General features: G+C 71.0%; 53 protein-coding genes and 2 pseudogenes (2 of these 55 running past the window's edge). 33 read left to right on the forward strand and 22 right to left on the reverse strand.

Annotation, left to right across the window (positions count from 1 at the left end):
* From FHX80_RS18410 to sucD, 3 genes are all read left to right on the forward strand, one after another.
* Nucleotides 1–23 carry the end of a VWA domain-containing protein gene (locus FHX80_RS18410; RefSeq protein ID WP_244318599.1) on the forward strand. The gene continues 1,132 nt to the left of window position 1, outside the view, so the window shows 23 of its 1,155 coding nt (coding positions 1,133–1,155); its start codon lies beyond the left edge, outside the window; it ends in the stop codon at nt 21–23.
* A gap of 261 nt (nt 24–284) precedes the next feature.
* Nucleotides 285–1,466: an ADP-forming succinate--CoA ligase subunit beta gene (sucC, locus tag FHX80_RS18415; protein ID WP_145765166.1), complete on the forward strand. Its 1,182-nt coding sequence runs from the start codon at nt 285–287 to the stop codon at nt 1,464–1,466.
* A 21-nt stretch (nt 1,467–1,487) separates the two neighbouring features.
* Nucleotides 1,488–2,372: a succinate--CoA ligase subunit alpha gene (sucD, locus tag FHX80_RS18420; protein WP_145765167.1), complete on the forward strand. Its 885-nt coding sequence runs from the start codon at nt 1,488–1,490 to the stop codon at nt 2,370–2,372.
* 114 nt (nt 2,373–2,486) lie between these two features.
* On the opposite strand, the gene FHX80_RS18425 is transcribed toward sucD, so the two are convergent.
* Complete coding sequence (locus FHX80_RS18425; protein ID WP_145765168.1) at nt 2,487–3,740, reverse strand: helix-turn-helix domain-containing protein; 1,254 nt, start codon at nt 3,738–3,740, stop codon at nt 2,487–2,489.
* A 125-nt stretch (nt 3,741–3,865) separates the two neighbouring features.
* Here FHX80_RS18425 and FHX80_RS18430 point away from each other — a divergent pair, with 125 nt between their 5' ends.
* On the forward strand, nt 3,866–5,551 hold the full coding sequence (locus FHX80_RS18430; protein WP_244318600.1) for a cell division protein PerM: 1,686 nt from the start codon (nt 3,866–3,868) through the stop codon (nt 5,549–5,551).
* On the opposite strand, the gene FHX80_RS18435 is transcribed toward FHX80_RS18430, so the two are convergent.
* Nucleotides 5,541–6,569, reverse strand: coding sequence for a hypothetical protein (locus FHX80_RS18435; protein WP_145765169.1), 1,029 nt, complete (start codon nt 6,567–6,569; stop codon nt 5,541–5,543). The two genes, FHX80_RS18430 and FHX80_RS18435, sit on opposite strands and share 11 nt — an antisense overlap.
* 368 nt (nt 6,570–6,937) lie before the next feature.
* Here FHX80_RS18435 and purN point away from each other — a divergent pair, with 368 nt between their 5' ends.
* Entirely contained in the window at nt 6,938–7,594 is a 657-nt protein-coding gene (gene purN, locus FHX80_RS18440; protein ID WP_208764682.1) for a phosphoribosylglycinamide formyltransferase, read from the forward strand.
* Nucleotides 7,581–9,134 (forward strand): bifunctional phosphoribosylaminoimidazolecarboxamide formyltransferase/IMP cyclohydrolase, encoded by a 1,554-nt coding sequence (gene purH / locus FHX80_RS18445; protein ID WP_145765171.1) that lies wholly within the window; start codon nt 7,581–7,583, stop codon nt 9,132–9,134. Before purN ends, purH begins: the two co-directional genes overlap by 14 nt.
* A 162-nt stretch (nt 9,135–9,296) precedes the next feature.
* Here purH and FHX80_RS18450 read toward each other — a convergent pair whose 3' ends face one another.
* Complete coding sequence (locus FHX80_RS18450) at nt 9,297–9,842, reverse strand: RDD family protein (RefSeq protein WP_145765172.1); 546 nt, start codon at nt 9,840–9,842, stop codon at nt 9,297–9,299.
* Nucleotides 9,843–10,072: 230 nt separating this feature from the next.
* Between FHX80_RS18450 and FHX80_RS18455 the strand changes: the two genes are divergently transcribed.
* The 4 genes from FHX80_RS18455 to FHX80_RS18470 all read left to right on the forward strand — a co-directional run bounded on the left by FHX80_RS18455 (nt 10,073) and on the right by FHX80_RS18470 (nt 14,363).
* Nucleotides 10,073–10,939 carry a bifunctional methylenetetrahydrofolate dehydrogenase/methenyltetrahydrofolate cyclohydrolase gene (locus FHX80_RS18455; RefSeq protein ID WP_145765173.1) on the forward strand — a complete coding sequence of 289 codons (867 nt, stop codon included), beginning with the start codon at nt 10,073–10,075 and terminating at the stop codon, nt 10,937–10,939.
* Nucleotides 10,940–10,960: 21 nt separating this feature from the next.
* Complete coding sequence (locus tag FHX80_RS18460) at nt 10,961–11,602, forward strand: DUF3017 domain-containing protein (protein WP_145765174.1); 642 nt, start codon at nt 10,961–10,963, stop codon at nt 11,600–11,602.
* A gap of 511 nt (nt 11,603–12,113) precedes the next feature.
* Nucleotides 12,114–13,178: a helix-turn-helix domain-containing protein gene (locus FHX80_RS18465; protein ID WP_145765175.1), complete on the forward strand. Its 1,065-nt coding sequence runs from the start codon at nt 12,114–12,116 to the stop codon at nt 13,176–13,178.
* A gap of 195 nt (nt 13,179–13,373) precedes the next feature.
* Nucleotides 13,374–14,363, forward strand: coding sequence for a malate dehydrogenase (locus FHX80_RS18470; RefSeq protein WP_145765176.1), 990 nt, complete (start codon nt 13,374–13,376; stop codon nt 14,361–14,363).
* A 193-nt stretch (nt 14,364–14,556) separates the two neighbouring features.
* Here FHX80_RS18470 and FHX80_RS18475 read toward each other — a convergent pair whose 3' ends face one another.
* A complete protein-coding gene (locus FHX80_RS18475; RefSeq protein ID WP_145765177.1) occupies nt 14,557–15,069 on the reverse strand; it encodes a carboxymuconolactone decarboxylase family protein in 513 nt (170 codons plus the stop codon).
* 47 nt (nt 15,070–15,116) lie between these two features.
* Here FHX80_RS18475 and pdxR point away from each other — a divergent pair, with 47 nt between their 5' ends.
* The 6 genes and pseudogenes from pdxR (at nt 15,117) to FHX80_RS18510 (ending at nt 20,216) form a co-directional block, all read left to right on the forward strand.
* Entirely contained in the window at nt 15,117–16,520 is a 1,404-nt protein-coding gene (gene pdxR / locus FHX80_RS18480; protein WP_145765178.1) for a MocR-like pyridoxine biosynthesis transcription factor PdxR, read from the forward strand.
* A gap of 125 nt (nt 16,521–16,645) precedes the next feature.
* A complete protein-coding gene (locus tag FHX80_RS18485; RefSeq protein ID WP_145765179.1) occupies nt 16,646–18,097 on the forward strand; it encodes an amidase in 1,452 nt (483 codons plus the stop codon).
* A 198-nt stretch (nt 18,098–18,295) separates the two neighbouring features.
* Nucleotides 18,296–18,814: an SMI1/KNR4 family protein gene (locus FHX80_RS18495; RefSeq protein ID WP_167523568.1), complete on the forward strand. Its 519-nt coding sequence runs from the start codon at nt 18,296–18,298 to the stop codon at nt 18,812–18,814.
* Nucleotides 18,815–18,870: 56 nt separating this feature from the next.
* A pseudogene (locus FHX80_RS18500) lies at nt 18,871–19,137 on the forward strand (indole-3-glycerol-phosphate synthase TrpC); the annotation flags it as partial.
* A 429-nt stretch (nt 19,138–19,566) separates the two neighbouring features.
* Nucleotides 19,567–20,010, forward strand: a complete 444-nt coding sequence (locus FHX80_RS18505; RefSeq protein WP_167523569.1) for a transposase — start codon at nt 19,567–19,569, stop codon at nt 20,008–20,010.
* A complete protein-coding gene (locus FHX80_RS18510) occupies nt 20,007–20,216 on the forward strand; it encodes a DUF397 domain-containing protein (RefSeq protein ID WP_145765183.1) in 210 nt (69 codons plus the stop codon). Before FHX80_RS18505 ends, FHX80_RS18510 begins: the two co-directional genes overlap by 4 nt.
* Before the next feature lie 364 nt (nt 20,217–20,580).
* Here FHX80_RS18510 and FHX80_RS18515 read toward each other — a convergent pair whose 3' ends face one another.
* Nucleotides 20,581–21,372 carry a class I SAM-dependent methyltransferase gene (locus tag FHX80_RS18515; RefSeq protein ID WP_145765184.1) on the reverse strand — a complete coding sequence of 264 codons (792 nt, stop codon included), beginning with the start codon at nt 21,370–21,372 and terminating at the stop codon, nt 20,581–20,583.
* 227 nt (nt 21,373–21,599) lie between these two features.
* Between FHX80_RS18515 and FHX80_RS18520 the strand changes: the two are divergent.
* Nucleotides 21,600–21,719: pseudogene (locus tag FHX80_RS18520) on the forward strand (AraC family transcriptional regulator); the annotation flags it as partial.
* A gap of 563 nt (nt 21,720–22,282) precedes the next feature.
* Here the strand turns inward: FHX80_RS18520 and FHX80_RS18530 are convergent.
* A complete protein-coding gene (locus tag FHX80_RS18530; RefSeq protein ID WP_145767372.1) occupies nt 22,283–23,143 on the reverse strand; it encodes a DMT family protein in 861 nt (286 codons plus the stop codon).
* A gap of 211 nt (nt 23,144–23,354) precedes the next feature.
* Nucleotides 23,355–24,560, reverse strand: coding sequence for an ornithine--oxo-acid transaminase (rocD, locus tag FHX80_RS18535; protein ID WP_145765186.1), 1,206 nt, complete (start codon nt 24,558–24,560; stop codon nt 23,355–23,357).
* Nucleotides 24,561–24,968: 408 nt separating this feature from the next.
* Between rocD and trpS the strand changes: the two genes are divergently transcribed.
* On the forward strand, nt 24,969–25,982 hold the full coding sequence (gene trpS, locus FHX80_RS18540) for a tryptophan--tRNA ligase (protein WP_145765187.1): 1,014 nt from the start codon (nt 24,969–24,971) through the stop codon (nt 25,980–25,982).
* Between the two features lie 106 nt (nt 25,983–26,088).
* Nucleotides 26,089–26,679, forward strand: coding sequence for a 2'-5' RNA ligase family protein (locus tag FHX80_RS18545; RefSeq protein WP_145765188.1), 591 nt, complete (start codon nt 26,089–26,091; stop codon nt 26,677–26,679).
* Between the two features lie 64 nt (nt 26,680–26,743).
* Here FHX80_RS18545 and dprE2 read toward each other — a convergent pair whose 3' ends face one another.
* Both dprE2 and dprE1 read right to left on the reverse strand, forming a co-directional pair.
* A complete protein-coding gene (gene dprE2 / locus FHX80_RS18550) occupies nt 26,744–27,586 on the reverse strand; it encodes a decaprenylphospho-beta-D-erythro-pentofuranosid-2-ulose 2-reductase (protein ID WP_145765189.1) in 843 nt (280 codons plus the stop codon).
* Between the two features lie 100 nt (nt 27,587–27,686).
* A complete protein-coding gene (gene dprE1 / locus FHX80_RS18555) occupies nt 27,687–29,051 on the reverse strand; it encodes an FAD-binding oxidoreductase (protein WP_145765190.1) in 1,365 nt (454 codons plus the stop codon).
* 139 nt (nt 29,052–29,190) lie between these two features.
* On the opposite strand from dprE1, the gene FHX80_RS18560 reads away from it, so the two are divergent.
* The gene (locus FHX80_RS18560) at nt 29,191–30,264 is read left to right on the forward strand and encodes a YihY/virulence factor BrkB family protein (RefSeq protein ID WP_145765191.1); all 1,074 of its coding nucleotides are present in this window, start codon (nt 29,191–29,193) and stop codon (nt 30,262–30,264) included.
* Here the strand turns inward: FHX80_RS18560 and FHX80_RS18565 are convergent.
* Nucleotides 30,212–31,657 (reverse strand): D-alanyl-D-alanine carboxypeptidase, encoded by a 1,446-nt coding sequence (locus FHX80_RS18565; RefSeq protein WP_411977506.1) that lies wholly within the window; start codon nt 31,655–31,657, stop codon nt 30,212–30,214. The genes FHX80_RS18560 and FHX80_RS18565 overlap by 53 nt on opposite strands.
* Here FHX80_RS18565 and FHX80_RS35785 point away from each other — a divergent pair.
* The 3 genes from FHX80_RS35785 (at nt 31,596) to FHX80_RS18575 (ending at nt 35,023) form a co-directional block, all read left to right on the forward strand.
* Entirely contained in the window at nt 31,596–31,841 is a 246-nt protein-coding gene (locus FHX80_RS35785; RefSeq protein ID WP_244318325.1) for an SCO4848 family membrane protein, read from the forward strand. The genes FHX80_RS18565 and FHX80_RS35785 overlap by 62 nt on opposite strands.
* A gap of 54 nt (nt 31,842–31,895) precedes the next feature.
* Nucleotides 31,896–33,236: a metallophosphoesterase gene (locus tag FHX80_RS18570; RefSeq protein WP_145765193.1), complete on the forward strand. Its 1,341-nt coding sequence runs from the start codon at nt 31,896–31,898 to the stop codon at nt 33,234–33,236.
* Between the two features lie 233 nt (nt 33,237–33,469).
* Complete coding sequence (locus FHX80_RS18575) at nt 33,470–35,023, forward strand: ABC transporter substrate-binding protein (protein WP_145765194.1); 1,554 nt, start codon at nt 33,470–33,472, stop codon at nt 35,021–35,023.
* 133 nt (nt 35,024–35,156) lie between these two features.
* On the opposite strand, the gene FHX80_RS18580 is transcribed toward FHX80_RS18575, so the two are convergent.
* From FHX80_RS18580 to FHX80_RS18590, 3 genes are read right to left on the reverse strand one after another with little or no spacing between them, the layout of a single operon-like run.
* Nucleotides 35,157–35,927 (reverse strand): TetR/AcrR family transcriptional regulator, encoded by a 771-nt coding sequence (locus tag FHX80_RS18580; RefSeq protein ID WP_145765195.1) that lies wholly within the window; start codon nt 35,925–35,927, stop codon nt 35,157–35,159.
* A gap of 23 nt (nt 35,928–35,950) precedes the next feature.
* A complete protein-coding gene (locus FHX80_RS18585) occupies nt 35,951–36,388 on the reverse strand; it encodes a thiol-disulfide oxidoreductase DCC family protein (RefSeq protein WP_145765196.1) in 438 nt (145 codons plus the stop codon).
* Between the two features lie 9 nt (nt 36,389–36,397).
* Nucleotides 36,398–36,829: a hypothetical protein gene (locus FHX80_RS18590; protein ID WP_145765197.1), complete on the reverse strand. Its 432-nt coding sequence runs from the start codon at nt 36,827–36,829 to the stop codon at nt 36,398–36,400.
* Nucleotides 36,830–37,025: 196 nt separating this feature from the next.
* Here FHX80_RS18590 and FHX80_RS18595 point away from each other — a divergent pair, with 196 nt between their 5' ends.
* Nucleotides 37,026–37,535, forward strand: a complete 510-nt coding sequence (locus FHX80_RS18595; RefSeq protein WP_145765198.1) for a MarR family winged helix-turn-helix transcriptional regulator — start codon at nt 37,026–37,028, stop codon at nt 37,533–37,535.
* Between the two features lie 101 nt (nt 37,536–37,636).
* Here FHX80_RS18595 and FHX80_RS18600 read toward each other — a convergent pair whose 3' ends face one another.
* The 6 genes from FHX80_RS18600 to FHX80_RS18625 form a co-directional block, all read right to left on the reverse strand.
* Nucleotides 37,637–38,239, reverse strand: coding sequence for a hypothetical protein (locus tag FHX80_RS18600; RefSeq protein ID WP_145765199.1), 603 nt, complete (start codon nt 38,237–38,239; stop codon nt 37,637–37,639).
* A 181-nt stretch (nt 38,240–38,420) separates the two neighbouring features.
* A complete protein-coding gene (locus FHX80_RS18605; protein WP_145765200.1) occupies nt 38,421–39,197 on the reverse strand; it encodes a succinate dehydrogenase iron-sulfur subunit in 777 nt (258 codons plus the stop codon).
* On the reverse strand, nt 39,197–40,951 hold the full coding sequence (gene sdhA, locus FHX80_RS18610; protein WP_145765201.1) for a succinate dehydrogenase flavoprotein subunit: 1,755 nt from the start codon (nt 40,949–40,951) through the stop codon (nt 39,197–39,199). The genes FHX80_RS18605 and sdhA overlap by 1 nt, the downstream gene beginning before the upstream one ends.
* A 29-nt stretch (nt 40,952–40,980) precedes the next feature.
* Nucleotides 40,981–41,454: a succinate dehydrogenase hydrophobic membrane anchor subunit gene (locus FHX80_RS18615; protein ID WP_145765202.1), complete on the reverse strand. Its 474-nt coding sequence runs from the start codon at nt 41,452–41,454 to the stop codon at nt 40,981–40,983.
* 5 nt (nt 41,455–41,459) lie between these two features.
* Nucleotides 41,460–41,840 carry a succinate dehydrogenase, cytochrome b556 subunit gene (gene sdhC / locus FHX80_RS18620; RefSeq protein ID WP_145765203.1) on the reverse strand — a complete coding sequence of 127 codons (381 nt, stop codon included), beginning with the start codon at nt 41,838–41,840 and terminating at the stop codon, nt 41,460–41,462.
* 220 nt (nt 41,841–42,060) lie between these two features.
* Nucleotides 42,061–42,570, reverse strand: coding sequence for a 2-oxo-4-hydroxy-4-carboxy-5-ureidoimidazoline decarboxylase (locus FHX80_RS18625; RefSeq protein ID WP_145765204.1), 510 nt, complete (start codon nt 42,568–42,570; stop codon nt 42,061–42,063).
* A 327-nt stretch (nt 42,571–42,897) separates the two neighbouring features.
* Between FHX80_RS18625 and FHX80_RS18630 the strand changes: the two genes are divergently transcribed.
* From FHX80_RS18630 to FHX80_RS18655, 6 genes are all read left to right on the forward strand, one after another.
* The gene (locus tag FHX80_RS18630) at nt 42,898–44,505 is read left to right on the forward strand and encodes a beta-N-acetylhexosaminidase (protein WP_145765205.1); all 1,608 of its coding nucleotides are present in this window, start codon (nt 42,898–42,900) and stop codon (nt 44,503–44,505) included.
* Nucleotides 44,506–44,698: 193 nt separating this feature from the next.
* Complete coding sequence (locus tag FHX80_RS18635) at nt 44,699–45,499, forward strand: DUF4328 domain-containing protein (RefSeq protein WP_145765206.1); 801 nt, start codon at nt 44,699–44,701, stop codon at nt 45,497–45,499.
* Between the two features lie 147 nt (nt 45,500–45,646).
* On the forward strand, nt 45,647–46,216 hold the full coding sequence (locus tag FHX80_RS18640) for a hypothetical protein (RefSeq protein WP_145765207.1): 570 nt from the start codon (nt 45,647–45,649) through the stop codon (nt 46,214–46,216).
* Between the two features lie 38 nt (nt 46,217–46,254).
* The gene (locus tag FHX80_RS18645) at nt 46,255–46,701 is read left to right on the forward strand and encodes a hypothetical protein (RefSeq protein WP_145765208.1); all 447 of its coding nucleotides are present in this window, start codon (nt 46,255–46,257) and stop codon (nt 46,699–46,701) included.
* 65 nt (nt 46,702–46,766) lie between these two features.
* Nucleotides 46,767–47,591, forward strand: coding sequence for an RNA polymerase sigma factor (locus tag FHX80_RS18650; protein ID WP_145767373.1), 825 nt, complete (start codon nt 46,767–46,769; stop codon nt 47,589–47,591).
* Entirely contained in the window at nt 47,591–48,772 is a 1,182-nt protein-coding gene (locus tag FHX80_RS18655) for a hypothetical protein (RefSeq protein ID WP_145765209.1), read from the forward strand. Before FHX80_RS18650 ends, FHX80_RS18655 begins: the two co-directional genes overlap by 1 nt.
* Nucleotides 48,773–49,071: 299 nt before the next feature.
* On the opposite strand, the gene FHX80_RS18660 is transcribed toward FHX80_RS18655, so the two are convergent.
* Nucleotides 49,072–49,986, reverse strand: a complete 915-nt coding sequence (locus FHX80_RS18660; protein ID WP_145765210.1) for a L,D-transpeptidase family protein — start codon at nt 49,984–49,986, stop codon at nt 49,072–49,074.
* 143 nt (nt 49,987–50,129) lie between these two features.
* On the opposite strand from FHX80_RS18660, the gene FHX80_RS18665 reads away from it, so the two are divergent.
* On the forward strand, nt 50,130–51,710 hold the full coding sequence (locus FHX80_RS18665) for an acyl-CoA mutase large subunit family protein (RefSeq protein ID WP_145765211.1): 1,581 nt from the start codon (nt 50,130–50,132) through the stop codon (nt 51,708–51,710).
* 51 nt (nt 51,711–51,761) lie between these two features.
* On the forward strand, nt 51,762–52,430 hold the full coding sequence (gene leuE / locus FHX80_RS18670) for a leucine efflux protein LeuE (RefSeq protein WP_145765212.1): 669 nt from the start codon (nt 51,762–51,764) through the stop codon (nt 52,428–52,430).
* A 49-nt stretch (nt 52,431–52,479) separates the two neighbouring features.
* Here leuE and FHX80_RS18675 read toward each other — a convergent pair whose 3' ends face one another.
* The gene (locus tag FHX80_RS18675) at nt 52,480–53,901 is read right to left on the reverse strand and encodes an FAD-dependent monooxygenase (RefSeq protein WP_145765213.1); all 1,422 of its coding nucleotides are present in this window, start codon (nt 53,899–53,901) and stop codon (nt 52,480–52,482) included.
* A 38-nt stretch (nt 53,902–53,939) separates the two neighbouring features.
* On the opposite strand from FHX80_RS18675, the gene FHX80_RS18680 reads away from it, so the two are divergent.
* A complete protein-coding gene (locus FHX80_RS18680) occupies nt 53,940–54,584 on the forward strand; it encodes a TetR/AcrR family transcriptional regulator C-terminal domain-containing protein (protein WP_145765214.1) in 645 nt (214 codons plus the stop codon).
* Nucleotides 54,585–54,587: 3 nt separating this feature from the next.
* On the opposite strand, the gene FHX80_RS18685 is transcribed toward FHX80_RS18680, so the two are convergent.
* Nucleotides 54,588–56,236: the 3' portion of a YfhO family protein gene (locus FHX80_RS18685; protein WP_145765215.1), read on the reverse strand. The gene runs 868 nt beyond the window's last position; the window shows 1,649 of its 2,517 coding nt (coding positions 869–2,517); its start codon lies beyond the right edge, outside the window; the stop codon is at nt 54,588–54,590.

Genomic DNA, 56,236 nt, shown 5'->3' on the forward strand with positions numbered 1-56,236 from the left:
CGGACGGGGAGGCCTCTGCGTGACGAGCCGTTCCCCGACCGTCGCCCCGGTGCCGATTTGTCCACTGCGACCCGGCCACCAGGGCGATCTGTGACCGTAATCACCGCCCAGGCGGGATCTGCGATTTAGGGTCCTGCGGGGCTCGGGGATAACCTGCGAGATGGACATGCCGCGTATTCGGTCACCGTGTGCGCCTTCCTAGTGACAGAGCAGTCACGTTGCCCCTCGCGGCACGCCCACGCAGAAAACCAACCGCGAGACCATTTGATAAGGGACGGACGCGCGTGGACCTGTTCGAGTACCAGGCGAGGGACCTCTTCGCCAAGCACGGTGTACCGGTGCTGGCCGGTGAAGTCATCGACACGCCTGAGGCAGCCCGCGAGGCGACCGAGCGGCTGGGCGGCAAGTCTGTCGTCAAGGCGCAGGTGAAGGTCGGCGGCCGCGGCAAGGCCGGTGGCGTCAAGCTGGCCGCCACCCCCGACGAGGCGGTCGCCCGGGCGACCGACATTCTTGGCATGGACATCAAGGGCCACACGGTCCACAAGGTGATGATCGCCGAGCTCTCCCCGGAGATCGAGGCGGAGTACTACGTCTCGTACCTCCTCGACCGCACGAACCGCACCTTCCTGGCCATGGCCTCGGTGCAGGGCGGCATGGACATCGAGGAGGTCGCGGAGAAGACCCCCGAGGCCCTCGCGAAGGTCCCGGTCAACGCCGTTGACGGCGTGGACATCGTGAAGGCCCGCGAGATCGTGGCCCAGGCGAAGTTCCCGGCCGACGTGGCCGAGGGTGTCGCCGAGGCCATGGTGACCCTGTGGGACACCTTCGTCGCCGAGGACGCACTCCTCGTCGAGGTCAACCCGCTGGTGAAGACCAAGGACGGGCGAATCCTGGCCCTGGACGGAAAGGTGTCTCTCGACGAGAACGCCGACTTCCGTCAGCCCGGCCACGAGGCGCTCGAGGACAAGGCCGCAGCCAACCCGCTCGAGGCTGCCGCCAAGGCCAAGAACCTCAACTACGTCAAGCTCGACGGCGAGGTCGGCATCATCGGTAACGGTGCCGGTCTGGTCATGTCGACCCTGGACGTCGTCGCGTACGCCGGTGAGAACCACGGCAACGTGAAGCCCGCCAACTTCCTCGACATCGGTGGCGGCGCCTCCGCAGAGGTCATGGCGAACGGCCTCGAGATCATCCTCGGCGACCCGGACGTCAAGTCCGTCTTCGTCAACGTCTTCGGCGGCATCACCGCCTGCGACGAGGTCGCCAACGGCATCGTCCAGGCGCTCGAGCTGCTCAAGTCCAAGGGCGAAGCGGTCACCAAGCCGCTCGTCGTGCGCCTTGACGGCAACAACGCGGAGCTGGGTCGCAAGATCCTTTCCGACGCCAACCACCCGCTCGTTCAGCGTGTGGACACCATGGACGGCGCGGCCGACAAGGCCGCCGAGCTCGCCGCGGCTGCGAAGTAAGGAAGAGGGACTCAGACCACCATGGCTATCTTCCTCACCAAGGACAGCAAGGTCATCGTCCAGGGGATGACCGGCGCGACGGGCATGAAGCACACCAAGCTCATGCTCGCCGACGGCACCAACATCGTCGGCGGCGTGAACCCGCGCAAGGCCGGCACCTCCGTCGACTTCGACGGCAGCGAGATCCCGGTCTTCGGTTCCGTCAAGGAAGCGATGGAGAAGACCGGCGCGAACGTGTCCGTCCTCTTCGTGCCGCCGGCCTTCTCGAAGGCCGCCGTCATCGAGGCGATCGACGCCGAGATCCCCCTCGCCGTCGTGATCACCGAGGGCATCGCCGTCCACGACTCGGCCGCCTTCTGGGCGTACGCCGGCGCGAAGGGCAACAAGACCCGGATCATCGGTCCGAACTGCCCCGGCCTGATCACCCCCGGTCAGTCCAACGCCGGCATCATCCCGGGCGACATCACCAAGCCCGGCCGCATCGGTCTCGTGTCGAAGTCCGGCACGCTGACCTACCAGATGATGTACGAGCTCCGTGACATCGGCTTCTCCTCCGCCGTCGGCATCGGTGGCGACCCGGTCATCGGTACGACGCACATCGACGCCCTCGCGGCGTTCGAGGCCGACCCCGAGACCGACCTGATCGTCATGATCGGCGAGATCGGCGGCGACGCCGAGGAGCGGGCGGCGGACTTCATCGCGAAGAACGTCACCAAGCCGGTCGTCGGTTACGTCGCGGGCTTCACCGCCCCCGAGGGCAAGACCATGGGCCACGCCGGCGCCATCGTCTCCGGCTCCTCCGGCACCGCGCAGGCGAAGAAGGAGGCCCTTGAGGCCGCCGGCGTCAGGGTCGGCAAGACGCCGACCGAGACCGCCAAGCTGGCGCGCGAGATCCTCGGCGCCTGACGCCTCACCGCGTCGGAGCACCACCGCAGGAGCGCGTCACCGTACGCAAGGACGCGGGCCCGAACCCCCCGATCGGGGGGTTCGGGCCCGCGTCCTTGCGTAGGTCCTGCGGGCTCAGCCCGCTCGGGGAACCAGCCGGGCCGGACCGTGCACGAGCTCGCCGCCGAGCTTCTTCTGCAGCTTCTCGGTCTGCGGGGTCAGTTTCTGCGGACCCCCGAGCGGTGGCACCCCGCCGACCTGCTGCGCGGGCGACCGGGGTGGCTCGTACTTTCTCGGGGCCGTGGCCAGGGCGATCAGCGTCAGGCCGATCAGCAGCACGGTGAACGCGATGGCCGCCCGCGTCCAGAGCTGTGCCTTGCGCTCGCTGCACGTACGGATCAGCTCCGGGACCGGCAGCGAGGACGCGGGCTGGGCGAGGGCGAGGGCGCCGAGGCGTTCGTGCAGCAGTGCGGACTGCTCGGCCGGTGTCGACGGCTCCGCGAACTCGGGCACGCGCTCGGCGACGGCCGCCCGAGCGGTCATCAGCCGCCCCGCCGCCGCCGGAGTGCTCGCCTCTGTCTCCGCCGCGGTCTCCGGCAGCCCCAGCCCGACACCGTCGTGGAGCAGCAGCGTGCGACGGTACGAGGGCGGCAGGGCCAGCATCGCGTCGAGCAGCGCACGGGGGCCCGGCGCCTCGGGCGGCGGGTCGAGGTGCCGGTGTTCGCGGCGGAACCGGTGCCACGGCGCCATCGCGTGATCGTAGGCGGCGGCCCGTACCCAGCCCACCGGGTCACGGTCCACGGCGACCTCCGGCCAGCGCTGCCAGGCGAGGCCGAAGGCCTTGCCGACGGCCTCGCGGGAGAGGCCGCGGCGGCCGGTCAGCAGATAGGTCTGGCGGAACAGTGCGGCCGCGCTGTGCCGGTACAGGGCGTCGAACGCCTCGGCGGCCGAGGGCCCGGCCTCGATCTCGGCATCAGTCTCGGAAGCCGCAGAGGCCGCAGAAGCAGCAGGATCTGCAGGAGCCGTAGTGGCCGGAGCGGCCGCAGCGGCCACGGACCCCGAACCGGTGTCACGGCCGGAACCGGCAGTGGGGGCGGTCTTGGGCGGCGCCCCGGCAGCCCGTGCGGCGTCATCCGTTGACCATTTGTTCGGGGCACCCGGCGTGAGTGCGTCGGCGTCACCGGTTCCGATCAGCCTGGCGTACGCCTCGCGCTTGCGCCCGCGCGGGCTGGTGCGGCCCGTCTCCCAGGCCCGGACCGTGGCGCGGGTGACCCCTACGGCCGCCGCGACCTGCTCCTCGCTCAGCGACTTCGCCTCCCGCAGCCTGCGAAGCTCCTTGGGCGGGGGGAGCGGATGGGCGGCTGCCGTGCCGGTCGTGCTCTGTGTCATGAGGGCTCCCCGCCCGGCCTGCACTGGGTAAAAAAGTACATAACCGTATATTGAGCGACACGGCCGTCATTCGCCCGTTACATCGAATAAGCGCGTGTCGTTGGCAGCATTGCGGCGTGACCCAAGTGACCGAACACAGCCCGTTGTTGTCGGCAGAGCGGACGCGGCCCGCCGTACTGGCCTCGGCGCTGCTGCGCGGGGTGCTTGCCGCGGGGCTCGGACTGGGCTCCGTCCTGGTGCTCGTCATGGTGCTGTGGATCAGCTCCCCGGCCTCCGACAGTGGTCCGGGCGAGGCCCTTCACACGGCTGCGGGCCTCTGGCTGCTGGCCCATGGCGCGGAACTGATCAGAACCGGCACGCTGACCGGGACCCCTGCCCCCATCGGTGTCGTTCCCCTGTTGCTCGGCGTCTTGCCGGTCTGGCTGGTGCACCGTGCGGTGAGGGACGTGCTGGAGCCCGACGAAGGGCGCGGCGCACCCTCGCCCCGGGGCGCGTTCGGCCTGGTGACGGGCGGATATTTGCTGGTCGGGGCGGTGGTGGCGCTCTACGCGCGAGGCGCCTCGCTGTCCGCCGAGCCGCTGTCCCTGCTGTTCCCGTCGGCCTTCGTGGTGGCGGGCGCGGCGGCGGCCGGGGTGTGGACGGCCTCCGGGCGCCCGCTCGGACCGCCGCCTTTCTGGGCGCCGGTGCGGCTGCACGAGGCGATGGCCCGCTCCCGGTTCGCGCGGCGGGCGGAGGTGGTGGGCCGGTCCGCGGCGGCCGGGGTGACGGTTTTGCTGGGTGGGGGTGCGCTGGTGGTCGCGGCGGCGCTGGTGTGGCACGCGAATCCGGTGCAGGAGTCGTTCCTGCGGCTCTCCGGCGACTGGGCCGGGAGGTGGGCGGTGCTGTTCCTCGCGCTGCTGCTGGTGCCGAACGCGGCGGTGTGGGGCGCGGCGTACGGGCTCGGGTCCGGGTTCGCGCTCGGTACGGCGTCCACGGTCACCCCGGGCGCCTTCGCGGGCCGCCCGGCGCTGCCGGACTTCCCGCTGCTGGCCGCGATGCCGGCCGAGGGCGCGGGTTCGCCGCTGAACTGGGCGGCCTCGGCGGTCCCGGTCGCGGCGGCGCTGACGGTCGCCTGGTTCACCGCACGACGGGCGGCGCCCGCCCAGGGTGCGCGCGAGGGCGCGTGGAGCCGGCGGGAGACCGCGTTCACGGCCGCGCTGGGAGCGGTGGGGTGCGGGATCGGCACCGCGCTGCTGGCGGCGGCGGCCGGGGGACCGCTGGGGACCCGGGCACTGGCGGAGTTCGGGCCCGTGTGGTGGCTGACGGGGGCCGCGGCCCTGGCGTGGACGGCCGCGCTCGGAGTCCCGGCGGCACTGTTGCTGCGGGCCTGGCGGCTGCGCGGACGTATCGCACCCGAGCAGCCGACTGCCGGGGCGACGGCCGGACCGGACAGCACCGACGGGACGAAAAAGGACGAGGCGAAAGAGCCGGAAGCGGCGGTGGTGGCGCCCGGACCCGGAGAACCGGGGGAGGGGGCCACGCCCACCGGCCGCAGGTGGTGGCCGTGGCGGAGCCGTCGAAAGGCGGAACCGGACGGCCCGAACGCCGAAACGGACCCCGTACCCGGCCCCGCACCCGTACCTGGGCACGGCCCCGCACCCGCACACACGCCTGTGCCCGTGTCCGTGTTCGGCCGGGGCGACCCAGCCGACGAGGACATCGAGCTGTACGACTTCCTGCCGGCCGGTCCCTGGCGCGCGAGTGCGGTCGACGAACGGGCGGACCGGTCGGCGGAGGCCGGACCGGTCCGCCCGCCGGACGTTACTTCTTGACGCCGAAGAGGGGTTCCAGCGGCTTGGGCAGCAGATCGTTGCAGGACAGCTGGCCCGACTTGGTGAGGGCGTCGTTCACGCAGGTGTAGTAGTCGCGGTAGACCAGCTGCACCGTGAACGACGTAGCGACGATCGACAGAGCGATCAGCGCCGTCACCAGACCGCTGACCGCGGCCGTCGTCTGCTGCCGGCTCCCGCGCTGCGCGAACGCGGTGCCCGGCACACCCGGTGCCGCGGGGGATCCCGGGGCGTGGACGGACCCGGTGGACTGCCCCTCACCGGCCACTCCCTGAGCCGAACCCGAACCCGAAGATGAACCCGAACCCGAAGACGCGGCCGAACCCGAACCCGAAGCCGCAGCCGATCCGGCCGTATCCCCTGCCGCGGACGGGTCCTTCGGCTTGGCCCGGAGCGCGCTGATCGACCAGTAGGTCGCGAGCGCGCCCAGCAGCAGGGCGATCTCCGGCAGATCGAAGATCGCGAAGAAGAAGGCCCACATACCGGCGAGCAGCGAGTAGCGCGCCCGGCGCTGGACGGGGTCCGTCGGGTCCCAGCGCGTACCGCCGGACTTGCCGCCCTCCGGGCCGCCACGGCCGCCGCCCTGTCCGTTCGGCCCTGCGGGTCCGGCGGGCCGCCCGCCGAAGCCGCCGCTCTGGCGTCCGGGCTGGTGGCTGCTCCACTGACTGCCCCAGACGGGGCGGTCGTCGGGGGAGCCGCCCTCGGGCGCATCCCCGCCGTCCCCGTTGTTCTCACCGCTGCCGTTGGTGCCGTTCGTACCGCTGTTGACCGGCCGGCGCGGCTGCCACGGCTGGTCGGGGCGGTTCTCCGGCGGCGGCGCGAAGGGGTTGTCGTCCTTGCGTCCGGCTCCCGAGGACCCGGAGGACCCGGACGGCGAAGGTGAAGAAGAGGAGGAGGAAGAAGAGGAGCCCGGCGTGGGGGACTGGCGCTCCCGCATCAGCAGTGAGGCCCGCTCGGGCAGCGGGTGGCGGAAGGCGGTGCGGCGGCGTCGGTCCGGCATATGGTGAACGTCTTCCCCATCTCGTCATTTCCGCCCTGTGGGACGGTTCGCTGTCCCCTGACGCTACCTCCCAGCGACGAGGGGCCGAAAGCGGGGAGTACGGGCGTCGTGGCCGGCATCTGCCGCCCGGAGTGCGCGCCACCGCATGAGCCGGAGCGCCACCGGTCCCTCACCCCCGTCACACAAGGGCCTCGGGAGGTGCCGGTATCGTTGCTGACGGTCGGCTCGTTCGTAGAGTTCCCCGTATCGGGGGGCGTGATTCTTTCGTATGACCGTACAAACGACATGGCCGCCGTGCCGCTGCTCCCGCGATGTGGCAGGCGGTGCGGCCGCTTCGAACTGCTCCACACGTGAGAAAGGGCCCAGCCGTGGCCTCCCCGCTCTCCTCTGCCGCTCCGGCCCGACTGGTCGTGCTGGTCTCCGGTTCCGGTACGAACCTCCAAGCGCTGCTCGACGCGATCGGCGACGACCCCGAGGGGTACGGCGCCCAGGTCGTGGCGGTCGGTGCGGACCGCGACGGCATCGCCGGTCTGGAGAGGGCCGAACGGGCCGGAGTCCCCACTTTCGTGTGCCGGGTCAAGGACCACGCGTCACGGGTGGAGTGGGACGCCGCGCTCGCCGCGGCCACCGCCGCGCACCGCCCGGACCTCGTCGTCTCCGCCGGGTTCATGAAGATCGTGGGCAAGGAGTTCCTCGCCGGGTTCGGCGGCCGGTTCATCAACACCCACCCCGCCCTGCTCCCCAGCTTTCCCGGTGCCCACGGCGTGCGTGACGCGCTCGCGTACGGCGTGAAGGTCACCGGGTGCACCGTCCACTTCGTCGACGACGGCGTCGACACCGGTCCGATCATCGCGCAGGGCGTGGTCGAGGTGACCGAAGAGGACACCCCGGAGGGCGAAGCCGCTCTCCATGAACGCATCAAGGAAATCGAGCGCAAGCTGCTCGTCGAGGCCGTGGGTCGGCTCGCCCGTGACGGCTATCGCATTGAGGGACGAAAGGTTCATCTCGATCATGTCGGTGAATAAGCCCATCCGCCGCGCCCTGGTCAGTGTCTACGACAAGACGGGGCTCGAAGACCTCGCCCGCGGTCTGCACGAGGCCGGTGTCGAGCTGGTCTCCACCGGCTCCACCGCCGGGAGGATCGCGGCCGCCGGAGTGCCGGTCACCAAGGTCGAGGAGCTCACCGGCTTCCCCGAGTGCCTGGACGGCCGCGTCAAGACGCTGCACCCGCGCGTCCACGCCGGCATCCTGGCCGACCTCCGTCTGGACGCGCACCGCGAGCAGCTCGCCGAGCTGGGCGTGGAACCGTTCGACCTGGTGGTCGTCAACCTCTACCCGTTCAAGGCGACCGTCGCCTCCGGCGCCTCGGCCGACGAGTGCGTGGAGCAGATCGACATCGGCGGCCCCTCGATGGTCCGCGCCGCCGCCAAGAACCACCCGTCGGTGGCCGTCGTCACCAGCCCCGAGCGGTACGCCGACGTGCTGACCGCGGTCGCGGCGGGCGGCTTCGACCTGACCGCCCGCAAGCGGCTCGCCGCCGAGGCCTTCCAGCACACCGCCGCGTACGACGTGGCCGTCGCCTCCTGGTTCGCGGACGACTACGCCGCCGCCGACGACTCGGGCTTCCCCGACTTCTTCGGTACGACGTACGAGCGCCAGGACGTCCTGCGCTACGGCGAGAACCCGCACCAGCCCGCCGCGCTCTACACCTCCGGCACCGGCGGCCTCGCCGGTGCCGAGCAGCTGCACGGCAAGGCGATGTCGTACAACAACTACACGGACACCGACGCCGCGCGCCGGGCCGCGTACGACCACGCCGAGCCGTGCGTCGCGATCATCAAGCACGCCAACCCGTGCGGGATCGCGATCGCCGACGACGTCGCCGAGGCGCACCGCAACGCGCACGCCTGCGACCCGCTGTCGGCGTACGGCGGGGTCATCGCCGTCAACCGTCCGGTGACCGTCGCCATGGCCGAGCAGGTCGCGGAGATCTTCACCGAGGTCATCGTCGCCCCGGCGTACGAGGACGGCGCGGTCGAGGTCCTGTCCCGCAAGAAGAACATCCGCGTGCTGCGCTGCCCCGAGGCCCCGTCGGCCGAGGTCGAGGTCAAGCCGATCGACGGCGGCGCGCTGCTCCAGGTGACCGACCGCCTCCAGGCCGACGGCGACGACCCGGTCAACTGGACGCTCGCCGCCGGCGACGCGCTCTCCGCCGATGAGCTCAAGGAGCTCTCCTTCGCCTGGAAGGCGTGCCGCGCGGTCAAGTCCAACGCGATCCTGCTCGCCAAGGACGGTGCCTCGGTCGGCGTCGGCATGGGCCAGGTCAACCGCGTCGACTCCGCGAAGCTCGCCGTCGAGCGGGCGGGCGAGGAGCGGGCGCGGGGCGCGTACGCGGCCTCCGACGCCTTCTTCCCCTTCCCCGACGGGCTGGAGATCCTGACCGCGGCCGGTATCAAGGCCGTGGCACAGCCGGGCGGTTCGGTCCGGGACGAGCTGGCCGTCGAGGCCGCGAAGAAGGCGGGCGTGACGATGTACTTCACGGGCACCCGGCACTTCTTCCACTGAGCCGCTCGCACCACGGTACTGAGCCGCTCGCACCACGGTGCTGAGCCGCTGCACGGTGCTGAGCCGCTGCACGGTACTGAGCCGTGCGCACGGTACGACTGAGGGCCGTAACTCCACGCGGATCGCGCGGGGTTACGGCCCTCGGGTCTGTCTGCGAGCAGGTCAGCCGGTCTTGACGACCAGGGTCGAGCAGATCTTGTCGGCGAACGTCTGCTTCTTCGCGTCCCACGCGGGCCACAGCCAGCCGATGTAGCAGGCGATGCTGTCCACGAAGTGGGCGAGGTAACGGACGAACGCCATGCCGAAGCCCAGGGGCTGGCCGTCGGCCTCGCGCAGCAGGCTGATGCCGAGGGCCTTCTTGCCGATGAACTGCCCGGTGGTGCCCTCCTTGTACAGCTTGAAGAGGCCGAGTCCGATGCCGACGATGAGGCCGAGCATGGTTATCGCGGAGCCCGCGCCGCCGCCTATGCCGGCACCGATGCCGATGAGGACGCCGTACGGGATGGCGATGATCACGCCGTCGATCAGCAGGGCGGCGAACCTGCTCCACCAGCCGGCGAACTGCGGCTGGGCGCCATAGCCGGGCTGGCCCTGCGGCGGCATGCCGGGGGTCTGCGGGTAGCCGTAGCCGGGCTGGCCCTGCGGCGGCTGGCCGGGCTGCTGCCCATAGGGGTTGTTCGGGTTCGGGTTCGGGTCGCCGAAGCTCATCTGGGGTGTTCCTCCAACGGACGTACGGGGACGAATGCGGCCGCACGGAGGAAAGAAAACGTCAGCGGTCCGCCCCCCGGGTACTTCTGCGGCACTGCGTTCTTCATGGTTATAAGCGCACCATAAGTTTGTCCAGTTACCGGTACGTGAAGTTGTCCAATTGCAACCTTGTGTCCATTACGGGCACCGGGAATTGGTCCGCGGGTGGGGTCATCCGCGAGAATGCCCCCATGACTGCCCAGATTCTCGATGGCAAGGCCACCGCAGCCGCGATCAAGTCCGATCTCACCGTCCGCGTGGCGGCCCTCAAGGCCCGGGGTGTCACCCCCGGCCTCGGAACCCTGCTGGTGGGGGACGACCCGGGCAGCAGGTGGTACGTGAACGGCAAGCACCGCGACTGCGCGGAGGTCGGCATCGGCTCCATCCAGCGCGAACTCCCCGACACCGCCACCCAGGAGGAGATCGAGGACGTCGTACGGGAGCTCAACGCCGATCCCGAGTGCACGGGTTACATCGTGCAGCTCCCCCTGCCCAAGGGGATCGACACCAACCGCGTCCTCGAACTGATGGATCCGGCCAAGGACGCCGACGGCCTGCACCCGATGAACCTCGGCCGGCTCGTGCTCAACGAGACGGGCCCGCTGCCCTGCACCCCGCAGGGTGTCGTGCAGTTGCTCCGCCACCACGGTGTGGAGATCAACGGGGCGCATGTCGTGGTCGTCGGGCGCGGTGTCACCATCGGCCGGTCGATCCCGCTGCTGCTGACCCGTAAGTCCGAGAACGCCACGGTCACCCAGTGCCACACCGGTACTCGTGACCTCTCCGCCCAGCTGCGGCAGGCCGACATCATCGTGGCCGCCGCCGGTGTGCCGCACATCATCAAGCCCGAGGACGTGAAGCCGGGCGCGGCCGTGCTCGATGTCGGCGTCAGCCGGGACGAGAACGGCAAGATCGTCGGCGATGTCCACCCGGGGGTGGCCGAGGTCGCCGCGTGGATCTCACCGAACCCGGGCGGTGTCGGCCCGATGACCCGCGCCCAGTTGCTCGTCAACGTGGTCGAGGCCGCCGAACGCGACTCCGCCCCGTCCGCAGGCTGATCAGATCCGGAAGGAACCCCCATGGGTGCTGGTACGAGTCCGGCCGACCGGGCCGCCGCCGCTGCGGACGGACCGGCCGCCGAGCAGGCCGAGGGCGCGGCCGAGGCTCCGGCCGATGACGCGGTCGATGCCCCGGCCGCAGGGGCGCCGGTCGAAGGAGGGCCGGCGGCTTCGGGCGATGGCGCGGCAGAGGCCCCGGACGACGCGTCGGCCGGCCGCACCGGCAGTCACCCGGCACCCGGAACCGCCGCGACCACCGCGGCGGGCCGGTCGCGGAAGGCGCCCTTGTTCACCCAGGACACCGCGCGTCCCGAGGGCGGCGGCCGGGCGGCGGGCGGGGACGCTCCGGCCCCCGCCCGTCAGTGGCCGTTGCTCGCGGTGCTCTGCACGGCCGGCATCGGCCTGCTGATCGTGGCCACCGACCCCTTCGAGGGAGCCTTCAGGATCGGCACGATACTGATCGGTGTGGCGCTCATCGGGGGCGCGGTGCTCCGCCTCCTGGTCCCCTCGGTGGGCATGCTCGCGGTGCGTTCCCGCTTCACCGACCTGGTGACGTACGGACTGCTGGGCGTCCTCATCGTGATGCTCTCGTTGATGGCGCAGCCCAGCCCGTGGCTGGACATCCCGTTCCTGGAGAACGCGGTCCACTTCACGATCCGCTGAACCGGTGCGGCCGCACCGGATCACTGAACCGGTGCGGCCGCACCGGACCGTGGAACCGGTGTCCGTCCCCTCCCCCGAGGAGGGACGGACGCCGGGGACGGGGCACACCGGAGCGAAAAGCTCCGGAATGTGGCGACTTGAGCGGCCTTGCCCCGTCCTGACTCCAGCCTTGTCGTCGGGGCGCGCCTGATCAAGGGATGGCTGTGGCCTGTGGCACGGAAGTGACCATTCCGCCACGGTGTGATCGTCACGCAACGATGGCAGACTGGCCGGACCGGCGGCAGACGAGCAGGCGGGGCGAGGCGAAGGCGCGCGAGGGTGCGCGCCGGACTTCCGAGTGCGACCGTGCGCTCCCGCCCCAGGAACTGGCAGTCTGCGTTCGCACATCCACCTGGGTAGTCCGGAACGGAGGACCACCGGTTCCGGACCGGGGCAGGGCGGTGTGCGATGTGCCGGGCAGGTCCGGGGGCAGCGGAAGCCGAAACGAAGTGAGTGGAAGCAGGGGGAAGTAATGCCTCGTTGGAAGGCACTGCCGGAGGAACTCGACCCACAGATCCGGGAATTCGCCGGCCAGCTGCGCAGACTCGTCGACCGCAGTGGCCTGAGCGTCGCCGCGCTGGCCGACCGTACGGGATACAGCAAGACGTCATGGGAGCGGTACCTGAACGGGCGGCTGCTCGCCCCCAGGGGGGCCATAGCCGCGCTGGCCGAGGTGACGGGCACCAATCACGTACACCTGAGCACCATGTGGGAGCTGGCGGAACGGGCCTGGAGCCGTGCCGAGATGCGCCACGACATGACGATGGAAGGCATCCGGATAGTCCAGGCGCGGGAGGCACTCGGCGAGACCGGGCAGCAGTCGCGCGGTCACGGCAGGAGCCGCCCCTCCGGCGGTGCCGGCATGGCCGAGGGCGGGGCGGGCGCGAGCGGCGGGGGCCACGCTCCGTCCGTACCGGTCCAGCGCGGGACTGTGCCGCAGCAGCCGCAGGCCTGGCCGAACGCGCCGATGGGTGCGGGGCCCGGCCTGCCGCCCGCGCATCGCGGCGGTGACGGTGGCCGGAGCCGGGGCCGTGACGGCGGCCGCCGTAAACCGTTCGTGATCGCGGCGGCCGTGGTGGGCGCCCTGCTGGTGGTGACCGGTGCGGTGCTGTTGACCGGTTCGGGCGGTGACCCCGACGGCGACAAGGCGGCCGCCCCTTCCCCGACACCGACGACCAGTGCGCCGAAGCTGCCGGCCGGGGTCGGGTGCAGCGGCTCCGACTGCGCCGGGCAGGACCCCGAGGACATGGGCTGCGGCGGCGAGTACGTCCGTACGGTCTCCAGCGTCACCGTCGGCGGAAGCCTCGTCGAGGTGCGCTACAGCGAGACCTGTGCGGCGGCGTGGGCCCGGATCACCAAGGCGACCACCGGCGACACCATTCGGATCAGCGCGGGCGGGGCGGGGCAGGACGGCACGGTGTCCGCCTCGGCGGACACGTACACCCCGATGGTCGCCGTGAAGCGGGTCGCCGACGTCAAGGCGTGCGCCACCCTCGCCACCGGCACGAAGGGGTGCACGACCGAAGCGACCGGCTGAGCCGGTGACCGGTTGAGTCGACGAACGGGGTGAGCGGGGAGTGACCGGTTGTGTGCGGTGCCACAGGGGGCTGGGCAGCCGCGGGGTTCCGGGTCGGATAGCCTGATCGCTGGATATCTCTTCACATCAAGATTCAGGGATGTCCAGCACCAGGGGCCAGGAGCCCTCACCGCCAGCTGTCTAACGGAGATCGCCATGACCCGCACTCCCGTGAATGTCACCGTGACCGGCGCAGCCGGCCAGATCGGCTACGCGCTGCTCTTCCGCATCGCCTCCGGCCACCTGCTCGGCCCGGACGTGCCGGTCAATCTGCGTCTCCTGGAGATCCCGCAGGGTCTGAAGGCCGCCGAGGGCACCGCGATGGAGCTCGACGACTGCGCCTTCCCGCTGCTGCGCGACATCGAGATCACCGACGACGCCAATGTCGGCTTCGCCGGCGCGAACGTCGCCCTGCTCGTCGGCGCCCGCCCGCGCACCAAGGGCATGGAGCGCGGCGACCTGCTCTCCGCCAACGGCGGCATCTTCAAGCCGCAGGGCAAGGCGATCAACGACAACGCCGCGGACGACATCAAGGTCCTCGTCGTCGGCAACCCGGCCAACACCAACGCGCTCATCGCGCAGGCCGCCGCCCCGGACGTACCGGCCGAGCGCTTCACCGCGATGACCCGGCTGGACCACAACCGCGCGATCTCGCAGCTGGCCGCCAAGACCGGTGCTGCCGTCTCCGACATCAAGAAGCTGACGATCTGGGGCAACCACTCGGCCACCCAGTACCCGGACATCTTCCACGCGGAGATCGCCGGCAAGAACGCCGCCGAGCTCGTCAACGACGAGGCGTGGCTGGGCGACACCTTCATCCCGACCGTCGCCAAGCGCGGCGCCGCGATCATCGAGGCCCGTGGCGCGTCCTCGGCCGCCTCCGCCGCGAACGCCGCCATCGACCACGTGCACACCTGGGTCAACGGCACCGCCGCCGGCGACTGGACGTCCATGGGTATCCCGTCGGACGGCTCCTACGGCGTCCCCGAGGGCATCATCTCGTCGTTCCCGGTCACCACGGAGAACGGCACGTACAAGATCGTCCAGGGCCTGGACATCAACGAGTTCTCCCGTGCGCGCATCGACGCGTCGGTGAAGGAGCTCACCGAGGAGCGCGACGCGGTCCGCGAGCTCGGCCTCATCTGATCCGTTCGGCCTGATCGGTTCGGCCTGATCCGTTCGGTCTTCACCCGTTCGGTCTTCACCCGTTCGCGAGTACGCCTCCGCCCCCGGCAACTGTCAGTCGCTGCCGGGGGCGTGGTGTTTCCCGTACGGGCCGCGGTCAGGCGCTCCGCGGCCCGTCCGCGGTCCTGCGGGACGGGCGTACGGGGGCGGCCGGTCAGCTGTGGACGTCGCCGGGGGTGTAGTGGCCCGGGACCATACGGGTGGTCACGGCGAACCGGTTCCAGGCGTTGATCGTGATGATCGCGGCGATGAGGTGGGCGAGCTCCGTCTCGTCGAAGTGCTTCGCGGCCTTCGCGTACACCTCGTCCGGCACGAAACCGTCGGTCAGGACGGTCACCGCCTCGGTCAGCTCGATCGCCGCGATCTCCTTCGGCGTGTAGAAGTGCTGCGACTCCTCCCATGCGCTGAGCTGCATGATCCGCTGGGCGGACTCACCCGCCGCGAGGGCGTCCTTGGTGTGCATGTCGAGGCAGAACGCGCAGTGGTTGAGCTGCGAGGACCGGATCTTCACCAGTTCGGCCACGACCGGGTCGAGCCCCTTGCGGGACGCGGCTTCCAGGCGGGCCATCGCCTTGTAGACCTCGGGTGCGTGCTCGCTCCACTGCATGCGGGGCGTGTGCTCGGTGGTGTACTCGGAGGTTGCGTGGCTGTGCGCGTTCGTCGTCATGGATACGACGCTACGCGCTGAGTGGCGCAGCGGTATGGTCCATTTGCATGACAGATGCCTGGGCCACTTTCGGTGCCGACCTGCACATCGACCCGGCCGGCGCCACCGGACTGCGGGCCGGCCTCATCGACGCCCTGCGCGAGGCGGCCCGGACGGGCCGGCTGGCACCGGGGACCCGGCTGCCGTCGTCCCGCACCCTGGCGGCCGACCTCGGCATCGCCCGCAACACCGTCGCCGACGCCTACGCGGAACTGGTCGCCGAGGGCTGGCTCACCGCCCGGCAGGGCTCCGGCACCCGGGTCGCGCAGCGCGCCGAACCCCGCCGGGCTGCCACCAGGGTCCCGCGTTCCCGGCAGCCCCGCACCAGCCCCGCCTACAGCCTGCTGCCCGGCTCGCCCGACCTGGCGACGTTCCCCCGCGCCGCGTGGCTCAAGGCGGCCCGGCGGGCCCTCACCGCCGCACCCAACGACGCCTTCGGCTACGGCGATCCGCGCGGCCGCGTCGAACTGCGCACCGCGCTCGCCGGCTATCTGGCACGGGCCCGCGGCGTGTACGCGGACCCCGAACGCATCGTCGTCTGCTCCGGCTTCCTCCACGGTCTGACGCTGATGGCGAAGGTGCTGCGGGAGCGCCGGGTACGGGAAGTGGCCGTCGAGTCGTACGGGCTGGATGTGCACACACGCCTGCTCACCGAGGCCGGGATGCGCATACCCTGCCTGCCGCTCGACGAGTTCGGCTCCCGGACCGGCGAACTCCACCGCATGCGGAGCGCGGGCGCGGTGCTGCTGACCCCCGCGCACCAGTTCCCGACCGGGGCGCCGCTCCACCCCGACCGGCGGGCCGCGGCGGTCGACTGGGCCCGTTCCACCGGCGGCCTGATCCTGGAGGACGACTACGACGGGGAGTTCCGCTACGACCGCCAGCCGGTCGGCGCACTCCAGGGACTGGACCCCGAGCGCGTCGTGTACCTGGGCACGACCAGCAAGTCCCTGGCACCGGGGCTGCGGCTGGGCTGGATGGTGGTGCCGCGGTCGCTGGTCGGCGAGGTCACCGCGGCGAAGGGACCGAGCGACTGGGCGTCCAGCGCGCTGGACCAGCTGACGCTCGCGGAGTTCATCGCCTCCGGCGCGTACGACCGGCATGTGCGTGCCATGCGGCTGCGCTACCGCAACCGCCGCGACCAGCTCGTCGCGGCGCTGGCCGAACGGGCCCCGTCCATCGAGGTCAGCGGCATCGCCGCCGGGCTGCACGCCGTGCTCGAACTCCCGGAGGGAAGCGAGGCGGACGTGGTCCGGTCGGCGGCCTGGCAGGGGCTGGTGGTGCAGGGGCTGTCCTTCTTCCGCCACCCGGACGCCGAGGTGCGACGCGAGGCCCTGGTCATCGGCTACGGAACCCCGACCGACAGCGCCTGGGCCGGCACGCTGGACGCGCTCGTGCGGGTGCTGCCGTGAGATGACCTCTGTGTGGACCTCAGCGCACGGCGGGCCGGGCTGGGATTCTGCCGTGGGAAGGCGTCCGTCCCGTTGCGCGAAGTTGTGCTTTGTGGCCTGCTCAAGGGGCCGTTACGGTCGAAATCATGGAGTGGAGTTTTCGAACGGCGGAAGAACTCACGGCTGCTTTACGCGCCGGTGAAGTGACCTCGGTGGAACTGACCGACGAGGCGATCACCCGTATCGAGCGGGACGACAAGGCGATCAACGCGATCTGTGTGCCGGACTTCGACCGCGCACGGGCCGCCGCGCGCGGCGCCGACCAGGCGCGTTCCCGCGGCGAGGACCGGCCGCTGCTCGGCATCCCGGTGACGGTCAAGGAGTCCTACAACATCGCCGGGCTGCCCACGACGTGGGGCATGCCGCAACACCGGGACCATGTGCCGGACGAGGACGCGGTACAGGTGTCGCGGCTCAGGGCCGCCGGCGCGGTGGTGCTCGGCAAGACCAATGTGCCCTTGGGGCTGCAGGACATCCAGAGCTTCAACGAGATCCACGGCACCACCAACAACCCGTGGGACCACGGCCGCACGCCGGGCGGATCCTCCGGCGGATCGGCGGCGGCCCTGGCGTGCGGGTTCGGCGCGCTGTCCATCGGCTCCGACCTCGCCGGTTCGTTGCGCACCCCCGCGCATTTCTGCGGTGTCTACGCGCACAAGCCGACACTCGGGCTGGTGGCCAACCGCGGTATGGTCGCGCCGTCCGCACCGGCCCTGCCGGTCGATCTCGACCTCGCCGTCGTCGGTCCGATGGCGCGCAGCGCCCGCGACCTCACGCTCCTGCTCGACGTCATGGCCGGTCCGGATCCATTGACGTTCGGCGTGGCGCACCACTTGAGGTTGCCGCCCGCGCGCCACGAACGGCTTCGCGACTTCAGGGTCTTGGTCCTCGACGAGCATCCGCTCATTGCGACCGGGTCGGCGGTGCGGGCGGGCGTGAACCGAGTGGCCGACGCGCTGGTCGACGGCGGCGCCCACGTCGAACGGCACAGTCCGCTGCTGCCCGATCTGGCCGAGGCCGGGACGCTCTACAGCCAGTTGCTGGTCTCGGGCTCCGTCGCGCGTTTTCCCGTCGAATCGTACGACCGGCTGCGGACCCGTGCCGCCGGTCTGAGCGCGGACGACCGGAGTCTCGACGCGGCACGGCTGCGCGCCATGGTGTTCAGCCACCGCGACTGGCTCCAGGCGAACAACCGCCGTGAACTGCACCGTCACGGCTGGCGGCAACTGTTCGCCGAGTTCGATGCCGTGGTGTGCCCGATCACGCCCACTCCGGCGTTCCCGCACGACCACACCCCCAATCCGATGGAACGCCGGATCGACATCGAGGGCGCCGAGTACCCTTACTTCGACCAGCTCGTCTGGGCCGGTCTGCCCACGATGCCCGGCCTGCCCGCCACCGCCGTACCGGCGGGCCGGTCCCCCGAGGGTCTGCCGGTGGGAGTGCAGCTCATCGGGCCGATGTTCGAGGACCGCACCCCGCTGCGGCTGGCCGAACTGCTTGAGCGGGAGATCGGCGGCTTCCGGGCACCGGAGTAGGGCGTACGACCGGGTGTGCGTCGAGGGAGTTCCGCCACCCGGACATCTGGGCCGTGCACGCGGTCGAGTGCGGAATCAACCGCCTCAAGAGCCACCGAGCCGTCGCTACCAGGTGCGACGGACTCGCTGTCCGCTGTGAGGCAACTGTCCGGGAGAGGGATGACCATGGGGGATGTGCGGCCGGCGTGGCAGCGATTGGTGGACTGGCTGGAGACGAATGCACCGGCGACCGCGTCGTCGGTCCTCGCTCCCGCCACGCCGGCAGCGATCACCGCGGCCGAGGAGCGCATGGGCGTCGGTTTCCCGGTTGAGCTTCGGACGTGGCTCCTGGCATCCGGGGCCGACAACGGCCCTGTTGGTGTCACGGAAGGGGTCGTGCCCGGCAACCGCGATGTGCTGGGACTGGCGGCCATGGAGCGGACGTACCACTTCAAGAGGGAGATCGAGCGCGACGACCCGTCCGACGATCCGGAGTTTCCCTTCTGGCACGAGCAGTGGATTCCGATCGTCTCGGACGATGATGCCTGTTACGGCATGTTCCTGGATGTGCGCAGCGGCCGGATCGGTTCGTTCGGCGATGGTGATGCGCCGTCCTTCGGAGTTCACGAGTCACTGACTGCTCTGTTCAGCGAGACGGCCGTCCTCATGGAGCAGATTTCCGCGGGGGCGCAGCGCGCTGCGGGACGTGTTCAGGACGGCAGGCTCATCTGGGACTGAGGGCCGGCGTACGCATGTGCGCCCGTGGTGCCGACCGGCACCACGGGCCCACATGCGTCATCGGCGTCAACGCCCGCAACCTGAAGACCCTCCACGTCGACCGGGACACCTTCGCCAAGGTCGCCCCTTCGATCCCGGATCACATCGTCAAGGTCGCGGCCTCCGCGGTGCGCGGCCCGCAGGACCTGATCGCCTACGCCGACCACGGCGCGGACGCGGTCCTGGTCGGCGAGGCCCTGGTCACTGGCCCCGACCCCAGGACGGCCGTCGCGGACCTGGTGGCCGCGGGTATCCGTCCCTCCATGCGCCAAAGCCAGGACTGACACCCGCTCCGACTTCCGCCTCCACCCCGCGGATCGCGCGGCGGCGGTCAGTTCCGGACCGTTGACGGCCGGGCGGCAGTCGCGAAGTCCCGGGTGAGGCCGTAAGGACTTGTCCCGATGTCGGAGTCCGTTCGACGTAGGGTCTGCGAGGCGACGTGGGCGGCGCCGTCGGCTCGGCCGCCAGGGAGGGCATCTTGGAGCTGAACCCCACTTGCTGCTTCTGCTACCTGATCATTGATCTTGATCAGGACGAGGGGGCGACCGTACTCAGGCTCGGTGCGGTCGATCCGGCGGGGCGGTGACGTGCGGCAGCATGCCTACTCGCACTCAAGCTGCCTGCGCGAGCGAGTCCACCCGAGCATCGATCTCTGGTGGGAGTTCTGAGAGGGCAATAAGTCTTCCGCCGTTTTGGGTTAGTTGGATTGTGTGGTGATCGAGCCGCTGATCGCAGCGTGGAAGGCGCAGCATCCCTCGGGCTCCGGACATCAGGAGCGTTACAGGATGCGGGAGATCGTCAAAGCGCTGCGGTACCGGACCCGAACAGGCTGCCAGTGGGAACTGCTGCCACACGACCTGCCGCCGACCGGCGCGGTGCGCTACTACTTCGATGTCTGGAAGCGCGACGGACTCGATCGCTCATCGTTGGGTCTTCCGCTCCTGCCCGAGCGCACCGAAGGCACCCGCGCTGAGCTCAAACGCCTCGTTGGCCTCGGATTCCTCGACGAGACCGAACCAGGACTGTTCACACAGCCACGCCCGCAAACACACCCGCACCCGCCGACCGGCAACCCTGATCAGTCCCGGCCAGAGCCGGCGCCGGCCCCTCGACTCGGCGAAGCGAAACACCCGGGTGCGCGAAAGGGCACCCCGTGACGACCGAATCCCCCAGTTGGTTCAAGTCCTCGTACAGCGACAACGGCGGCACGTGCGTCGAGGTCGCCGCCAACCTCGTCGCCGCGCGCGGCATCGTCCCCGTCCGTGACTCCAAGTCCCCGGCCGGCCCAGTCCTGGACGTAGCTACCGGCTCGTTCGCCTCCTTCGTGGCGGGCGTCAAGGCCGGAGAGTTCGGCGCTGTCTGAGGGCCTGGGCCCGACACGTACCGATGCAGAGCGGCCCCGGCGCGCGGCGGGGCTTCCCGCCGGACACGGCGAACGTCCCGCCGCGACGCCGCAGAAGGCAGGGGTCTTCGACCGGCTGCACCGGGTCCTGCTCGCCGAGCTGAGCGCGGCCGGCGAACTCGACTGGTCCCGCCACCGGCCCGACGCCCTGCTCGGCGACAAGGGCAACGACTCCCACTCCAACCGCGACGCGCTGCGCGAACGCCGGATCCTGCCCGTCATCTCCCGCAAGGGGGCTCAGCGAAGTCAGTGGGGGGTCGGGCCGGCACAGCGCTCCGCTTGGCCATGCGGAGACACGGCCGTCTCGGCCGGCCCCACGGCTGGGTCAGCCCGGCTTGACCGCCAGCGTCGCAAAATAGTGCGACATGTATGGGGCGGACGCGTTGGACTGGTGCGGCGCTTCCGTGAAGCCGGTGAGGACGAACCCCGCGGCGAGTTGCCCGCTGATCTGGTCGGTGAGGGTGTGGCTGTATTCAAGAGCGGCATCCGCGCCGAACTTCGTGGCGCGTTCCTCGGCGGAGTACTGCGTGACATCGCTGTAGGGCAGCTTGTGCACGACGATCAGCTCGCCGCGCTCGTCGAGCGCCTCGTGGTCGAACAAGTACACATCAGGGTTGAGGAAGCCCGCGAGCAGAGTTCCGCCCGGTCGCAGGACACGGAAGCACTCACGCCACACCGCCGCCAAGTCTGGTACGAACAGGTTGGAGACCGGATGGAATACGACGTCGAATGCTGCGTCGCCGAAGGCGCTGAGGTCGCGCATGTCGCCCAGAACGGTGTGCAGAGCGAGTCCGTCGCGCGCCGCCACCATCTGGTCCTGGCCGAGCTGGCGGGGTGAGTTGTCGAATACGGTGACCCGCGCCCCTGCGGCGGCGAGGATCGGACCCTGCTGGCCACCGCCGGAGGCCAGGCACAACACGTCCTTGCCGGTCAGGTCCGTCGGCAGCCAGGAGCGGTCGACTGGCTCATGCCCGATGAGAACAATCGACCAGTCGCCCCTGCGGGCGCGCTCGACATCCTCAGCGCTCACCGGCCTCGACCACTCGTTGCCCTCTTGGACATATCTGTCCCAGGCTGCCCGATTATGGGCAACCGGGTCGACAACAATGTCCTGCACGTTCAACTCCCTGCTACAGCCGAGCGGGCACCTGCGGTACCGACAGTTCGGTGCCGCTAGCCAACACGATTGCAGGGTGCGGGCTCAACGAAATTAGCGGGCATCGAGTAGTCCACGGGCTCGACGGGTGGTCGCGCAGCGGGTGCGTAAGCGCTGGTTGCCGGGGGTGCGGAAGCCGTAGGCGTCGCGGGCGACTGTCTCGATGACCCGGTCGGAGCACTGGCTAGGCCGTCAGACGGTGCTGGGGCTTCGTGGACGCGACCCACTTCAGCAAGGTGTTCAAGCAGGCCTACGGCGTCTCGCCCAAGGCGTGGCGCGAACAGAGCCGGCCCACGACAGCGCCTTGAGCCAGCACGTACGTCGGCAACTCCCAAGGAGACCAGGCCTGTTCACCTGCCTGAACCGCGGGATCCGCGACTCTGCTCAGGCTACCCAGAAGCGAGCAGACACCGTATGCCCGGAGGGCTACGAGCCGTCCGGCCATGAGGTGGACCAGTCGTGGCGCGGTACCAGCGAAGAGAACCCCGTGCCCGGAGGCCGCGCCTGGTGCTCTGACCGGGAAGGCTCGCCGGGTGGGTGGGTCATTCGCGCTCGGAGGCGGCCGCGAGGTGGCGGCGGCAGGGGTCGGCCGCTGTGAGAGGGGGCTTGTGCGGGAGCCCAGCCGGCTCCTGTGGTGGGGCGGATACCGAGCGGGCCGTACTCGTCGAACGCGAACACGCGGTCCGGTAAGCGTCCCAGCATCTCCTCGATGCGGTCGAGCCTGGAGATGCCGACCGTCCTCGCCCCGCACAGCCGCCAAGCCCTCGCCGGGGAGGTCCACGACCGGGGCCGGGCCCTCACGCTCGCCAAGGCCCCCAGCGCGTGCGGCCCCGACGACGTGGCTGTCGCAGCAGCTGATGCCGCCGGGCCCCTACCTCGGGCTCACCGCAGGCGCGTCCCCGGCCGCGTCCTCCGCGGGGGCCTCGCCGAAGCGGGCCAGGGCCAGCGCGCCCGCCACGGCCACCGCGAAGCCGGTCACCGCCAGCCAGCCGAGGCCCTCGCGGGTACGGTCCCCGAGCCAGATGACGCCCACCAGCGCGGGTCCGATCGTCTCGCCCAGGACCATGCCCGCCGTCGCCGTCGTCACCGAGCCGCGTTGCAGCGCCGAGGTGAGCAGCAGGAACGCCGAGCCGCCGCCCACCAGCAGCGCGTACACGGCAGGGTTGGTGAGCAGCGCGGCCGGTGAGACGTCGTCGATGAGCCGGACGGCGACCTCCACCACCCCGAACCCGCAGCCCGCGCCGAGCCCCAGGACCAGCGCGCGCGCCCGCTCCGGCAGCCGTCCGGCCATCGTGCCGATCAGCAGGATGCCGAGGGCGATACCGAGCATCGACCAGCGCAACGCGTCCGAGCCGGGCAGGTGCCCCTCGCCGCCGGAGGCGAGCCCGAGCATGCCCAGGCCCGCGCAGACCACGCCGACGGCCGTCCACTCCGTGGCGCTCAGCCGTACCCGGAGCAGGCGGGCGGCGACGACCGCGGTCACGGCGAGACTCGCGGCCAGGGCCGCGCCCACCGCGTAGATGGGCAGGGAGCGCAGGGCGATGATCTGGAGGACGAAGCCGAGGCCGTCCAGCGCGAGCCCGGCGACGTAACGCCACTGCCGCAGCGCCCGCAGCAGCAGCGCCGGATCGACCCCCGCACCTGCCCCCGGCTCGGCTGCGGCCCGCGCGGCGACGGCCTGAAGTACGGAGGCCGTGCCGAAGCAGACCGCGGAACCGAGCGCACAGATCATCCCCAGGAGCACACGGGGACTCTACTGGGGTGGCCGGTGCCGCCCGGCCACCCGCCTGCCACCCGCCGGGCACCCAACGGACGCGGTCAGCCGCGCAGGACCCAGTCACGGACCCAGCCGAACACTCAGGCGCGCCAGGGCCCGGCCGAGGACCCGTTCACGCAGGCCCCAGTCGAGGGCCCAGTCGCGCCAGGACCCAGCCGCGGAGGACTCAGCCGCGCAGGACGTCGCGGAGCTGTTGCAGGCCCCAGTCCAGGTCCTCCTTGCTGATCACCAGCGGCGGGGCGATCCGGATCGTCGAGCCGTGGGTGTCCTTCACCAGCACCCGGCGGTCCATCAGCTTTTCGGAGATCTCCCGGCCCGTGCCGTGGCTCGGCTCGATGTCGACGCCCGCCCACAGCCCGCGCCCCCGTACCGCCTCCACGGCTCCGCCGCCCACCAGCAGGCCCAGCTCCTGGTGGAGGTGGTCGCCCAGCTCCGTCGCCCGCTGCTGGAACTCACCGGTGCGGAGCATCGCGATGACCTCCAGCGCGACCGCGCACGCCAGTGGGTTGCCGCCGAACGTGGACCCGTGCTCCCCGGGCCGGTACACCCCCAGTACCGCGGCCGAGGACACCACGGCCGACACCGGCACGATCCCGCCGCCCAGCGCCTTGCCGAGCACGTACATGTCCGGCACGACGCCCTCGTGCTCGCACGCGAACGTCCTCCCGGTCCGGCCGAGACCCGACTGGATCTCGTCCGCGATGAACAGCACGTCCCGCTCGCGGGTCAGCTCCCGGACCCCGGGGAGATAGCCGGGCGGCGGCACCAGCACCCCGGCCTCGCCCTGGATCGGCTCCAGCAGCACCGCCACGGTGTTCTCCGTCATCGCGGCCCGCAGCGCGGTCAGGTCCCCGTACGGCACGATCTCGAACCCCGGCGTGTACGGGCCGAAGTCCGAACGGGCCTCGTGGTCCGTGGAGAAGCTGATGATCGTCGTCGTCCGGCCGTGGAAGTTGTCCGAGGCGACGATGATCTTCGCCATGTCGTGCGGGACGCCCTTGACCAGGTAGCCCCACTTGCGGGCGGTCTTCACCGCCGTCTCCACGGCCTCCGCCCCGGTGTTCATCGGCAGCACCATCTCCATGCCGCACAACTCGGCGAGCTGCGTACAGAAGTCGGCGAACCGGTCGTGATGGAATGCCCGCGAGGTGAGCGTCACCCGCTCCAGCTGCTCCCTGGCCGCGTCGATCAGACGGCGGTTGCCGTGACCGAAGTTGAGCGCCGAGTAGCCGGCGAGCATGTCGAGATAGCGCCGCCCCTCGACATCGGTCATCCAGGCGCCCTCGGCCGTCGCGACGACGACCGGCAACGGGTGGTAGTTGTGCGCGCTGTGCGCCTCGGTGGAGGCGATGGCGTTTTCCGTGGTCGACACGGGGTCTCCGTTCGTCGTGCGGCTCGGGTTGGTGTGCCCTCTCTGTATCGTCGGTCGGATCACCCACGAGGAAACCTTCACCGCACGGCGCGCCCGCGTTTTCCTCTGTCGTGGTGGCCCCACCGCCCGCGTCGGAGATCGACCGGCCGCCGTCACGGGCCGCTCCCGGGGGCTCTCCGCCCTGGCCGGTCGGCCCGCGCCGCCCACACCGTCGGCATCCACGGCGAGGCGCGCCCTCTTCCGCCCCTCTTACGTGACTCTTCCGCGCCTCTTCCGCCTCTCCTCCGGCCCTCCTCCGCGCCTCTTCCGGTCTCCTTCCGGTCCGGCGGCGGGACCCTCTCCCGCGTCCTCACACCTTTCATACACCGGCTGCCCGAGATCGCTTCCGTACCTGAGACAATGATGTCCATGGCCTCTGAACGTCCCCGTGTGCTCTCCGGAATCCAGCCCACCGCAGGCTCGTTCCACCTCGGCAACTATCTCGGCGCGGTCCGCCAGTGGGTGGCTCTGCAGGAGTCCCACGACGCCTTTTACATGGTCGTCGACCTGCACGCGATCACCGTCCCGCAGGACCCCGCGGCACTGCGCGCCAACACCCGGCTCGCCGTCGCCCAGCTGCTCGCCGCCGGGCTCGACCCGGAGCGCTGCACGCTCTTCGTCCAGAGCCATGTTCCCGAGCACGCCCAGCTCGGCTGGGTCATGAACTGTCTGGCCGGTTTCGGCGAGGCGTCCCGGATGACGCAGTTCAAGGACAAGTCCGCCAAGCAGGGTGCCGACCGCACCACCGTCGGGCTCTTCACCTACCCGATGCTGATGGTCGCCGACATCCTGCTCTACCAGGCCGACCAGGTCCCGGTGGGCGAGGACCAGCGCCAGCACCTGGAGCTGACCCGGAACCTCGCCGAGCGGTTCAACGGCACCTACGGCGACACCTTCACCGTGCCGGACCCGTACATCCTCAAGGAGACGGCGAAGATCTACGACCTCCAGGACCCGTCCGCCAAGATGAGCAAGTCGGCGGCCACCCCGAAGGGCCTGATCAACCTCCTCGACGAGCCGAAGACCACCGCCAAGAAGGTGAAGAGCGCGGTCACCGACACCGACACGGTGATCCGCTTCGACCAGGCCGAGAAGCCGGGTGTCAGTAATCTGCTGACCATCTACTCCACCCTCACCGGCACCTCTGTCCCGGATCTGGAGCAGAAGTACGAGGGCAAGGGCTACGGTGCGCTGAAGACCGACCTCGCCGAGGTCATGGTCGAGTTCGTCACACCGTTCCGGACCCGCACCCAGGAATATCTCGACGACACCGAGACGCTGGACTCCATTCTGGCCAAGGGAGCGGAGAAGGCCCGGGCCGTCGCCGCCGAGACCCTGGCGCGGACCTATGACCGGATGGGTCTGCTGCCGGCGAAGCACTGAGTCCAAGGACCCTGGCTTTATCACCTCCACAGGCGGCACACTGGCGGCGTGAAGTTTGCGGCCAGGATTGGCTGAAAACAGACCATCGAGGATTGAGGAGAACGATGTGGGGACCGTAACGCTCGGCGTTTCGATCGCGGTCCCGGAGCCCTACGGCAGCCTGCTCCAGGAGCGGCGCGCGAGCTTCGGGGACCCTGCCGCACATGGCATTCCCACCCACATCACCCTTCTCCCGCCGACCGAAGCGGAGGCGGCCGACCTGCCCGCGATCCAGGCGCACCTCGCCGGGATCGCGACCGGCGGCCGCCCCTTCCCGATGCGACTGTCCGGCACCGGCACTTTTCGGCCGCTCTCGCCGGTCGTCTTCGTCCAGGTCGTCGAGGGCGCCTCGGCCTGCTCCTGGCTGCAGAAGCGGGTCCGGGACGCCTCCGGGCCGCTGGTGCGCGACCTCCAGTTCCCGTACCACCCGCATGTGACTGTGGCGCACGGCATCACCGAAGAGGCGATGGACCGGGCGTACGCGGAGCTCGGCGACTACGAGGCCGCCTGGACCTGCGGTTCCTTCGCGCTGTACGAGCAGGGTCCGGACAGCGTCTGGCGCAAGATCAACGAGTTCCCGTTCGCGGCGGGCGGCGGCGCCCCCGCCCTTCCCGCGCAGAGCAGCGGCTCCGTGGACGCGCCCTCGCTCCACCCCTGACCCCCGCGCACAGGGTCTGACCGGCCCCGTCGGACCGGCCCGATCAGGCCGTTAGCCGGTCCGGTCAGACCGGCAGGCGGCGGAACAGCGGCCGCGGTACATGCCGTAGCGCCGACATCACCGCCCGTAGCGCCCCAGGCACCCACACCGTCTCCGAACGCCTCCGCAGACCTGTCACGATCGCGGCCGCGACCGCTTCGGGTGTGGTCACGAGGGGTGCCCGGGTGAACGGGATCGTCGCGAGCGGCGCCACGGCCGCCGTACCGGCCCGCGTATCCGTACCGGCCCGCGTGTCCGTACCGGCCGCAGCGCCGGACCGAGCCGTACCGGCCGGCCGTACGAGACCGGGGCGTACGACCATCACGTGCACGCCCGTGCCGTGCAGCGCGTCCCCGAGCCCCTGGGCGAACGCGTCCAGGCCCGCCTTGCTCGACCCGTAGATGAAGTCCGCACGCCGCGCGCGCTCCCCCGCCACCGACGACAGCACCACCAGCGAACCGTGCCCCTGCGCCTGGAGTGCGCCGGCGCACACCAGCCCGGCGGAGACGGCCCCCGTGTAGTTCGTCTGGGCGACCCGGACCGCGGAGAGCGGTTCCTCCTCGTCGCGTTCCTGGTCGCCGGGGATGCCGAACGCGAGCAGCACCATGTCGATGTCGCCCTCGGTGAAGATCTTGCCGAGGGTGGTCTCGTGGGACTGGGTGTCCAGTGCGTCGAAGTCGACGGTACGGACATAGGCCCCCCGCCCGCGCAGCTCGGCCGCGGCCGACTCCAGGGCGGGGGAGGGGCGCCCGGCCAGCCAGACCGTGCGCGTGCGGCAGGCGATCAGGCGGCGTGCGGTGGCGAGCCCGATCTCCGATGTGCCGCCGAGGACGAGCAGGGACTGCGGGGCACCGAAGGCATCCTTCACGGAAACGCTCCTTAGGGAAGACGGAAGGCGGAGGGCGGGGCGGGGGAGCGGGGCGGGGCGACGGCCGGAGCCGCGGCCGTGGCGACCACCAGGGCGGCGGTCAGAGCGACAGCCGGCGCGAGAGGTCCGAGCGGAACGCCCCGTTCGGGTCCAACTCGGCACGCAGTGCCCGGAATTCGCTCAGCCGCGGGTACATCGCGGCCAGCACGTCCGGGCGCAGCCGGGAGTCGTTCGTCAGGCAGACCCGGCCGCCCGCGGCCGCCACCTCCTCGTCCAGGCCGTCGAGGAAGCGGCCCAGCCCCGGCAGGGAGGCCGGCAGGTCGAGGGCCAGGGCCCAGCCGGGTACCGGGAACGACAGCAGGCCGGGATCGCTCGCGCCGAACCGCCTCAGCACGGCGAGGAACGACGGGCAGCGCCGCTGGGAGATCTGCCGGACGATCCGGTGCAGGGTCTCCTCCTGCCCGTGGCCGACGGCGAACTCGTAGTGCACGAAGCCGCCGTGCCCATGGATCCGGTTCCAGTGCGGCACGGCGTCCAGCGGGTGGAGGAAGGCGGAGAGCCGCTGGAGTTCGCCGGTGCGGGACCTGGGGGCCCGGCGGTACCTGAGTTCGGCCAGAGCGGCTGCCGAGGTGCGGCCGAGCAGCCCTCCGGGGACGAGATCCGGAACGAGCGAGTGGGCGGCGGGCAGTTGGGTGGGGCGGAAGTAGGAGAGCGGTGCGCGCCGAGCGTGCGCCGGGAGCGTGTCCAGGGACGCGTGCTCCCCCCGGGTCAGGACGGCCCGGCCCGTCGCCCGGCCGCGAGAGGTCAGGTCGACCCGGGCGGACTCGTAGCGGTGGCGTCGGCCGCCCGCGGTGAGGCGGGCCAGCAGGTCGTCGAGATCGGTGGCCCGTTCGGTGTCGACCGACATCAGGGACGTCTTGACGGGGTGGAACCGGAGGGTGGCCGAGAGGATCACCCCGGTCAGGCCCATGCCGCCCGCGGTCGCGTCGAAGAGCGGGGTGCCGGGCCGGACCGCGCGCACCTCGCCGTCGGCGGTGAGCAGTTCGAACTCCGTGACGTGGCGGGAGAAGGAGCCCGCGGCGCGGTGGTTGTGGCCGTGGACGTCGGAGCCGATCGCGCCGCCCACGGTGATGTACCGGCTGCCGGGCGTCACCGGCACGAACCAGCCGAGCGGAAGCAGCACCTCCATCAGCCGGTGCAGGCTCACGCCCGCTTCGCACACCACCACCCCGGACCCGGCGTCGAAGGCGCGAATCCGGTTCAGCCTCGTCATGTCGAGTACGGAACCCCCCGCGTTCTGCGCCGCGTCGCCGTGCGACCGGCCCAGTCCGCGGGCGATCGAGCCACGGGGCCCGCAGCCGCGTACCGTCGCCGCCGCCTCCTCGTAACTACGGGGGCGAAAGCGCAGCGCGGTCGTCGGGGCGGTGCGGCCCCAGCCGGTCAGGGACACGGTGTCGACAGACATGGAGGTGACCGTATAGCCCGAGAAAACACCTTTGAGGGATTTGTTACAACACTCACTGAAATGGGTGATTGAGGGAGTGTCATCTCCTACGCTGCACATCGGGCATCGGATTTCGGCGAGGGGAGGGTAGTCGTACGTCATGGACTGGCTGAAAAAACTCCCCGTCATCGGGCCGCTCGTCTCCCGGCTGATGGAGACGCACGCCTGGCGCAGCTACGAGAGGCTCGAACGGGTCCACTGGGCCAGACTGGCCGCGGCGATCACCTTCATCAGCTTCCTGGCACTCTTCCCGCTGATCGCGGTCGGCGCGGCGATCGGCGCGGCGCTGCTCTCCACCGAGCAGCTGCACAAGATCGAGCACAAGATCGCCGAGCAGGTCCCCGGCATCTCCGACCAGCTGGGCATCGACAATCTGGTGGATCACGCGGGCACGGTCGGACTGGTGGCCGGCGCGCTGCTGCTCCTCACCGGCATCGGCTGGATCGGCTCGATGCGGGACTGCCTGCGCGCGGTGTGGGGCATGGACGATCTGGACCAGGGCAATCCGGTCATCCGCAGGCTCAAGGACGCCGGGGTGCTGTTCGGGCTGGGCGGTGCGGCCCTGGTGACCCTGGCGATCTCCTCGGTCGGCTCCGTCGCCATCGGCTGGGTCGCCTATCTGATCAACATCCCGGAGAACGGTGCGGGCGGTGTGCTGCTCCGGATCGCGGCCCTGGTGGTGGCGGTGTGCGCCGACTTCCTGCTGCTGCTCTATCTGCTGACCCTGCTGCCCGGCGTGGAGCCGCCGCGGCGCCGGCTGGTGGTCGCCGCGCTGATCGGCGCGGTCGGCTTCGAGCTGCTGAAGCTGCTGCTCGGCAGCTATATGAAGGGTGTCGCGGCGAAGAGCATGTACGGCGCGTTCGGCGTGCCGATCGCCCTGCTGCTGTGGATCAACTTCACCGCGAAGCTGCTGCTGTTCTGCGCCGCGTGGACGGCGACGAAGAGCAAGGGCGCCGAGGAGCCCCGGCCCGTCGGGAACGGCGAGGCGCGAGGCGGAGATGCGCAAGGAGGCAAGGCCCGGGACGGCGAGGCCCCCGAGAGGAAGGCCCCTGAGGGGAAGGCTCCCGAGGGCAAGGCCCCGGAGGGCGGGGCCCGGGGCGGCAGTGCCCCGGGCGGCCGGGTCAGCGGCGAGGGCGGCGGCGCACCAGGTCCGGCAGCGGCCAGCGCCGGTTGACCAGGAACGCGGCCCCGGCCAGCAGCACCAGCACCCCGCCGACGATGCCCAGTGCGACCCCGACCCCGCCGGAGCCGCCCGCGGCGGCGGCCTGCCGGGTCTTCGCCGGGCCGTGCTTGCCCTTGCTCCCGTCGGACCCGTCGGCCTGGGCGCCCTTGCCCGTACCGTCCCCGGTCACGGCGGACTTCGGGGGGACCAGTTCGCCGACCGGAGTGACCTTGCCGCTGGCGCTGAAGCCCCAGTCGAGCAGGCTCGCCGCCTCGTTGTAGACGGCGTGCGCCTCCTTGGACGACGGGTTCATGACGGTGACCAGCAGCACCCTGCCGTCGCGCTCGGCGACACCGGTGAACGTGTTGCCCGCGTGCGTCGTGTAGCCGTTCTTGACGCCCGCGATGCCCTTGTACGGGGTGACGCCGTCGGCCCCGGTGAGCAGCCGGTTGGTGTTCTGGATGCCGAAGCTCTCGCGCTTCTTGCCCTTCTCCTTCGCGCCGGGGAACTCCGCCGTGCTCGTCGAGCAGTACTCGCGGAAGTCCGCGTTCTGCAGCCCGCTGCGGGCGAACAGCGTGAGGTCGTAGGCGCTGGAGACCTGGTCGGGGGAGTCGTAACCGTCGGGCGACACGACGGTCGTGTCCAGGGCCTGCAGCTCCTCGGCCTGCGCCTGCATGTCGCGGACGGTCTTCGGGACACCGCCGTACATCGAGGCCAGCACGTGCACCGCGTCGTTGCCCGAACGCAGGAAGACCCCGAGCCACAGGTCGTGCACCGTGTAGCTGAGGTTCTCCTTGATGCCGACCAGGCTGCTGCCCTCGCCCAGATCGGCGAGATCCTCGTCCTTGACCGTGTACTCCAGGGTGCTCGGCTGGAGTTCCGGTGACGGCATCACGGTGTCCGCGAAGAGCATCTTCAGCGTGGATGCCGGTGGCAGCCGCCAGTGCGGATTGTGCGAGGCGAGCACCTCACCGCTCTCGGCGTCCGAGACCATCCAGGATCGTCCGGTCAGATCCTTGGGAAGGACCGGGGCGCCGGGGCCGAGATTGACCTGGGTGCCGGTCCGGCCGAGCTGTTCGCCACCGACCTGCGACATTCCGGCCGGCGGCTGCGGAGTGTCGTCGGAGGTGTCCTGGACGACCGCCGAGGCAGGGCTGACGACAAAAGAGGACAACAGAGCGGCAGAGGTGACCGCCAGCGCGGTTTTCTTGAGAGCTGACACGGTCGAGAACGTACATCCAGTTGATCTGAAAATTGACACCGACGGTATGACCCGCCGCGCGTACCGCCAGGACAGCCCACCCCGGGCGAGCCGGCCCGAGCGAGGCGGCGATACTGATTCCATGAAGCTCAGCCGCCCCGTCTCCTGGTTCCTGCTCGCTTTCGGGGTGTGGAGCTGGTTCATCTGGATCACTTTCGTCAAGAACCTGTGGAAGGACGGCAGCGGTCTCGCCTTCGACGACGCGGGTGACCCTACTGCGTACTTCTGGGTGCATCTGCTGCTCGCCATCACGTCCTTTCTCCTGGGGACGGCGGTTGGCGTGATCGGGTTCCGTGGCGTCAGGGCATTGCGCAACCGGGACGCGTAGCGACTCGGCACCTCGTAGGGACCGGATACGGACAAACAGGGCGGGGCAGTGCAAGTGGCAGTCGTGGGACTCGCTCTGATGGCGATCGTGGTGCTCGCGCTGCTCGTCGTCGTGCACCGCTATGTATGGCGCCGTTTCGTCGGGGACACGACGGCGGCGGGCAGCCTGCTGCGCCGGGCGGGCACGGTGGCGGCGTACGTCCTGCCGCTGCTGAGCGTCGGCGCCCTCGTCTCCGGCCGTACGGGTGCACCCTTCTGGCTCCAACAGGTGCTGGCCTGGCCGGGCTACCTGTGGCTGGCCGCCCTGCTGTATCTGACGCTGGCCCTGCTGGTCGGCGAGGCGGTACGGCCGCTGCTGCGCGGGCTGCTCGCGCGCCGGGCGACGGCGACCGGGGCGACGGCGGTGACGGCGGAAGCCGAGGCCGCATCGGTGCCGGTGATGGTGCCGGTGTCGGTACCGGAGGCCGGGCACGCCGGGGCGGCCGCCGACGCGCCCGACGCGCCCCACTCGGACACCCGGACCACCGCCCCGCCGACAGCCCCGCCGGCCGGCGCACCCGCCGCCGGTTCCCCTTCGCGGCGGCTCTTCGTCGCGCGGGCGGTCGGGGGCGCCGCCGCCGTCGCCGGGTTCGGTACGGTCGGGTACGGCACCTACGGGGTGCTGCGCGGCCCTCGGGTCAAGCGCGTCACCATCCCGCTCGCCCGGCTGCCCCGGTCCGCGCACGGCTTCCGGATCGCCGTCGTCAGCGACATCCATCTCGGTCCGATCCTGGGCCGGGCGCACACCCAACGGATCGTCGACACGGTCAACGGGACCCAGCCCGACCTGATCGCGGTCGTCGGGGACCTGGTCGACGGATCGGTCGCCGATCTCGGTCCGGCCGCCGAACCGCTCGCGCGGCTCCAATCCCGGCACGGCGCGTTCTTTGTCACCGGAAACCACGAGTACTACTCCGGTGCGGCCCAATGGGTGGATCATGTAAGGGAATTGGGGCTGCACCCGCTGGAGAATGCCCGGGTGGAGATCGACGGTTTCGATCTGGCCGGGGTCAATGACATCGGGGGCGAGAGCGAAGGGCAGGGGCCCGACTTCGACCGCGCCCTGGGTGACCGGGACCGGTCCCGCGCCGCCGTCCTCATGGCGCATCAGCCCGTGGTCATCGACGAGGCCGTCGCGCACGGCGTGGACCTGCAACTGTCCGGGCACACCCACGGGGGCCAGCTCTGGCCGGGCAACTACATCGCGGAACTGGCCAATCCCACGGTCGCCGGGCTCGACCGCTACGGGGACACCCAGCTGTACGTCACGCGCGGCGCCGGTGCCTGGGGTCCGCCGGTGCGGGTCGGCGCCCCTTCCGACGTCACCGTCGTCGAACTCGCCTCCAGGCAGGCCTGAGTCGGACCCTCTCACGGGTGCCCCCGGCCCTGTTCCAGGTGAATTCCGTGACGGGTTATCAACCCTCTGTATTCGGCTATCCGTCCAATGTTTCAAGTAACAAACAAAAGGCTATGAGCCTCTGATTTCCTCTTCCAGATGTGAAAATCGTGTGATTGGGTGAGCCTGAACGTGCGGTGATCTGCGTATCTGAGCGCGACGCCGAGGTGGGGCTGTTAAGGGAGAGCACGGCAATGCGGTCGATCCGACTACGGATTCTCGCGATTCTCGCGGTTTTGGTCATCGCAGGCGTAGGCGCCTGGCAGTTGCTTCCCTCGGACGGAGCGAAGGATGACCCGGTCACCGTCGGCACGACCGACGCGGTGACCTCGCTGGACCCGGCAGGAGCCTATGACGCCGGCTCCTGGGCGATGTACAGCAACGTCTACCAGTCGCTCATGACGTTCAAGTCCGGGGCGATCGTCCCCGAGCCGGACGCCGCCGAGAGCTGCGGCTTCATCGGCGGGAAGCTCCAGACGTACCAGTGCAAGCTCCGTGACGACCTGACGTTCTCCAACGGTCGGAAGATGACCGCCGAGGACGTCAAGTACTCCTTCGAGCGCATGCTCAAGATCAAGACGGACGTCGGTCCCTCGGTGCTGTACCCCAGCCTGAAGAACGTGGTCGCCGATGGCCGGACGATCACCTTCAACCTCTCCTCGCGCGACGCGACCTTCCCGCAGAAGCTCGCCACCGGGTCCGGTTCGATCGTCGACCGCGACGAATACCCGGACGGTGAGCTCCGCACCGGGAACTCGGTGTCGGGTTCGGGGCCGTACATGCTCAAGTCGTACCAGCCGGGCGTCAAGGCCGAACTGGTGCCGAACCCCAAGTACAAGGGTGCGCTGTCGAAGACCGGCGGGCCTGTCAACATCCGCTACTACGAGCAGTCGGACGAACTGCTGGCGGCCTGGAAGTCGGGGAGGGTCGATGTCACGCATCGTCAGCTCCCGCCGTCCACGCTCGCCGAACTGAACCCCGGTGACGTCGATCAGCGCATCACCGAGGCGGACAGTGCCGAGATCCGCAACCTCGTCTTCAACGTCCGCGACGGTTCTCCGCTCGCCGACAAGCGGGTCCGGCAGGCCATCGCGTCGATCATCGACCGCGCGCCGCTGGTGACCGACATCTACAAGGGCACCGTCGAACCGCTCTACTCGCTGATCCCGCAGGGCTACATCGGGCACAGCACCCCGTTCTTCGACGAGTACCCCGCGCCTGATCTCAAGCGCGCCAAAAAGCTGATGCAGGAAGCGGGCGTGCAGCTTCCGCTTCCCATCACCTTCGCCTACCGCTCCGGTGACGCGTACACGACGGAGACCGCGGAGATCAAGCGCCAGCTGAATGCCGGCGGGCTGTTCAAGGTCACGACGAAGCCCGTGGAGTGGACGGCGTTCCAGAAGGGTTACGCGGCCGGCAAGTACGACATGTACGCCGTCGGCTGGCTCCCGGACTACCCGGACCCCGACACCTTCAGCCAGCCGCTCGTCGGTCGCGATAGCAGCCTCCACAACGGCTACAGCAGCAAGAAGATGGACCAGCTGATCAGCGACACGCTGCAGTTCAGCGACCGCAGCCGCACCGCGGCCGACTTCAAGGAACTCCAGAAGCTGGTGGGCGAGGACGTACCGCTCGTGCCGCTGTGGCAGAAGAAGGACTACGTCGTCGCCAAGCCCGACGTCTCCGGTTCGCAGTACCTCTCGGACGGCACCGGCATCTGGCGGCTGTGGGAACTCGGCTGGATCTGACAGGCCCGCAAGGGTCAGTACTGATCGCCACAGGGCTTTACCGAGCGGCCGTCCCGGAACCACGGGGCGGCCGCTCGGCCGTGCACGCCGCAATACGGCAGCAGAGGCCGGCCCGGCCGGTCAGCTCGGCCGGTCAGCTCGGCCGGTCAGCTCCGCCGGTGGGCTCGGCCGGCTCGGCCCGTCGGTTCGGCCGGTCCGCCGCCCGCCCCGCCACTCCGGGCAGGAACTCCTCCAGCACCTCGTGGACCTGGCGCACGAGCGGCCGCAGCGCCCGGAACCGGGACAGGACGATGGCCCGCGCGACGATCGGGGCGGTGCGCTCGACGAGGCGGCGGCTGCGTTCGGCGTCGTCCGTCCGGTCGTACACCCAGTACAGCACCAGGCCCATCTGGTTCAGCCACATCAGCTGCGGCAGCAGCTCGGCCAGTTCCGGGTCCACCTTGGTGCCCGCGCCCGCCAGACAGCGCTTGTGGATGGAGATCGCCGCGTCGCGGGCCGCGACGGAGTCCTTCGAGAAGGGGCTGAGCGGACTCTCCGGATCGGCGGCGTTCTTGAAGAACTGGGCGGCGAAGCGGTGGTACGGCTCCGCCACGTCCAGCCAGCAGAGCAGGACCCCGCGGATGCGTGCCGCGAGGTCCTCGTCGCCGGCCAGGACCGGCTGGACCGCCGCCTCGTGCTCGGCGGCGATCCGGTCGTAGAAGCCCTGGACCAGGTGTTCCTTGGACGAGAAGTAGTAGTACGCGTTCCCTACGGAGACGCCGGCCTCCTGGGCGATGGCCCGCATCGTCGTCTTGTCGTAACCGCGTTCCTGGAAGAGCCGGAGCGCCGTCTCGAGGATGAGGGTGCGGGTCTGCTCGCTCTTGGGAGCCTTGACTTCCTTCACGTCCTTCTCTTCCTTCACCACGGTCCCGAGGGTATCCGGGATGGCTAGGTCCCGGACTCCGGGTCCGGCACCGCGCACGCGCCCTCCCCGTCCGCCCGGCAGGGCGCGGCCGTCAGCGAGCGGTACTTCGCGGCGGCGAGGACGGTCGCCCTGGCGAACGGACGGCCGGCCGGGGTGGTCAGCCAGTGGGCCCTGGGCCGGTGCTCGGCCAGCGCCCAGAGGCAGACGATCCACGCGGAGGTCCCGCGGTAGACCTGGCCCCCGTCACCGATCACCGTGATCTCCTCCAGCGTCCCGGAGTGGTCGAGGCCGGGGAAGCGGCGGTGCGCCTCCATGGAGCCCGCCGGGACGAGGTCGAGCGGGACCAGCTGGCGCTGCTTCATCAGCCACTGCCGCAGATGGACGCAGAGCGAGCACTGTGCGTCGTAGAGCACGGTGAGCCGTTCGACGGACAGCCGCCGCCCACCGGTCCGGGCCGTCATGGCCGGCCCTCACGCCTTGGTGGCGGGCGCGGCCCACGGTCCGGTGCCCGGACCCGTCCAGCTCTGCGGCGGCACGGGCGGGGTCTGCTCACGCTCCATCAGGCCCCGGCGGCGGATCTTGTTGAGCACATAGACGTTGCCCAGGTGCATGACCCCGAGGACCAGCAGCACGACACCGACCTTCACCGAGAGCGCGTCGAAGAGCCCGCGGGCGTCGGCGACCTTCTCGGAGCTCTTCAGGTAGAGCGTAACGAACCCCAGGTTGACCAGGTAGAAGCCGACCACCAGCAGGTGGTTGACGGCGTCGGCGAGCTTCTCGTTCCCGTGCAGCACGTCCGCGAGGAACACCTTGCCGTTGCGGCTGAGCGTGCGGGCCACCCAGACGGTGAGCGCCACGCTGATGAGCAGATAGATGACGTACGCGACAACAGTGAGGTCCATGCCCCACCCTCCTTTGAACGCGTTCAAATGCTGTTGTCATGGACAGTAGACCTGTCTTTGAACATGTTCAAGCGGCGCTCCGGTGGTCCGCGTCACAGGGTCGGGGGTGTCGCGGCAGGTGTTTCGCTTGCGAAGTGTTCGTCAGCGAAATATTGGCCACTGAAGGGAAGTTGGGGTCCGGCGTAGGCTGTGGGCCATGGAGCAACGGGACTGGACGGACGGACACGTGGAGCGGTGGAAGCCGGTGCTTCCGGAACTCGACCCCGACGTCGAGGGCGCGGTGACCCGGATGAAGAAGCTCTCCGTCCATCTGCGCCGGGTGCGTGAGCAGTCCCTCGTCGACTTCGACCTGGACCGCCAGGAGTTCGACACCCTGCACAAGCTCGCCGGCCGCGGCGGCAAGGCGGCCCCGTCCGAGCTGGCCGCCGATCTCGACCTCGCGCCCGCCTCCGTCACCGGCCGGCTCGACGCGCTGGAGCGCCGCGGATTCGTCCGCCGTACGCCCTCCACCACCGACCGGCGGCGCGTGGACGTGGAGTTGACCGCCGCGGGCCGCTCGACCTGGGTCGGTGCGATGGACGTCCTCGGCAACGAGGAGGAGCGGCTGCTCGGCGTCCTCGACAAGGACGAACGCGGGCTGCTCAACGCCATGCTGCGGCGCGTCATGGTGGTCGCCGAGGCCCGGGGCGGCGCGGCCTGGGACTGACCGGCCCCCTGCGGCGCGGCCGCTTCGTCAGCCCCGCAGAGCCCTGGGCGACGCCCGGTGACCGGCGGCGTGACCTGCCGCGCCGGCCCCCGGTCCGGCCGTCAGAAGCTCAGCGAACGGGCGGTGTTGATCTGGGCCATCACCAGCTGGAAGGTGTCCGGACGCATGGCCGGGATCATCGTCGAGTGGTGGCGGCCGCCGCTGGTCACCGTGACCTGGATGAACCCGGTCGTCTTCTTCTCCTTCATCAGGAGGAAGAGCAGCCCCACCAGGCACAGCAGGGCGAAGAGGATCGCGAGCACGATCGCGACCGGGGGGATCTTCTCCTCGGTGCGCGACATGTCCGTGGCCGTCCACACCGCGCCCTTGAGGGGCATCGTCCCGGCCGGCGTCACGATCGTGTCGCCCACGACGGTGATGTCGCCGAACGACAGCATCGGCCCGCCCGTCGGGGCCATGCCCTGCTGCCCCGGATACCCCGCGCCCGGCATGCCCGGCATCGGTGGCCCGCCCGCCGGATAGCCGTAGCCGGGCTGGGCGGGCGCCTCGTGGAACGGCTGCGGGTAGCCGTAGACCGGGTTCCCGGCGGCCGGATAGCCGTAGCCCTGGCCGCCCTGGCCGCCCGGCACGGTGGGCGGGTAGCCCGGCTGCTGGGGAGGCCCCCACTTGTATGAGTCGTCCGCATACGGATTCGGATCGCTCAACGTTCCCCCGTTCTCGGTCGGACTGTGCGCCCCGTGACTGCTGCGACGTGGGCGGCGAACCGGTGTCCGGTTGTGCACGACGGTACCGCCACGCGCCGCCCGGCGCAGCCAAGAGGCCCCGCCTCCCGCAGTGTTCGTGCGGAGTGCGGGGCCCTGGACCACTACGGGTGCGGCCGGACGGTCAGAAGCGACGCGTGATCAGCGCGCGCTTGACTTCCTGGATCGCCTTGGTGACCTCGATGCCGCGCGGGCAGGCGTCCGTGCAGTTGAAGGTGGTGCGGCAACGCCACACCCCGTCACGGTCGTTGAGGATCTCCAGCCGCTGCTCGCCGCCCTCGTCGCGCGAGTCGAAGATGAAGCGGTGCGCGTTGACGATGGCCGCCGGGCCGAAGTACTGGCCGTCGTTCCAGAACACCGGGCACGAGGACGTGCACGCAGCGCACAGGATGCACTTGGTGGTGTCGTCGAAGCGCTCGCGGTCCTCGGCGGACTGCAGACGCTCGCGGGTCGGCTCGTTCCCCTTGGTGATGAGGAAGGGCATGACGTCGCGGTAGGCCTGGAAGAACGGGTCCATGTCGACCACGAGGTCCTTGAGGACCGTGAGGCCCTTTATGGCCTCGACCGTGATCGGCTTCTCCGGGCTCAGGTCCTTGATCAGCGTCTTGCAGGCGAGCCTGTTCTTGCCGTTGATCCGCATGGCGTCCGAACCGCAGATGCCGTGCGCGCAGGAGCGGCGGAACGTCAGCGTTCCGTCGGTCTCCCACTTGATCTTGTGAAGGGCGTCGAGGACACGCTCCTTCGGGTCGATCTCGATCTGGAAGTCCTGCCACTCGGACTCCTCGGAGACCTCCGGGTTGAACCGGCGGATCCGGAACGTGGCAGTGATGTAAGGGGAGTCGGCGAAGCCCGCCTCGGGCTCGGGAGCCTTGTCGGCCTTTTCCATGGTGGGGGTAGCCATCAGTACTTACGCTCCATCGGCTGGTAGCGGGTCTGGACGACCGGCTTGTAGTCCAGCCGGATCGACTCGGTGCCGTCGTCGGCGACCTCGCGGTACGCCATGGTGTGGCGCATGAAGTTGACGTCGTCGCGGTTCGGGTAGTCCTCGCGGTAGTGACCGCCGCGGGACTCCTTGCGGGCCAGCGCGGAGGTCGCCATGACCTCGGCGAGGTCGAGCAGGTTGCCCAGCTCGATCGCTTCGAGCAGATCCGTGTTGAACCGCTTGCCCTTGTCCTGGATGGACACGTTGAGGTAGCGCTCGCGCAGTTCCGCGATCTTGTCGACCGCGGTCTTGATGGTCTGCTCGGTGCGGAACACCATCACGTTGGCGTCCATGCACTCCTGCAGCTCCAGACGGATCGCCGAGACCCGCTCGTTGCCGGTGGAGTTGCGCAGCCGCTCGACCTGGTCGATGACCATCTGCGCCGGGTTCTCGGGAAGCTCGACGTAGTCGTTCTTCGCGGAGTACTCGGCGGCGGCGATGCCCGACCGGCGCCCGAAGACGTTGATGTCGAGGAGCGAGTTGGTGCCGAGGCGGTTGGCACCGTGCACCGAGACGCAGGCGACCTCGCCCGCGGCGTACAGGCCCGGGACGACGGTGGTGTTGTCGGCCAGCACCTCGCCCTGGACGTTGGTCGGGATGCCGCCCATGGCGTAGTGCGCGGTCGGCTGGATCGGGATCGGGTCCGTGTAGGGCTCGATGCCGAGGTACGTACGCGCGAACTCGGTGATGTCCGGGAGCTTGGCGTCCAGCTGCTCCGGCGGCAGGTGCGTCAGGTCCAGGTAGACGTGGTCGCCCTCGGGACCGCAGCCGCGGCCCTCGCGGATCTCCGTGTAGATGGAGCGGGAGACGACGTCACGGGACGCGAGGTCCTTCATGACGGGCGCGTACTTCTCCATGAAGCGCTCGCCGTCCTTGTTGCGGAGGATGCCGCCCTCACCGCGGGCGCCCTCCGTCAGCAGGATGCCCATGCGCCAGATGCCCGTCGGGTGGAACTGGAAGAACTCCATGTCCTCCAGCGGCAGACCGCGGCGGTACGCGGCGGCCTGGCCGTCACCGGTCAGGGTGTGCGCGTTCGACGTCACCTTGAAGAACTTGCCGGTGCCGCCGGAGGCGAAGATGATCGACTTCGCCTGGAAGACGTGGATCTCGCCGGTCGCCAGCTCGTAGGCGACGACGCCCGCGGACGTCTTGACCCCGTCCACCTCCTGGAGCAGCAGGTCCAGGACGTAGAACTCGTTGAAGAACTCCACACCCTCCTTGACGCAGTTCTGGTACAGCGTCTGGAGGATCATGTGGCCGGTGCGGTCCGAGGCGTAGCAGGACCGGCGGACCGGGGCCTCGCCGTGGTTACGGCTGTGGCCGCCGAAGCGACGCTGGTCGATCTTGCCCTCGGGCGTGCGGTTGAACGGCAGGCCCATCTTCTCCAGGTCGAGAACGGAGTCGATGGCCTCCTTCGCCAGGATCTCGGCGGCGTCCTGGTCGACCAGGTAGTCGCCGCCCTTGATCGTGTCGAAGGTGTGCCACTCCCAGTTGTCCTCCTCCACGTTGGCGAGCGCGGCGGCCATACCGCCCTGCGCGGCGCCCGTGTGGGAGCGGGTGGGGTAGAGCTTGGTCAGCACGGCGGTACGGCTGCGCTTGGTCGACTCGATGGCCGCGCGCATGCCGGCGCCGCCGGCGCCGACGATGACGGTGTCGTACTTGTGGATCTGCATGGTTTACCTCTGGTCTTCGGGCCCGGCGCCTAGCGGATGTTCGGGTCGAAGGTGAAGATCACCAGCGTGCCCAGCAGGACGGTGAACACCGTGGCGGTGTACAGCAGCATCTTCAGCCAGAAACGGGTGTTGTCCCGTTCGGCGTAGTCGTTGATGACCGTACGGAGACCGTTGGCGCCGTGCAGCATGGCGAGCCACAGCATCGCCAGGTCCCACATCTGCCAGAACGGCGAGGCCCAGCGGCCCGCCACGAAGGCGAAGCCGATCTTGGACACGCCGCCGTCCAGCACCAGCTGGATCAGCAGGTGGCCGATGACCAGGACGACCAGGACGACACCCGACAGGCGCATGAAGAGCCAGGCGTACATCTCGAAGTTGGTGCGCGAACCCTTGGGCGTCTTGCCGGTCCGCGCACGCGGGGGCTCGATCACAGGGGCCGGATTGTCGACATCGTAGAGGCTGACGCCTTCGACTGCGCCGATCGCGGAAGTCTCGGTGGACATGGGCCTCAGCTCCCGAAGATGGCGCGGACGGCGTGGCCGAGGACGGGGTACAGGGCCCCGACCATGAGCACGATCCAGATGCCCAGCACGGTCCAGAGCATCTGCTTCTGGACGCGCGGGCCCTTGGCCCAGAAGTCCACGGCGATGATGCGGAGACCGTTCAGCGCGTGAAAGAGAATCGCGGCCACGAGGCCGTATTCGAGAAGCGCGACGGGCCATGTCTTGTACGTGGCCACGACCTCGTCGTAGGCCTCGGGGGAGACACGGACGAGAGCGGTGTCCAGGACGTGTACGAACAGGAAGAAGAAAATGAGGACACCGGTGACTCGATGAGCCACCCAGGACCACATGCCTTCCCGGCCGCGGTACAGCGTTCCAGCCGGCACGGAAGAACCCTCCGGGAGCGGGGATTGGGGTCGGCCGGCTTGACTGTCGGTCTGACCCGGCCAGGTACGGTCCACCGGCCCCGGCCATCGTAGCGACGGTTTGTCGGTTCGTTCGCGCCGGGGCCTCTGGTGTGATCAAAGTGGCAATCAATCAGGCACGGACGGGCTAGGCCGGGGCGTGTTCCCGGGCCCGGGCCGTCCCTGGCCCGCCCGAAACCCGTTACGGACTCGATACCAGCCCGATGATGCGGCCCCGGGCGAGTCGCCGCAGCTCGTCCGCAGTCACCACCCGTTCCTGGTCGGGGTCGTGGCCCAGCCGGGCCCGGATGCCGGCCAGCACCTGGTCCGGGCGTTCGACGGGCCGGACGCCGTCGAGGCAGATGACGAAGACGTGACCGAAACGGCTCTCGTACGCGGCGTGCGCGGCGGCCAGCGCGAGATGGGCGGAGCGTGCCGCGTCGGCGGGCAGCGCCGGGGAGTCCTCGGCGACGAGCGCCTCGGCGCGGTCGGCGGGGGAGAGGTCGTAGTCCGCCTCCTCGGCGGCGGCGAGCAGCGCGCCCAGATCCGGGTAGGGGCGGTGGGCGGCCAGTCGCTGCGCCCAGCGCCGGCTGCCGAAGCAGTCCAGCAGGGCGGCCTCGACGTCGACGGCGGGCGCGGTGTTGAGACGGTGCAGGCCGAGGCCGGGCGGACCGGCCCGGCCGGGTACCGGGCCGTGGCTCTGCAGAGGCACGGCGGTCCGTCGGGCGGGCCGGTGCGGTTGCCCCGGGAGACCGGCGTGGGACTCGCTGGACCTGGACAGCGTGGGCTCCTCGAATCAGCGGCATCTGTGAACCTGGGGTGAGGGGGGATCGGTGTGACCAGGTGGATGCAGGGTGAAGGGAGAGACGAATGTGTCTCAAAGCTAGCGAGGCCGGGCAACCGCCGTCCGACGGATGCGCGAATTTCACCCGGACGGGAGAGTTTCGGGATGACTGATGGACAAAGACAGCGAGGAGAATGCCCGGCTATCTCCCTACTTCCGCCCTCTTCCCCACTGAAAACCGGAGGTTTCTGACCGATGTCGCTCTCACGCGGCGCCCTCGCGGCCGGAGCGGCCGTCACCGCGGTGGCCGCGGTGACGCTCACCGTCGTCCTGTGGCCCGACAGCTCCGACACCGCGCGCCGGTCCGTGGCCGAGGCCTCGGCCCGGGCCTCGTCCGCCGCCCCCACGCCCTCCCCGACCCGGAGCTATCCGCTGTCGGGGACGCCCCGCACCATCCCCGCCGTACGCGAACACACCCCCGCCCACGGTCCCGGCTGGCGGCCGGGCAAGGGCAGCGCGGTGGTGATCGCCGACGGCAGCGAGGGGCTCGACGACGAGGGGCGGCTGCTCGCGGACGAGCTGAAGATCGGCTACCGGGGCGAGGTGCCGGCCCGTGCGGGCGATGTGGAACTGGCCCTGACCCCGTCGGCCAAGGGCGGGCCCGAGTCGTACACCCTCAAGGTCCACGACGGCCGCGTCACGATCAGCGGGCCCGGCGAGGCGGGTGTCTTCTACGGGACCCGCACCCTCAAGCAGTCGGTGCGGGCCGACGGCCTCATGCCCGAGGGCGAGGTGAGCGACCGCCCCGACCGGCCGCAGCGCGGGTTCAACCTCGACATCGCGCGCAAGTTCTACAGCGTCGCCTGGATCGAGGACCGGCTGCGCGAGATGGCCGACCTCAAGCTCAACCAGTTCGGCCTGCACTTCTCCGACGACCAGGCCTTCCGCATCCAGTCCGACACCCACCCCGAGGTGGTGTCGCCCGAGCACCTGACCAAGGCACAGGTGCGGCAGATCGTCGCGCTGGCCGGCCGGCTGCACATCCAGGTCGTACCGGAGATCGACTCGCCGGGCCACCTCGGCGCGGTCCTGCGCGCCCACCCCGACCTCCAGCTGCGCAACGTGTCGGGTGTGGCCTCCAGCGGATCGCTCGACATCTCCAAGCCCGGAGCGGCGAAACTCATCGACGAACTCCTCGGCGAGTACACGGAGCTCTTCCCCGGTGAGTACTGGCATCTGGGCGCCGACGAGTACCTCGCGCTGATGGCGCGGGACCCCGCCGCCTCCTATCCCCAGCTGCAGCGCGCCGCCGTACAGAAGTACGGGCCGCAGGCGGGGATCGCCGACCTCGCCACCGGCTGGCTCAACGACCGCGCGGCGGTGGTCCGTCCGCACGGCAAACAGCCCAAGGCGTGGAACGACGGCCTCTTCCGCGGCGGCGTCGTCCAGGCGGACAAGAACATCGAGGTCGAGTACTGGACGGGCAAGGAGTACGGGGCCCGGCAGCCGGAGGAGTATCTGAGCGAGGGCCGCCGGGTGGTGAACCTCAACGACGAGTTCCTCTATTACGTGCTCGGCCAGCCCAACAACTTCGTCTACCCGACCGGCCAGCGCATCTACGAGCAGTGGACCCCTCTCGTGCTGCGCGGCACCACCCCCGTCCCGGCGCGCTATTCCGGCCAGATCCTCGGCGGCCGGTTCGCCGTCTGGGGCGATCTGCCGAACGCCCAGACCACGGAGCAGGTGGCGCAGGGCATCAGGATGCCGTTGCGGGCGACGGCCCAGAAGCTGTGGGACCCGGCGAAGCCCACGCTGAGCTGGGACGGTTTCCGGGCGCTGGCCGGGGAGATCGACAAGGGCTGAGCACCGCACCGCGGCAGCGTGCCGGGCCGGGGGCACCGGAATTGCTGTGGACAGGGTGGTGGCCCGGGTCTATGTTCCTCAGGCCGCGCGCCCCGGGGAGGAGCGCGCGCCTCTCACCTCCACTTCTCTCTCTTCGGCTTCTCTCAGCCGCGCCCGGAATCTCTTCGCGCCCACAACCCTGGGGGGTTGCTCCATGCTGTGCTCCACCTGCCGTACGAGACCACCGGTCACCGCCGACGGACGCTGCACGCCCTGTGCGCAGTCGGCCGGACCGGCCGGGGTCCAGGCGCCGTCCGCCCCGGTCTTCACCGCTCCACAGCAGTGGCTGCGGTCGCCCGACGGGCTCGCGAAGGCCGTCGTCGTGCTGCTGCTGAGCGTCGTCGTGGCGGACCTGCTGGCGGTGGCCTCGGACATCAACATCCGAAGCGTGCTCGGCGGCGGCATCGACAACGACTTCGCCGGATTCGACGACGCGGAGGCCGACCGCGCCGACATGTTCTACGCGGGCGCCGGCGTCCTGCAGCTCCTCACCACCCTTGCCACCGCCGTCGGGTTCATCATGTGGTTCCGGCGGGTCCGCGCGAACGCCGAGATCTTCGACGCGAGCGCCCACTCGATGCGGCCCGGCTGGGCCGTCGGTGGCTGGTTCGTTCCGGTCGCCGGGCTGTGGCTGCCGCGCCAAATCGCGGGCGGCATCTGGGTCGCGAGTGCCCAGACCAACACCGACGGCACCTGGCGCAACGTCTCCCACGCCCCGCTGAACCTGTGGTGGGGCGCCTGGGTGGCCGCGCTGCTGTTCGGCCGGTACGCCTCCCAGCAGGACGACCGGGCCGAGCTGCCGCAGGAGATCATGGACGCCGCCTCGCGGATGATGGTGTCCGATCTGCTCGACATCGTGGCCGCGGTCTTCGCGATCCTGTTCGTGCGCAAGCTGACCCGGATGCAGGGGGAGCGGGCCGCCATCGGCCCGTTCCCGCTCGGCACCGGGGCGTAGGACGCGTTCGCGGGCCGGTGGACCGGCCCGGGGAGGATGCGATTTCGGCCTCGTCGGTGACGCTTTTCGGCCATTCGGCGCTGAATGCGATAACAAGCGCTGCGTCCCCATGCGTCCTGGCACGGGGAGGGCGGACGGGAGACACCGATGAGCCTGCTGGAACTGATTGCCGCTGCTGATGAGCGGGGACTGACCGCGAGCGGGGCCGCCTGCCTCGACCGCTGCCTGCCGCAGCCCGCCGAGGGGGCCGAGCCCGATCCGCTGCGCCCGCTCTGGGCCGGCTGCGCGGACGGGGCGGCCTGGCCGGACCGGCTGGCCGAGTCGTGCGCGGCGCTGGACGCCCTGCCCGGTGCGGAGGAGACCGTCCAGCAGATCCGGAAGCTGCTCGGCGAGGCGCCGGCGGACCGGACGGGCGCGGAGCTGCGCGCCTGGGCGGACGCCTGCTCGGTGCTGGCCCTGGAGGTCCACCTCAGGCAGGACGCCGAGCGCCCCGGCCGGGCGGAGCTGGTGGGCCGCTGCCGGGCGGGCGACCCGCAGGGGGCGGGACCGCTGCTGGCCGGGGAGACCGCGCGCCAGGTCCGGATCCTGGAGATGCTCGCGGAGATCACGGACGAGGCCCCCGTCGGAGCCGGGCTGCGCCAGGTGCTGGACGTGTCGACGGAGGGGCAGCGGGTGCTGCGCGCCGCGGTCTCGCGACGCGCACGCGGCCGGGGCTGAACGGGGGCGGGCCCGGCCCGAATGGAGTCGGGCCCGGCGTGGACGGGGCGGGCCCGCGGTCGCTGACGCACTCCCCGCTGATCGCCGCCATGACCGCACCCGTGTCCACGCTCATCGCCTCGGCCGCCGGCTACGCCTTCGCCCGGATCCCGGTGCCCGGCCGCGGCGTCCTGCCGGCACTGGTGGTCGCCACCCTGATGATCCCCGGCTCGGTGACCTTCGTCCCGACCTTCGTGGTCGTCGGATCCATGGGCGGGCCCTGCGACCCGCGTATTGCCTGGCCAGAGCCGGGAAGGCCGGAACGACGACCGGGGCCGCCACCCCCCACAGGAGAGGCCCCGGTCGTCTTCCGCGGAGCCGCAGGACGGCCCCGTACTCATCTCAGCGCCGTGACCGCGATTTCTGTCACACCGCGCTCGGGTCGCAGAATGTTGCGGCTTGTACAAGTCATGGACGTGATGACCGCGAAGGACGTAGCGTGCTGAGTCGCGCAGGGTGGCGCGGCAGTGGTGACCAGCTGCGATTCGTGACAGCAGGGCAGGTTGAGGGAGTGCTGGGGGACGACGCGGGGCTTACCGCCGCGGTGCTCGCGGCGCAGGACGGGGACGAAGACGCCTTCCGTACTGTGTACCGCGCGGTGCAGCCGCGGTTGCTGGGCTACATAAGGACGCTGGTGGGGGAGCCGGACGCCGAGGACGTGGCGTCCGAGTCCTGGCTCCAGATAGCGCGCGACCTCGACCGGTTCAGCGGTGACGCGGACCGGTTCCGGGGCTGGGCGGCGCGGATAGCGCGTAACCGTTCCCTGGACCATCTACGGATGCGCGGCAGGCGGCCGGCGGTCGGCGGTGACGAGACGGAACTCTCCGAGAAACCCGCCGAGTCCGACACGGCCACCGAGGCGATCGAGGCCCTGGCCACCGGTCGCACCATGTCGCTCATCGCCCAGCTGCCGCAGGACCAGGCCGAGGCGGTGGTGCTGCGTGTGGTGGTCGGTCTCGACGCGAAGAGCGCGGCGCAGACACTGGGCAAACGGCCGGGTGCGGTACGCACCGCCGCCCACCGCGGACTGAAGCGGCTCGCCGAACTGCTGCGGGCGGACAGCGCGGACGGCATGGAGCATCCGGGGGACGGGGACGATCTGCCGGCCGCGGACCGCGCGGAGAGCGGCCGTCCGCACGGCGGCGCCCCGGCCGACGGGGTCGGTGTGCCCAGGGGGCCGGCCGACGCCGCGGCCCCGGCGCAGCCCCCGCGCGGCAACGCGGCAGGCCGGACGGCGGAACTCGGCGCCGTACCCGCGCAACGGCTTTCCCGCACCGGCCTGGTGGCGCCCGCCGGTGTGACGCATTCGCGTCTGTGGACGCAGAAGGACATGTGATGGCCGACGAGCAGGACGAATGGCTTGACAGGGAAGCGGCGGAGAGAATACTCCGCCGCGAACCGGTCGATCCTGCCGACGGCCGGCCGGCACCGGAGGCCGAGAGGCTCGCGGCCGCGCTGAACGCCGCGGCCCGGTCCGCCCGCCCGGCCACCGGTGAACTCCCCGGCGAGGCCGCCGCGCTGGCCGCCTTCCGCGCCGCCCCCCGTACCCGCTCCGCGGCCGCGCGGGCGGACCGGGCGCAGGCCGCGGGGGCGGACGGGATCGACGAGGCCGGCCAGCTCGCACCCGTACACATAGGCCGGGCCGCCTCCGGCAACGGGGCCGGTGCCGCGGGTTCGCGCGGCACCCGTCCGCAGCGCTGGAGCCGGCCCGTCCGCTTCGGCCTGGTCGCCTCGCTCGCGTGCTGCGCGATCGGCGGGGTCGCGGTGGCCGCCGGGACCGGGGTGCTGCCCGGCCCGTTCGGCCGGCACGACCCGTCGCCGGCGACCTCGGTGTCGGCAGCCGCCTCGCCCGAGGAGCTCGGCTCCGGCCTCACCGCCGACGACGGGACGCCCGAGCCGAAGTCCGGCTCCCCGAGCACGCGGAGCGCGTCACCGGACACCTCGGAATCCGCCCGCCCCGGCGGGAAGGCCGCCACCGGCCCCGGCGGCAGCGGCCCCACCGCCCCGGGCCCCGACGGCGGGACCGCCACCGCCACCGGACAGCCCCGAGACCCGGCGAACGGCTCCTCGGAGGGCGCCGGCGGCACGGATGACGGCGACGGCGCCGGACAGCCCGGCACCTCCCCGCCCGACACGTCCGGCAACTGGCGCGCCAAGACCCTGAAGGCCTGCCGTGACTACCGCGACGGCACGCTCGACGACGACCGCAGACGCCGCCTCGAAGCGCTGGCCAAGGGCGCCCGCAACCTGGACCGGTTCTGCGACCGGATGCTCGACGACGCCGACGGCCAGGGCCGGGGCAGGAACGGCGAAAACGGCGGCGATTCGGACGGCGACGGTGACTCGGACGGCGACTCGCCGGGCTCCGGTTCGGGCTCCCTCCCGTCGATCGGGTTCTCCGTCGCGTCCCCGCCGCCCCAGCAGCCGACCGCCGTCGCCGCCGGCACGGACCCCGGAACGGCGGACTCCAACGTCTCGACGCCGGCGGCGCCGGGCACCCCGGTCGAGGCCCGCTGACCCCTCGCTCCGCCCCGCCCGCGAACGGGTGTGACGTTTTTCGGCCGACAGGCGCAGTACGGAGTGAGCCGACTGGTCATCGGCAGCGTCCTGAGCCGGGGTTCCCCCCGTACCCACGGCTCGGCGCACTGGCGCGGGCGGGATACGTTCCCCCGGTCCCGCCCGCGCCCCTCAAGTCCTCCGGGTCCGGCCCGGCACTCACGGCCTTCCCCCGAGCCGCTCCCCGTGGACGCCGGCCACCAGCCGTGGACGTCGGCTGCTACCCGTAGACGACGACCGTTACCCGCAGACGTCGGTCGTTACCCGTAGACGACGACCTTGTCGCCGTTGTGGACCTGGGCGAACAGCGAGGCGATCTTCCCCTCGTCCCGGACGTTGACGCAGCCGTGCGAGGCGCCGTTGTAACCGCGGGCCGCGAAGTCCGAGGAGTAGTGCACCGCCTGGCCGCCGCTGAAGAACATCGCGTACGGCATGGCCGAGTGGTAGATCGTCGACACATGGTGCCGGGACTTCCAGTAGACGGAGAAGGTGCCTTCGCGGGTCGGCGTGTACTGCGAGCCGAACCGCACGTCCATCGACGAGAGGACCTTGCCGTCGATCATCCAGGACAGCGACCGGCTGTTCTTGCTGATGCAGATCACCCGGCCCGTCATGCAGCGCTTGTCCGGCTTCGCGACCGGGCGGGTGGTCGGCGGGTCCAGCTCCGCGGCCGTCGGCACGTGCGTCATACCGAGCAGCTTCTGCCAGGTGAGCGTGTCGGCCTTCCCCGTACGGGTCAGCCCGCGCTTGCCCTGGAACGACTGCACGGCGGCGACCGTGACGGTGCCGTAGTAGCCCGTGGGGCTGCGGTCGAAGTGGCCGATCTGGCGCAGCCGGGCCTGGAGCTCGCGCACCTGCTTGCCCTGCGAGCCGCTCGCCATCAGCACCTTGCCCTGCGGGTCGGGCGGGGGCGTGGACCTCGGCGGTGTGCTCGGCTCCGGGCTGCCGGACGGCGTCGCCGTCACCGTGCCGTCCGCGCCGGGCTTGGCGTCGTCGGTGGGTTCGGCGCTCGTCGGCGCCGGCGGCGCGGCGGACGGGGTGCTGCCCGCCGCCTGCGGTCCGCACCCGGTGGTCACCGCGGTCAGCGCGAGTACGGCGACTGCCGCGGTGGCCGCCGCGGCACCCCGGCCGCCCCCGTGCGCGTGGCCGCGCCCGGTCCTCTTGGTGCGTATCATCTCGGCCCCCTGGGTCTCCGGTATCTCATAGGACGGATTCCCGCTCCGCCCGGTTGCCGAATCCCGCGCATGATGAGGAAATCGTTAGCGGGCACCCGAGGGCCTCAGGTTTCCGCATCGGCTACCGGCGGGAGGCGCAGCGGATGACACGCGAGTCGGAGTCGGGACTGCCCATCGAGCCGGTCTACGGACCGGACGCGCTCGACGGATGGGACCCCGCGGAGAAACTGGGGGAGCCGGGCGGCTACCCGTACACACGCGGCGTGTACCCGTCGATGTACACCGGCCGCCCGTGGACGATGCGCCAGTACGCGGGCTTCGGCACGGCCGCCGAGTCCAACCGCCGGTACAAGCAGCTCATCGCCCACGGCACCACGGGCCTGTCCGTCGCCTTCGACCTGCCCACCCAGATGGGCCACGACTCCGACGCGGCCATCGCGTCCGGCGAGGTCGGCAAGGTCGGCGTGGCGATCGACTCGGTCGACGACATGCGGGTGCTGTTCGACGGGATCCCGCTGGACCGGGTCTCCACCTCGATGACGATCAACTCCCCGGCCGCGCTGCTCCTGCTGATGTACCAGCTGGTGGCCGAGGACCAGGGGGTGTCCGCGCGGCAGCTGACCGGCACCGTCCAGAACGACGTGCTCAAGGAGTACATCGCCCGCGGCACGTACATCTTCCCGCCGGGGCCCTCGCTGCGGCTGACCGCCGACATCTTCCGGTACTGCCGGGCCGAGATCCCGAGGTGGAACACCATCTCGATCTCCGGCTACCACATGGCGGAGGCCGGGGCCACGCCCGCGCAGGAGATCGCCTTCACGCTCGCGGACGGCATCGAGTACGTCCGTACCGCCGTCGCGGCCGGAATGGACGTCGACGACTTCGCCCCGCGGCTCTCCTTCTTCTTCGTCGCCCGTACGACGATCCTGGAGGAGGTCGCCAAGTTCCGTGCCGCCCGCCGGATCTGGGCGAGGGTGATGAAGGAGGAGTTCGGCGCGGAGAACCCCAAGTCGCTGATGCTGCGCTTCCACACCCAGACCGCGGGCGTCCAGCTCACCGCCCAGCAGCCCGAGGTCAACCTGGTGCGCGTCGCGGTACAGGGCCTGGCCGCGGTCCTGGGCGGCACCCAGTCCCTCCACACCAACTCCTTCGACGAGGCCATCGCGCTCCCGACCGACAAGTCCGCCCGGCTCGCGCTGCGCACCCAGCAGGTCCTGGCGTACGAGACGGACGTGACGGCCACCGTCGACCCGTTCGCGGGCAGTTACGCGGTCGAGCGGATGACGGACGACATCGAGGCCGCGGCCCTGGAGCTGATGCTCAGGGTCGAGGACATGGGCGGCGCCGTCAGCGCGATCGAGCGCGGCTTCCAGAAGAACGAGATCGAGCTCAGCGCCTACCGCGCCGCCCTGGAGACGGACAGCGCCGAGCGGGTCGTCGTCGGCGTCAACCGCTTCCGGCTCGACGAGGAGGAGCCGTACGAGCCGCTCCGCGTCGACCCGGAGATCGAGGCCCGGCAGGCGGCCCGGCTGACACTGCTGCGCGCCGAACGCGACCGGGGCGCGGTGGACACGGCCCTGGCCGCCCTGCGGAGGGCGGCCGCGGGAACGGACAACGTGCTGTACCCGATGAAGGACGCGCTCAGGGCCCGCGCCACGGTGGGCGAGGTCTGCGACGCGCTCCGGGAGGTGTGGGGGACGTACGTGCCGGCGGACGCGTTCTGACACCGGCACCCCGGGGCCGGGTTGTCGTACTCGCGTGCGACACTCCGTTTCATGCTGGGTGTCACTGACCTTCCGACCTATCTCGCCGGTCTGGTGCTGATCGTTCTGCTGCCGGGGCCCAATTCGCTGTACGTGCTGTCCGTCGCCGCCCGGCGCGGGGTGCGTACCGGCTATGTGGCCGCGGCCGGGGTGTGGACCGGGGACACCGTGCTGATGACGCTGTCGGCGCTGGGTGCCTCGTCGCTGTTGCGGACCACACCGGTGCTCTTCGCCGTGGTGAAGTTCGCGGGGGCGGGCTATCTGACGTGGCTGGCCATCGGGATGCTGCGGGCCGCGGTGTCCATGTGGCGCGAGCGGCACCGGCGGGTGGCCGAGCTGACGGGAGAGGGTGTGGACGGGGCCGAGGCGATGGGCGCCATGGAGCGGCCGTACCGCAGGGCGCTGGTGGTCAGCCTGTTCAACCCGAAGGCGATCCTGTTCCTGATCTCGTTCTTCGTGCAGTTCGTCGACCCGGGGTACGCCTATCCGGCGCTCTCCTTCCTGCTGCTGGGCACCCTGCTCCAGGCGGCCAGCTTCCTGTACCTGTCGATGCTGATATTCGGAGGCACCCGGCTGTCCGCCGCGTTCCGCCGCCGCAAGCGGCTCTCGGCGGGAGCGACTTCGGCGGCGGGTGTGCTGTTCCTCGGCTTCGCGGCGAAGCTCTCGCTCAGCAACGTCTGACCGGGCGGGGCCCGCCCGCACCCGGGCCCATGGCGGCGAAGGCGGGAACTCAGCCGAGCTCGACTTCGAGGCCCAGCCGTGCCAGGTATCCGGCGAGCCCGGCCGTGTCCTCGCCCGCCCAGCCGATGTAGCCGTCCGGCCGGATCAGGAACAGTCCCTTGCCGTACGCCTCGTACGCGTCCATGCGGTGCACCCGGACCGCCGGCCCCGCGGACTGCGGCGGGTCCGCTTCGGTGCCGACCGCCAGCAGCGTGAAGTGCGGGCCCCGGAAGACGTCGAACAGCCGCTGGTTGCCGGTGGGCCCGTCGGGGGCGCGGTCGCCGGCCTCCAGGACGCCCGCCCGGCCCGCCGACAGCGGGCCGCCGCGGTAGCCGATGCCCAGCTGCTGGGTGGCCGCGCCGCGCTCCTGCTCGCCGCGGTGGATACGGGTGGACAGGCCGAGCATCTCGGCGGCGATCGGGCGGCGCTCCTGTTCGTAGCTGTCGAGCAGGGCCGGGGGTGCGCCGTGGTTCAGCACCTGGCCGAGCTTCCAGCCGAGGTTGTACGTGTCCTGGACGCTGGTGTTCAGGCCCTGCCCGCCCGCCGGGGAGTGCACATGGGCGGCGTCCCCGGCCAGGAAGACCCGTCCGTCGCGGAACCGGTCGGCCAGCGCGGCGCGCGGCCGGAAGTCGGAGGCCCAGCGGAGCCCGGTGATGTCCCGCGCGTCCAGGTGGGTGCGTTCGGCGACGACCGCGCGCACCCCCGCCAGGGAGACGTCCGGCTCGCCCCGCTTGAACTGGGCGACCAGCTGGAAGTCCGCCGTGCCGGGCAGCGGGCAGAAGGAGACGAACCCGGAGTCGGTGTCCAGCATGTGCCAGTTGAGCCGGTCGAGCGCGTCCTCGGCGACCCGCACGTCGGCCACCAGCATCGGGGCCGGGTCCACCGTCTCGCCGGTCATCGCGATGCCCAGCGCCCGCCGCACCGTGGAGCGTCCGCCGTCCGCCGCGACCAGGTAGGAGGCGCGGACCGGGCCGGTGTTCAGCTGTGCGGTGACCCCGCCGGCATCCTGGCCGAGGCCGGTCAGCGCGGTCGAGAAGGCGACGTCGCCCCCGAGTTCGCGCAGCCGGGCCAGCAGGATCTCCTGGGTGCGCCACTGCGGCAGCAGCCACGGCTCCCCGTACGGCTCGGCGTCCGTCGGGGCCGTCACCCGGAACATGCGGTGTTCGCCCAGCCGCTCGCCGTTCCGCCACACCATCCCGACCGGCGCCGGACCACCGTGCTCGCGGACCGCGTCGCCGACCCCGAGATCGTCCAGGACCTCCCGGGTGCGGGGCTGGATGCCCTTGCCGCGTGAGCCAGGGAAGAGCGTGGGCGCCTGCTCCACGAGGAGGGCGGGCACGCCCCGGCGGGCCAGGTCGCAGGCGAGGGCGAGACCGGAGGGGCCGGCGCCGACGACGAGGACCCCAGTTTCCTTAACGGTGTTAAGTTTCATGGCTGGGAGTCTGCGCTTAACGCTGTTAAATTGTCAAGGTGGGTACAACGAAGATCGACCGGACACGGGTGGCCGACACGGCGCTGCGGCTGCTGAACGAGGTGGGCCTGGACGGGCTCAGCCTGCGCGCCATCGCCAAGCAGCTGGACGTCAAGGCGCCCGCGCTCTACTGGCACTTCAAGGACAAGCAGGCGCTGCTCGACGAGATGGCCACGGTGATGTACCGCCGGATGCTCGACGAGGACCTGCCCGGGCCGGCCCCGCAGAGCTGGCAGGACCAGCTCCTCGCGTACAACAGCGGGCTGCGCCGCGCACTGCTGCGCTACCGCGACGGGGCCAAGGTCTACGGGGGCGCGAAGTTCACCGGCACCGACCACGCCGACGGGCTCGAAGGCCATCTGCGAACCATGGTCGACGCGGGCTTCGAACTGTGGCAGGCGGTCCGGACGGGCACCACCGCGTACTTGTACACGATGGGCTTCGTCAGTGAGGAGCAGGGCGTCCGCCCGATGCCGGACCAGCGGCGCGAGGGCTTCGACGTCGGCGAACGCGCGCAACGGCTGGCGGGCCACCCGCTCGCGGCGGCGGCCGGTTCCGAGATCTTCGACCACTACGACGAACGCTTCGAGGACGGCCTGCGGCTGATCATCGCGGGCGTCGAGGCGCGCTACGGGGTGCGCTGAGGGTCACCGCCCGGGCAGGCCCCGCGCGCGCCGCCGCCGTATCCGGGCCAGGGCCGCCGGTGCGAGCGCCGTGGCGAGCAGGGCCGCCAGCGCGGCGGCCCCGGCGAACGTCCCGGCCCGCAGCCCCGGCGGCCGGAACGCGCAGTCCACCGTCGTCCGGCCGTCGCCGACCGGCGCCGCGACCAGGCCGAGATACGAGCCGGCCGGCCGCCCGTCGCAGCTCCAGCCCGCGATCCTGGGCGCGGCCAGCACCGCGACTCCCCGGGTTCCGGGCGGGAGTTCGGCGCGCACACCGCTGCCGGAGACGGTGACCCGCGTCGCGCCCGTGCGCTTCAGCCCCGCCACCGCCGAGGCCAGGCGCCCCGGGTCCAGGCAGCCGACGGCCTCGTGCGGAACGGTCCCCGCCCGTTCCGCCCGCAGCGTCACGGCGATCCGGCCCCCGCCCGGACCCAGCGGCAGCATCCCGGCCCGGCGGGCGGGCATGTCGCCCCGCAGATCGTTCGGTTCACCGGTGGCGCCCAGCCGGGCGGTGCCGAACAGGTCGGGCGCCCACAGGAACACCCGGCTGCCGGCCGGACAGCTCGCGCCTAGGGTGTACGTGCCGGGCCGCACCTCGTACGCGTACGGATTCCTGTCGGCGGCGGGGGCGCCGTCCGCGGACCGCAGCACGGTCGCCGGCCGCGTGTACACCGAGGCGCCGAGCAGCATCTCCTGGTTGCGGAACGGCGAGCGACCCCACCGGGGTGCTTCCGCCGACGGCCGCACCGTCACCAGCGGCGGGACGTCCTGCCGGGTCACGGTCACCGGCCGGTCGTCCGGGCGGTTCCAGACCTGATGCGGATCGCGCGGTGAGTGGACCCGGGCGCCGACCGAGAACACCGCGTCGGTCACCGGGTTGTCCAGGCCCTGCACGGCGCGGCCGCGCGAGGTCCAGCCGCCGCCCAGCGCGAGGAAGGTGCGGGTCGTCACGTCGGGCGTATGGCTGCTGTAGTAGGCCCCGCCCTGGCCGCCGACCACCAACGGGTCGTTGGCGGTGGTCTGCTCCGGACCCGGATCGGTGCGATAGCGCGGCCAGCCGTCGGCGCGGGCGACCGCCTCGGACTGGAGGCGCTGGCGCTCGCCCCAAGGCGCGTAGTCGTCGAGCAGCTTCAGCCGCTGCCGGTCGGCGTAGGCGGTGGTCGCGGCGGCCTGACCGGCCTGCGCCCCCGCCAGCAGCAGCACCGCGAGCGCGACGAACCTGCCCCTGCGCACCAGCGCGAGAGCGCAGACGGCCGCCACCAGGCCCGCGGCGAACAGCGGATACGTCCACCGGGTGACCAGCGCGCTGGGCGCGGCCGTGGCCGCGATCAGCGCCAGCACCCCGCCCCCGCCCAGCAGCGCCCGCCGGTCCGGCCAGGCGCGGGCGACCGTGCTCCAGGCGGCGATCACCACGATGCCGCAGAGCACGAACGTCTGCCGGAACGGGCTGCCGTTCGGCGTCGCGAAGGCGTGCCAGAGCAGATGCGTGGGCCCCCACTGCAACGACAGCGCGACCACGGCCACCAGCCCCGGCCACCCCCACCGCTCGGCGCGCGGCACGGCACGGTGGAAGGCCAGTGCGCAGGCCAGGAGCAGGGCGCCCGTGCCGAGGAAGACCGCCGGACTGAAGAAGC

Origin of the sequence: Streptomyces brevispora, from assembly GCF_007829885.1 — a bacterium.
GTDB classification, from domain to species: Bacteria; Actinomycetota; Actinomycetes; order Streptomycetales; family Streptomycetaceae; genus Streptomyces; species Streptomyces brevispora.

Bases quoted from the DNA above. Each gene is read 5' to 3' on its own strand.
- FHX80_RS18560 (WP_145765191.1), top strand. From the start codon at position 29,191: ATGGACTGGCTGAAAAAACTCCCCGTCATCGGGCCGCTCGTCTCCCGG.
- FHX80_RS18470 (WP_145765176.1), top strand. From the start codon at position 13,374: ATGACCCGCACTCCCGTGAATGTCACCGTGACCGGCGCAGCCGGCCAG.
- FHX80_RS18615 (WP_145765202.1), bottom strand. From the start codon at position 41,454: ATGTCCACCGAGACTTCCGCGATCGGCGCAGTCGAAGGCGTCAGCCTC.
- FHX80_RS18595 (WP_145765198.1), top strand. From the start codon at position 37,026: ATGGAGCAACGGGACTGGACGGACGGACACGTGGAGCGGTGGAAGCCG.
- trpS (WP_145765187.1), top strand. From the start codon at position 24,969: ATGGCCTCTGAACGTCCCCGTGTGCTCTCCGGAATCCAGCCCACCGCA.
- FHX80_RS18635 (WP_145765206.1), top strand. From the start codon at position 44,699: ATGCTGTGCTCCACCTGCCGTACGAGACCACCGGTCACCGCCGACGGA.
- purH (WP_145765171.1), top strand. From the start codon at position 7,581: ATGTCGGTGAATAAGCCCATCCGCCGCGCCCTGGTCAGTGTCTACGAC.
- FHX80_RS18590 (WP_145765197.1), bottom strand. From the start codon at position 36,829: ATGGACCTCACTGTTGTCGCGTACGTCATCTATCTGCTCATCAGCGTG.
- FHX80_RS18655 (WP_145765209.1), top strand. From the start codon at position 47,591: ATGGCCGACGAGCAGGACGAATGGCTTGACAGGGAAGCGGCGGAGAGA.
- FHX80_RS18640 (WP_145765207.1), top strand. From the start codon at position 45,647: ATGAGCCTGCTGGAACTGATTGCCGCTGCTGATGAGCGGGGACTGACC.
- FHX80_RS18425 (WP_145765168.1), bottom strand. From the start codon at position 3,740: ATGACACAGAGCACGACCGGCACGGCAGCCGCCCATCCGCTCCCCCCG.
- FHX80_RS18465 (WP_145765175.1), top strand. From the start codon at position 12,114: ATGCCTCGTTGGAAGGCACTGCCGGAGGAACTCGACCCACAGATCCGG.
- FHX80_RS18575 (WP_145765194.1), top strand. From the start codon at position 33,470: ATGCGGTCGATCCGACTACGGATTCTCGCGATTCTCGCGGTTTTGGTC.
- FHX80_RS18450 (WP_145765172.1), bottom strand. From the start codon at position 9,842: ATGAGCTTCGGCGACCCGAACCCGAACCCGAACAACCCCTATGGGCAG.
- FHX80_RS18585 (WP_145765196.1), bottom strand. From the start codon at position 36,388: ATGACGGCCCGGACCGGTGGGCGGCGGCTGTCCGTCGAACGGCTCACC.
- FHX80_RS18630 (WP_145765205.1), top strand. From the start codon at position 42,898: ATGTCGCTCTCACGCGGCGCCCTCGCGGCCGGAGCGGCCGTCACCGCG.
- FHX80_RS35785 (WP_244318325.1), top strand. From the start codon at position 31,596: ATGAAGCTCAGCCGCCCCGTCTCCTGGTTCCTGCTCGCTTTCGGGGTG.
- sdhA (WP_145765201.1), bottom strand. From the start codon at position 40,951: ATGCAGATCCACAAGTACGACACCGTCATCGTCGGCGCCGGCGGCGCC.
- FHX80_RS18475 (WP_145765177.1), bottom strand. From the start codon at position 15,069: ATGACGACGAACGCGCACAGCCACGCAACCTCCGAGTACACCACCGAG.
- FHX80_RS18485 (WP_145765179.1), top strand. From the start codon at position 16,646: ATGGAGTGGAGTTTTCGAACGGCGGAAGAACTCACGGCTGCTTTACGC.
- FHX80_RS18665 (WP_145765211.1), top strand. From the start codon at position 50,130: ATGACACGCGAGTCGGAGTCGGGACTGCCCATCGAGCCGGTCTACGGA.
- FHX80_RS18605 (WP_145765200.1), bottom strand. From the start codon at position 39,197: ATGGCTACCCCCACCATGGAAAAGGCCGACAAGGCTCCCGAGCCCGAG.
- FHX80_RS18455 (WP_145765173.1), top strand. From the start codon at position 10,073: ATGACTGCCCAGATTCTCGATGGCAAGGCCACCGCAGCCGCGATCAAG.
- sucD (WP_145765167.1), top strand. From the start codon at position 1,488: ATGGCTATCTTCCTCACCAAGGACAGCAAGGTCATCGTCCAGGGGATG.
- FHX80_RS18530 (WP_145767372.1), bottom strand. From the start codon at position 23,143: ATGATCTGTGCGCTCGGTTCCGCGGTCTGCTTCGGCACGGCCTCCGTA.
- FHX80_RS18565 (WP_411977506.1), bottom strand. From the start codon at position 31,657: ATGAACCAGCTCCACACCCCGAAAGCGAGCAGGAACCAGGAGACGGGG.
- FHX80_RS18675 (WP_145765213.1), bottom strand. From the start codon at position 53,901: ATGAAACTTAACACCGTTAAGGAAACTGGGGTCCTCGTCGTCGGCGCC.
- dprE1 (WP_145765190.1), bottom strand. From the start codon at position 29,051: ATGTCTGTCGACACCGTGTCCCTGACCGGCTGGGGCCGCACCGCCCCG.
- pdxR (WP_145765178.1), top strand. From the start codon at position 15,117: ATGACAGATGCCTGGGCCACTTTCGGTGCCGACCTGCACATCGACCCG.
- FHX80_RS18460 (WP_145765174.1), top strand. From the start codon at position 10,961: ATGGGTGCTGGTACGAGTCCGGCCGACCGGGCCGCCGCCGCTGCGGAC.
- leuE (WP_145765212.1), top strand. From the start codon at position 51,762: ATGCTGGGTGTCACTGACCTTCCGACCTATCTCGCCGGTCTGGTGCTG.
- FHX80_RS18435 (WP_145765169.1), bottom strand. From the start codon at position 6,569: ATGCCGGACCGACGCCGCCGCACCGCCTTCCGCCACCCGCTGCCCGAG.
- FHX80_RS18660 (WP_145765210.1), bottom strand. From the start codon at position 49,986: ATGATACGCACCAAGAGGACCGGGCGCGGCCACGCGCACGGGGGCGGC.